The organism is Moorena sp. SIO4A1 (assembly GCF_010672065.1).
Classification (GTDB): Bacteria; Cyanobacteriota; Cyanobacteriia; order Cyanobacteriales; family Coleofasciculaceae; genus Moorena.
In genome coordinates, this window is the sequence record NZ_JAAHHX010000027.1 from 64,627 (window position 1) to 109,559 (window position 44,933).

Genomic DNA, 44,933 nt, shown 5'->3' on the forward strand with positions numbered 1-44,933 from the left:
TATTTCAAAGGTGACTTGGGGATTAAGGTTATCTTCAACCCAGGTCTTGTAAGAACGTCGATGCCCTTTCGGTCTACCGATAACTACCATCACATCGGGGGCTTGGTTGATTTTGGGTTCTCCTTGTACTGGATACCACAACAAATCCCCGGCAACGAATACATTGGGGTAATCTTTGAAGTGGACTTCCAGGCCATACTTAATGGTGGTAATTAGTTCAAATTGAAGGGTATTGTCGGCCATTGGTTTGCCGTCACTTTCGGGATAGAAGATGTCATCGGTGGTGGGAGTAATTTGCTGAATCATAGGATAAATTTTCACCAAATACTGGAAGCCTATTCTATCTTATCACACCCCATAAACAAACTACCATTTTAACAGATTTTTGGTGAAGCAAACGTGTTATAATTTAATTGGTGCTTGATCTTAGATTCAACAACTAAGGGATGTGTGATGTTTAATTATAGCAATCTCCCCAAGATTTTTACTTCAATCTCTTGGAAACTCTCTTTGGTACCTTTCTCTTCTGTTCTCTTGCTCCTTGGTGCTTGTCAGACTAGTCCAACAATCAACCAAACAGTTAACCGAGGTTTAGAAATTCGCTTTCTGGCAGGGAGTGACTTAAAAGATTTTTGCGATCGCGTAGCGTGACCTTTCGGGCTTTGCCCGACGCTGCGCGAACGGTCAATCGCGCTGCCACCAAACTCAATAACTCCCAGCCTAAACTAGAGGATGGTACTCCCTTTTATCTAACCTGCGATACTAAAGGAAGTGGGGATGTGGTGGAGGAAGTTCTTAATCTTACTAAACAATTGCAATCTGGTGCGATCGCTCCTGAAGACTCCCAATTTCCTACTTTAATTTCTGTCGATGGAGAAATTTACCAGAGTCAGCTGATCTTCCAGATTAATAAAATTTTTCCAGGACAGAACTATATCCCAGATTTAACTGAATCACCTCTGCTTGCTTACAGTCCGATGGTTTTTATGACCCAAGCTGATTTAGCCGGAAGTTTAGCAGCAGTGGACGATCTCTATGTTTCCTTGGTAGAGGCGAAAAATCACCAGGATCTAGACCCCAAGGCGGCTGCTTTACCAATAACCTACGTTCACACCGCCCCAACCCGTTCCAATTCTGGCTTGCAAACCCTAGTGGCTCAATTTGCTTCGGTTTCCGGTAAGCGTCCTGAAGAACTCACCATAGCTGATGTAAAAAAATACCAAGATCGGGTTCAGAAAATCCAAAACAAAATCACCCGTTACGGCAAATCTACGGGGTCTTTAGCGAAATCGATGGTGAACAACGGTCCCTTTTGGGCTTCTGTGGGCTCTGTCTACGAATCCTTAGTGATTTCTGCCAACAGTCAAGGTAATAATACGGTTAACTATCAAGCGGTTTATCCTTCTGCTACCTTTAGTTCCAACATTCGCGCCATCCTCCCCAATGCCCCATGGGTGAGTGACAAAGAAAAAGCAGCAGGGGAAAAAGTTATTGAATTCCTACGGCAACCAGAAACCCAAAAAATTGCGGTAGACTTGGGCTTACGTCCAGGGATTCCAGGGGGGCCCCTTGGCAGTAAGTTTTCCTCTGAATTTGGGGTACAAGCCAATCCTCAATACGATTCCTACCGTCCTCCTAAACCGGAAGTGGTAGAAGCGATGTTGCAAAGTTGGCAAAGCTACGCCAAAAAACCTTCCCAAGTTGCTTTAGTCGTAGATGTTTCCGGTTCTATGAGAGGTGAGAAACTCTCGGCTGTGCAGAATACGTTACTGAACTACGTGCAGAATATCGGTTCAAGGGAAAAGATAGCGATTATTCCTTTCAGTAATGAGATTAAGCAGCCCTTTATGGTGGAAGGCACACCCCAAGGAAAAGCTGAGGGGATAAAATTTATTGGTAGTCTGAAAGCTGGGGGAGGAACTCGATTATATGATAGTGCTCTTTTTGCTCGGAACTGGTTAAAACAAAATTTTAAAACAAACGCGATTAATGCGGTGTTGATTTTGACCGATGGTGATGATTCTGGCTCGGAAATTACTCTCGATAACCTCTCAAAACAATTACAAAGCAGTAACTTTGAAGCGGATGAAAGTATTGCTTTTTTCACCGTCGGTTACGGCAAACAAGGAGAATTTAGTCCTAAAGTATTGCAAACAATTGCTGAACTAAATGGGGGCTATTATCGTCAGGGCAATCCCGAAACGATTTCTAAGTTGATCGCAGATTTACAAGTTGAGTTTTAAGTCAATTATAGCAGTTATCAATTGGATGAAGTACAAATTACTTGGTTTTAGGGAGCAGGGAGCAGGGAGCAGGGAGCAGGAAAAAAAATTACATGTACCTCATTAGAATAGTTAACGCTATACAGTTTCAGTAAATTATCAGTCGCTGATTACCCATGAGGCAACCCATGTTAACGTTTGCAAATCCTCTTCATTATCCCCTAGCGGTCTTAGCAGGAGGTGTAGTCCATGCGATCGCAGTACGAGTTGCTCGACTTCCTAGCCCCATTGCTATACCCCTAGCAGGAGTGGTCACGGTGGCTGGTGCCACTGTTCTTAAGCAAAAGGAAAGTCAACGACCCCCGACCCTACAAAACCCTGCCTTGGAAAGGGAATTACAACAGGTACGACAACAGGCTCAACTGATTGCTCAGAAAGCAGAAAGCCTGCGCTCAGAATCGGAAAAACTTGCCCTTGCTACCACCGAAATGGAGCTACTTTCTACTATTCAATTCGCATGCGATCGCGTAGCGTGACCTTCGGTCAATCGCGCGTTAGAATTACCAGCCAAAATTGACCAATTCTCCCAACGTCTCCATGGTACCGACTCCCTGCTTTCAGTAACCGAGTTAAAGCAGCAGTTGCAGGAGGTAGAAGCGAAAAAAACTAAGAGTTCTGGAGTCGCTAGGCAACAATTACAGCAATTAGCGACCAGCTTGCAGCACAACATTACCCTGGCTCGACAAGGGGAAGATGCTAGACAAGCCCAGGTGATTGCTCTAGCTACTTTGATTACTGATACTGCGGGAGTTTTACAACAGTTGCAGAATCGCCTGCGGACAAGCAATTTAGAAGATGCCCAAACCGTGGAAGAATTGCGCTCCCTCAGTACCGAATTGGCAGGTTTTCAAGACAATATGGCTCTTTTCCTATCTTAACTTGATCAGAATTCATGGATAATAAAACAACTAAAACAATTACATCCCTGGGGATTATCGCTGTTTCCCTAGGCATTGCCTACGCTCCTTTACCAGGATTAAACCAAACCCTTTATGTGGTAAGTGGAACAGAATTGCAAGAACCCCTCGCTGTTCTGGAACAACGTTTTGAAGAAACCTATTCTAATATTAACATCGAATTTAAATTCCAAGGCTCCCAGGAATTAGTCAATCGCTATCTCGATGAAAAGAAGGATTTTAAACCCACAATTTTAATTCCAGCCAATGGGGTTTTGTTGAATGAATTGAGCGATCGCTGGCAAGCCCAAAACACTACTCCACCTTTTTATGATAACCCCCAACCCATTGCCAAAACCCTATTAGTAGGTATTGCTTGGCCAGAACGGGGAGAAGTTCTGTTTCCCGATGGTCGTTTTCAATGGTTAAAACTAGAAAATGCCATGAAAAAGCGCAATTGGCAGGAGATTGGCGGCAATCCTAACTGGGGTAGTTTTGACTTTGTGACTACCGATCCTAATCGTTCCAATAGCGGACAACTGACCTTAAGTCTTTGGACACAGAGTAATTCTGGGGGCGCAACCTTATCCCCAACTAATTTTAATAGCTCGGAAATTCAATCTCTGTTCGGTTTAGTAAAGCGGTCTGTCTATCAACCGCCACGCTCAACGGACACTCTATTGCAAGAGTTTATTGCTCGTGGCCCCAATGAGGCAGATGTTGCTACTGTATATGAAAGCATTGCCCTCTACCGTTGGGAACAAGCAGCCCAGACTCAAAGCAAGCCCGATCAGATTTATTATTTTAATCCCACCATTGAAACGGTTTCCACCGCAGCCATTGTGCGCAGAGATGTGAACTCGCAACAGGTAAAAGCAGCACGGAAATTCCTCCAATTCCTAACTGCTCCAGAACAACAAAAAACCTTTGTGCAATACGGTTTTCGTCCTGTGATTGGGGGTATTGATTTGCAATCTGTCTCCGGCAGTCCTTGGACAAAACGTATTCCCGGTGCAAAAACTGACCCTAATTTAAAAACTTTAGCACCACCAAATTCTGAAGTGATTGGGGAAATTCAACGGATGTGGAATCGGGTGGAGTAGGGAGTAGGGAGTAGGGAGTCGGGAGTCGGGAGTCGGGAGTCGGCAGTCGGCAGTCGTGAAACTCCCTTATTAAGGTGCTGCATCGCTGTTCCCTCTCCTCGGTTAACACCTGCATTCTAGTAATTAAATATAACCCGTTAAGCAATTGAACTAATCAACCCTAGGAGGAACAAAGATGAAACGTCTCTTACGTCGATTTCGGTCTATCGCTGAGTTTGCCCAATAGCAGCGTCCCCAGTATAACCTGCCAGTCGATTCATGAAAGCAAACCCGTGGGTGTTAAACTAGGCTGATGCCAACTAGCTCGTAATCTAACATCTGCAGCGATTACTCTTTGTTGGGTCTTTCAACGATAGAATAGACAGCCAAAAATAATATCTAGGGAAAAAGAACAATGAAATCCTTAAAGGACTATAAAATTATTTTACGTCCCGATGACCATGGAACTTTTGTCGCCTATATTCCAGCCATTAAAGGATGTCATGCCTGGGGAGAAACTCCTGAAGCAGCCCTCTGTGAATTAAATCCTGTTTTTGAGATGATTCAAGAAGAATACCTCGAAGAAGGCAAAAATTTACCTGATGATGTCGAGGTAACTTTTTCTCATGCCAGCTAAAGCTAAAACCGTGAGAATAAGTTGCTAAACAATTAGGCTTTGCTGAAAGTTCGTCAAAAAGGAAGTCATGCCCGTTGGAAGCATCCGGATGGACGTTCAACCACTATTCCTGTTCATGGTAATGCTGAGATTGGAGGTTGGTTATTTCGAGAAATACTCAAGCAGTTAGGAATTAGTGAGAAGGAATTTGATCAACTAAAATAAGTGCGTTCGCGTAGCGTGGCCTACGGCCAATCGCTCTTTTATTGTGCGTTCGATTACACAAGATCTATCAAGACATTGTTACTATCGCTTGGGTAGAACTAATCTAATAAAAACGACAGTGGACGACTCATATTCTGAGCAAAGCCAAGGAGCCCGCAATCCCGGTATTGGTAGAGTAATTTCCCCTGTGAATCGAATAAGAAAGTTCCCCCTCGCTGGGTCAGATAAGCCCCATTGGGCACATAAGTATTCCAGTGGCTTAAAACCTCTGTCATATTCCGCAGCCGCAGGGTTGCCAATTCAAAGGGTCTTTGAAAACCTTTGCCACCAGCCAGCCTGAAGAATGAGCCCTTGATAGGGGGAAGTGGTATACCTCGCACAACCTCCTCATCATCGAGCAACTGCGGAGCCTGACTATCGCCCCAATAGCCTCGAAATACTTCAGCTAGAGTGCCAGGACTACCAATACCCGCACACATCAGCAGCAGATTCAAGTAGGCATTTAGGGTTATTGAGAGCCCTGGTAGCTTGAGCGATAGTCCTGGATAAAGATTAAGCTGGTGGTGCAGCTGTGCATTGGCAGGGACAAACAACCAATCCCCAGGAAACCCCGTATAGTTACAGAATCGCTTACCAGAATCGCGATTGCCAATACCAACAGCTCGTATTACTATACCCTCGCCCTGTAACCTTTTTGCTTCCCGTTGCAGCCACCAAGCGTATTCGAGACTGTCGAAATCTCCAAGTTGGGGCCAGACAAGTACCAGCTGGCGGGTGGCTGACTCACAACCGCTCAGAAGTGGCAGGATGACTCCATCACTTACCCGCTGGCACTGGGTCTGATTTAAGATTGTGTAAGGATTCATTTTAAACCGGTTGTTTTAAGGGGAATGTTGTATTAAAAGTAAAGCACGCTTCGACATTGGTTTGAGCTTTGCGATGAAGCGTTTCGGCAAAGCCGACGCTACGCGAACGCAAAGCGTGGCCTACGGCCTCAGCTTCCGCTAAAAGCGATTGACCGTAGGTCACGCTACGCGAACGCTTCTTCTGTAATTTGTTGAATTGCTGCTCAATCAGGAGGCTGTTGGTGGGTTTCCATTCCCAGCCAAAGCAGATACTCAATATTACCAGCAGGTCTACTCAAATTGCTGCCTCAATCAAAGGTATTTATCGGCCTCGATCGTAAATTCGGGACTTACTTCAGAGTACGATCGAGTTGTGCCTGGTACGATCGCCGATCAACTGAATGAGTGAGCGAACCATCACGCATCTTATTTCGTGGTTAAAGGGTATATGTGAGCGATCGGGCTTTGGATATAATGGACTTTGGGTATCAAGGGAATAGATCGCTATCCAGCAGGGATAGGAGGTTTAATATGGTGTCAGCACCTACTGAAGAACCAGCAATCATTCGGACAGAGCGGGGATTGACAATCGCAGGTACACGCATCACTCTTTACGACGTGATGGATTACCTGAAGGCTCAGTATCCACAACAGTTGATCTCTGAAAAACTCGGTCTTAATCATGATCAGATTCGTTCAGCGCTAGCCTACATTGAAACTCATCATGTTGAGTTTGAAGCGGAATACCAAGAATGTCTACAAACAGCAAAGGAAATTCGGCAATATTGGGAAGAGCGAAATCGAGAACGATTTACCAAGATCGCAGCAATGCCTCCGAAGCCAGGTCAGGAAGCCCTCCGTGCAAAACTTCAAGCATGGAAAGCGCGAATTGAAGCCCAGGCATAGGCATGAACTTTCTGATTGACTACAATTTAACTGGCGATGCTGTTCTATTTTGGGGAACACTCTCGGCTGAAGGATGGCTTGAACTGTTACCTATTCGCTTCAAAACATTTCAGGACGCTGACTTGCCAATGGATAGTAGCGATCGCGCCGTTTGGCACTTTGCTCAGAGCAACCAAATGATCCTGATTACCGCTAACCGAAATATGAAGGGAGAAGACTCTCTAGAGCAAACAATTCGTGAGGACAATACACCAACTTCGTTGCCAATTCTGACAATTGGTAACCCAGATCGACTTGACGAGAGTAGTTATCGGCAAAAATGCGCTACCCGATTGATTGAAATTGTGCTTGATCTGGAAAACTACCTGGGAGTCGGTCGAATTTTTATTCCGTAAATTTTTCAGCGTGGTAGATACTGTTGGGTATTGATAAAAACTCAAATACGAGCCAGATAGCCTTCTTAATCTGTTGATCGATCGCCCAAATCGAATTTTTACAAAACAAGTCAGTACAACTTCGTCCACCATGACCCTGCGCGAGATTAAATCCCAACTTTTAGCCCTTAGTTTAACTGAAAAAGCTCAAGCGATTCAGCTACTTCAGGAAGCTAGCAACATCTGGACAGGCATTGAAAAAACACCTGGTGTTTGCGGGGGAGATGCCCGGATTGCCAACACTCGTATTCCTGTTTGGGTTCTCGTTCAAGCTCGTAATCTTGGCAGCAGTGAAGTTGATCTTCTGCAAAATTACCCTACCCTAAGTGCCAGCGATGTTGCCAATGCTTGGGTTTATGCTAATGCTCACCCCGAAGAAATTGACCAAGCAATCCAGGATAATGATGAGGCTTGAGCGATGGCTGTTCTCTATGCTGATGAACAATTTTCTTTGAAGGCAACCCAACACCTCAGAAGTTTGACCCATGATGTCCTGGAAGGCAAAAATTTACCTGATGATGTCGAAGTAACAGTTTTTCATGCCAGCATTAGCTAAAACCTTTGTGACTTAACTTTCTGAATCGGTCTTTGCTAAAATTTGGTATAATCCTGAAGATACCGAGTATGAAAACCTATAATTTTGGTGATATTATTCAGTTCTCCGTGCTGTTTTACTTAACCGGGAAGAAGCGATTGATTAGTACAACAAAATTTGGTAATAAAGGAGAAGTAAACTCATCCTGCTCAAATAAGGTAGCAACTAGAGTTAATTTTCCCTTGTCTCGGCGATATACCTCTACTTGCTTACGAAAACGATCGACAATCCAATATTCTTTTACCCCTTGAATTGAATATAACTTGACTTTAACTTCGCGGTCGCGTTTTTCATTTTCTCTACCAAGAGAAATTACTTCCACCACTAATTCAGGTGCTGCGGTCAGATGTCCGGCTTCATCTTCTATTTGAGCTAATCTTTCTTGGCTTACCCACACTACATCAGGAATCACATTATCGGCATCTGAGAAGATGATTCCGGGAGTAATAATAGTTTCACCATTACCTGTTGATTCTGACCAATTATTCAAATAACTAAAAATTCTGCCACAAATTTGTTGATGTCGTCGGTGAGGCGTTCGAGTCATAAATAATTCTCCTTCAATTATTTCGTATATTGTCCCTTCAGAGTGAGGCAATAGTTCTAAATCATCGATTCTCCAACTGACTCGTTCTATTGTTTCAGTCATATCAATTATCCTGATTTAATCTGTCTTAATTTTATCAATTTTGGCAGATAGGGATCCGTGTAGGAATTGTGATAATTTTTGATGCCATATTCCCTACTCCCGTCTTGATGCAATAGCGAGTGGGGGAAACCCCCAAGACCGCGCTGCATCGCTACTCCCTACTCCCTACTCCCTGTTCCCTATTCCCTGTTCCCTTTGCTAGATAAGCTAATCCCTCATCCTGAGGAGGAAAGTGTTGCGCCACCCTTAAGTCATTCATAACCTCATTCACCGCCTTAATCACCTTCCACAGTTGACAACGTGTCGGTATGGTGGAGTTCATAGCTCGAACTGTTCTGGATCTATGCCCTTTGCTTTTAACTGCTCCAACAATGCTTGCAACGAAGCTTCTGCCTGTTCTGCTCGTTGTGATGCCTGTTGTTTTTCCAGCCTTTCAAGCTCCAAAGCTTCCTCTGCTTGCTCTAAAGCTTCCTCTGCTTGCTCTGCTCGTTGACGTTCTTGTTCTGCCTGTTGTTGAGCGAGATCTTTGAGCTCAATAATTTCCAAATACGTAGCAAAACGCTCACCATTGGGATAATACAGCACCAAGTCCGAGCCTACTAACTCAAACCTAATTCCTAAACGGGGACTAACCCAACCAAGCATCTGGGGGATTGGTTCTAACTTTTCTGCTGAACGCAACCAGCCTTTTAGTTTTGCTCTATTTGGATCATAGAGATAGTACTCTTCTACTCCATGGGTCCGGTAAAACTTGAGTTTATCGTCCTCTAATTCCTTGATGGTATTAGTTAATGAGGCAATTTCAAAGACCACCTGGGGATTAATGTTATCTTCAACCCAGGTTTTGTAGGAACGCCGATGCCCTTTCGGTCTACCCAAGACCACCATCACATCGGGGGCTTGGTTGATTTTGGGTTGTCCTTGTTCTGGATACCACAACAAATCCCCGGCAACAAACACATTGGGGTCATCCTTGAATAGGGCTTCCAGGCCATACTTAATGGTGGTAATTAGTTCAAATTGAAGGGTATTGTCCGCCAAGGGTTTGCCATCACTTTCGGGATAGAAGATGTCATCGGTAGTGGGATGGAGCTGCTGAACCATAGGAAAAACCTTTACCAGAGCTGATAAGCCTATTTTATAGCAGTTCTCAATTGGGTCAGGTACATTTTTGATTTTAGGTAACAGCCAACAGCCAACAGGCAACAGGAAAAAAATCCTGTGTACCTCATTACTCTGAGAAACGCTATATTAACCCGAACTGACGTTATTTAGTGAGAGCATTCATTGCCAATAGACCTGTTGCAAAAGCCATTTTTAGCCCAGGAAATCTGTGGGATTCAGACCACTTTTGCAAAACGTCTAATCAGGGCATCTTCATTCAGGACTGGATGTTATTACGTGCTTTCTGCTTAATATCTGCAAAAGTGCTAGGGGAGAATTCACCCCGTTCAGCCGCTTCTATTCTCGGCTTGAGAAAGGCAGACAGTTGAGCCAGGGCTTCTTCGGAGCTTAGTTCTGGGTTGATGGGCACATCAGGCAGACAGCGTTCAAGCACATATTCCTTAATAGTTTTGCCGCTCAGGGCTGCGATCGCTTTGAGCTTCTGATGCTGTTCTGGGGTGATCTCAATAGAAAGCCTAGGCATGGGAAATCCCTATGTTGTGCAACAACAACAACATCTTAGCATAATAACAACATTTGTACAATAACAACTTTTGTTGCTTTTCCGCCTCCCCGTGTTTCCCCTCTCCCCATTGATGTTTAAGAAAACATCACCTTACCTAAGTGACATACTCCCACACGCTCATCGTTCGCGTAGCGTCTGGCAAAGCCAGTAGATTACAGTGTGGGCTTCTTACCAACTCCACCCAACAGTTCGGATACTCGGTAAGCTTTATTAACGACACGGGATGCCCCTCCGCGCCGGAACAATACAATAAGTTCTATTTTTAAGCACGTAGGTGGCGGTTAGCTCTTAATTTGTCTTCCCTACTATTTTTAGTATAACGTTTTTCAGGCTGTTTATCAGAGTTCCTGTCCGCGATTCATCTCTGGAGATGAATCCTGATTGTTAGTGGAGCCTTTATGGTTGGCAGGCTATGGGTAAAAGGGTTAAAACTTATTGATTAAGGCTCCACTATCCTTACGGTAACTTTAAACACTCATGCTGCGCATGTTCGTTGTGGGGCATAAGAGCGGAGGAAGCTAAATCCCTTCCATATCACTCATAAGACGCGATGGTATATGCATTTTATGGGCATACAGGACTTCCACCAGGATGGTTGCGTTATCTTCTAAGCGAAACAGCACCGCATGGGGAAAACCTTGCAAGCGCCATTTTCTGAATTGATAGACTTGCAGATCCTCGTATCCTTCACCGGCATCGTAGAGAGCGCAGGCATAGGGATTGTTTTTGATGAAATCCAAGGCTTGCTCTACGGCGGCGATGAATCGTTCGGCCACATCTACTCCAGCACGGTTTTTGTAATTCTGTGCATAGTCCCGCCACTGTCGCATAAACAGGGCACTTTTTTGCATGGAGAATGTCATCGTGCTATTTAACTGAGGCTATGGCGAATGGTGTCGGCATCATCCTCTGTCAGAGGGGTATAACTATTCTCATGGAGAGACTGCCGCAATAAGCTGTTTATGGCGTATCGTTCAGCCGCAGCAGTTTTTTCCATATGTTTGCGAATGAGATCCCGAACAAATTCACTGGGGGTTTCGTATAGCCCGTTTTCTCCTGTCATCTCGGCGACAAATTGGGCTAGTGGTTCCGGCAATGTAGCGTTGATGCGTTTGGGGGGCTGATTCTTCACAGACGGCATAGCACGCTCCTTGACAGCAAGTTTCTATAAACACTGTAACATTACATCAGCTAAAAGGCAATATATGCGAAATATTGCCCTTTAGCTGTCACCAGTCACACAGTCACTGCCTACTCCCTACTCCGAACGCGCCCCGCGTGGCCTACGGCCTCAGCTCTCTACTCCCTAAAACAATGAAGCTCCCAGGCTTCCCTCAGGGTAATCCCGGTAAGTGTGGTTATCGACACTAAGAGTCTAACACTACTAATCTCAGCTCATCCCCCTAGTTGGCCAAGCGTATCCAGGGAGATTCACCTTTTGACTTCCATTAATGGGTACAATTGCTCTGATACTTATCTGATCTTGGTCTTGAGAAGATTACATATAGATGATTATAGGAATGCGATTGGCCTACGGCCACCCTACGCAATCGCAAAAATAAACCCCTAATAAACATGGGTAGATTTTGGTTGAGGCAATTGCTGTAACCCGAATTTTAAAAGGGTGTTATGGGTTGTTTAGCACATTAGTATGGAGGAATTTCAGTGAAATGCGATCGCATAGACTTTTGCTCAAAACTCAGCTGCGAACCTACAGCTGATAGCCCAATGAAAAGTGGAAACCATTCTCTTGTAGTGAATTTCCTCGGTTGTTGACCTTAATCAAGGGGATACCATAGTCTAGGCGCAAATCTAAACCAGAGATAATTTGCGATCGCAAACCTACTCCCAGGCTAGCAATGGTGGCGGGGTCAGGGTCAGGATCTAGATTATTCCAAGCTGTACCGATTTCAAAAAAAGGGGCTAGTTGTAGTTTGCTAGGGTCTGAGGTGAGAGGGATGCGGAGTTGTACCGAACCCAGGATACCGTTATCAGCAACCAGTTGGTTTTGTCGATAGCCTTTGATTGTATCCACGCCACCGATACTGAAGCGTTCTAGGGAGAGCAAAGAATCTGGGGTTAACTGAGCATTAATTTGTGTGATCAGCGTCGCTCTCGGTGACAACTGTTGTACCAATTGGAATTGTCCCAACCAGCTGAAGAATCGCCCGTCAGTCCCAGTGTTGTTGATAGTTGCATCAAAGGCACCCAACCCAAAACTAAACTGAGAGCGAGCAGCTAATATGCGACTAGGGCTACTACGGTCTATCCAATCTTGAGAAAATCGGAGTACTGTTACCTTGGATTCGCCGTCTTCTGGACCAACTGAGAAAGAAAAAGGTTCCCCGAGTAAGAAGGTTTGACTGCGACGCAAGTCTAGGGCTAAACTCAGAGCAAATTCACGTTCTGGGGAGCGGAATATGGGTTGGCGAAAACTGACAGAAAAGGTGCGAGTTTCGCTTTCGATATCAAACTCCTCGAATTCATCTTCGATAATGCCGCTGTCGCTGTTGTTGTAGCGTACACTAAGGGTGCCATTGTAGGGATTGAGGGGGATAGAATAGTTGATATCGTAGAGGTCTAGCCCTTCGGTAAAGCTGTATTGAGTGGTGAAGCGATCGCCAAAACCCAAAAGATTATCATGGGCAACAAACAGCCTGGTTTGTAGTGAACCAATGCTAGGAGATTGGTTGTTGGCGGTAGAAATACCAGCGTGAAAGGCAGAGGCTTCTTTGAGTTTGACTTGTAAAATATTGCTACCAGAGCCACTTCCTGCAGTTAACTCCGCATCCACTTGATTGAGCAAAGGGTCAAGTTGCAGCAGTTTCAGGGCTTCTTCTAAGCGGCTTCGATTTAATGGTGGTTTAGTGGCCACTTCAAGGCGACTGCGCACATATCCTTCCCGCAGACGGTTTAATCCCTCCAGTTCAATCCGTTCTAAGTCACCCTCAACCACCTGGATTTTCACAACACCTTTCCTAAAGTCTTGGACCGGCAAAAATGCGCCAGAGGTGATGTAACCATTTTTAATGTAGAGCTCAGTAATGGCAGAACGCAGTTGAAGCAACTCCTCAAACCTTACTTCACGGTTCTCATATTGGTTTGTTTTATCTGCAATTTCTTCTTGCAAAACCGTATTTCCCAACACCTCCACTTCTGTGACAAAGAATGACACAGTGGATGGAGTTGTAACTTCAGGGAGTTGGGGAGAGGAAGGAATTTCCAGACTTGGATCCGGTGGTGATGCTGGAGATTCTTCAGGAACAGGAGGAGGTAAATCGGATGGGGTGGGAATGGTTTCCTGAATTCTTTCAGGGGTTTCGGTGGGAAGGTTAACTCCTGGGGGTGGAGTAGACTGAGCCACTGCTCCCATAGTTAGGCTCACGATGGTAGTAATGCTAGAGCCTGAAATTACAATAATCGATTTCAGTGTATGATACATAGTTTCAGCTTTGTTAGCATTGCTGAATCTTCGGATGAATAAGAGTGGGGTGGGCATCCTGGTTGCCTGGGAAGGAAACAGGCAAGATGCCTGCCTACCTGGGAATGGAACAGGCAAGATGCCTGTTCCACCAAGATGCCCGAGGCCGGAAACAGGCAAGATGCCTGTTCCACCAAGATGCCTGGGAATGAAACAGGCAAGATGCCTGTTCCACCAAGATGCCCATGCCACAAAACTATTAAAATCATCCCGCATTAATAGCACTACGTATTCAGAGGACATTGATACAAGCAACAAAAGCTGTTTTAGTCAACTTTTGCATGCATGGCTCTTGCCTTGGGCGTAGCGCTATATCTATCCAAATGTTTCCCCCAACCCCCAGAGGCTGAGGGTGTTTTTGGAAAGAGTTTTAAACGAAGTTAAAGTCCGCAGAGGTCACAACATTAGTGGTGTCTTCTACCACACCGATAAGATCGTTCTTATAGTAAATCAAGGTATCCTTTGCACTGCTGCCAGACCAGTTTTGGAAGCTCAGTGAGTAGTCACTGGAACTACCATAAACCTGGAACTTATCTCCCTCAGACCAGTAGAAGTCGGTAATTGTGGCATAGCCCGAGCCTAGATAGAATGCCCCAAAGGCATTCCCCAAAACAAATGTATCTGCTCCATCATAAGAACTTTGAACACCAGGCTGGGATGAACTGTAGTCTCCGCTTAGGATATCGTATTCTCCGATAGTGCCACCATAACCATTGAGGATGTCATTACCGGAACCCCCGACTAATGTATCGGTTCCCGTTCCTCCAAGTAATGTATCATGGCCAGATTCACCCTTGAGGCTGTCATGGCCGGAACTGCCACTTAAGTAATCGTTTCCAGAGTAACCTAGAAGGGTGTCATTACCTGAGCCACCATACATATTGTCATTGCCAGTCCAGCCATCCAGATAGTCGTTACCACTCTCACCGTAGAGGTTATCGTTGCCGCTATTACCATATAAATTATCGTGTCCAGAGTAACCAAAAAGGGTGTCGTTACCTGAGCCACCATAAACATAGTCATTGCCAGTCCAGCCATCTAGATAGTCGTTACCACCCTCACCGTAAAGCTTATCGTTGCCGCTATTACCATACAAAGTGTCGTTCTTTGGACCGCCAATCAGGGTATCATCGCCCCCATTACCCGTCATTGTCCAAGACTTCCATTTCTTGAATATCCACCAACCTTCCTTGTGCGCTTGAAAGTAATTGTTAGCATTGTTACCGATGTAATTTCCCATGGTTTTTACTCCTGAGAGAATTGAATTGTGTAACTTCAAAGGGTTCTATTCAGTCAATGACTTCTAGATAACCCGAATGTCTAAGCCTTTATTTTTGCTACAATTTCGTCGTTTATTGTGCCAAACAAAACAAATTATCTATAAATAATTTATTCAGCAACTACCTTAGCTTGTTGCTTGATTTTCATAATAAAGTTAAGACTTTTATAATTCATTAACCGTATCTACCAATGTGATGGCTTGGATAACCAATACTAATGGCAATATTTAGTCAGTGGTATTACTTAAAACTACATACTGGTAATCAAAAAGAGAGGCTCTAATCCAGTAAGCCTCTCTTTTTTAATATAGTTGTGCTAAAAGCTAAAGCTTGAAGATAAGGAAGTATAGCATCAAGCTTCTGTAGAAGTTTCCGACTCCCGACTCCCGACTCCCGATTTTTTGGTTTACTCAAATGAAAACTGCTGTAAAGCTACTCTTGTTCCATAGATAAAACAAAAACACTTCCCTGAGGAATTTGGACAACTCTCACAACTTCGGGATTGTCTTGAGGAACGAATGTTGATAGTAAAATACCAGCTGTACCACCAATACGTTGAGAATCACTACTGCAATCTTGACCAAAGATATTAAATACGCTGTCTACTAAACAACCGATTGCCATCCCTTGTATTCCAGAAGTCCGAGTACGTTTATTGGCTTGCTGATCACTATTAGTGACGGTGATTTCACTTCCGGGAATTACTGGACTCTCCGCTCGCAATGGTAACAATTTACCTTCTACAACAATTGATTCAACTAATATCTTAGCTCCGCTAGCTGAGGGGACTAACTTAGCGGGCACTATCGAATTAGCTGGAATAGCGATTTTGCCAGAATTATCTTTGATTGGCTGGGCTAACACTAGATTCAGTAATAAACTTTGGTTTTCCTTAATTAGAAAATCAACATGATTAGGAAAAGCCACCACAACAGCCGAGTTTTTGGGAATAACAACAGCAGGCTTGGAAGTTGATTGATTCTGATCACTACTCTCGATTTTATCGGGAGTTGATTGATTCTGATCACTACCCTCGATTTTATGATCTTCCTCGGCTAAGGCATTTGTACAATTACCTAAAATCGAAATAACTAGAGCTGTACCTAAGATTAATTTGTAGTTCATGACACTTTCCAAAAAAACGAAAATACTTGGAAATCTGTTCAATAACGGTCTCAGAAAAATATCTTGCCCCTAACATAGTTAGAAGTTTTCGGTTTAGGCTAGGGGCGTTTCGAGACTATGGATTCATCAACATGTAGAAATAATCATTCTGTAGTTGACGTTCTATTCCTAAACGATTCATACTCTCTTTAGCATCAATCGCATGATGTTGAACATCAGCATTGATTTCTGTTGCTTCTATATAAGCAGCACCTTTAACGAATGCTTCACAGTTTAATCCAGCTACTACGTTGGTAACACTTGAGCGATCGTGATGATAACCCTGTCCATATTGTTGATGATTCCGACCACTTTGGACTTGATTTGTAGCTTGACTATTGCGACGATTTGTTTCTTTTTTACCCTGAGCATTCCCTCGAATTCCAAAAATACTGACACCACCTCCACCTCCAGCAGCGCGGTTATAGAAGCTGTTAGATTCTTGAGAGTATTCCTGATTAAACTCATGGGATAGACTGCTATTACTCTGAGTAGAAACAATATCATTTTGCCGATTAGCAGCTACAATATCGTTGCAATAGGTGCGTGGATCATTAGCTAAAGCATCATGGTTAATCCAAGACCTGTAGGGTTCAGCATAGGCAGGTATAACAGAAGTAATGATAATGGTGGCTGTGATAATATAATAAAATAATCCAAACCGCATTTGTTTCTCCTTAAGTTGAAATAATCAGTCTGTTGCTGAGGCTAAAACCCTTCACTAAACAAGGTGATTGGGTCGGAATTTTGATTGAATTAGGCTGGAAGTATTTAATGAAAAGAATTGACCAGACTCTTTGTTAGAGTTTTTATTGGGGCTGTCTTAAAACAAAGACGGATCGTAAGACTGGTCAAAAATACCGTCATTATTACTATCGCGCCAATGTTCTGGGGACAAAGACGGATCGTAGGACTGATCAAAAATACCGTCATTATTACTATCGCGCCAATGTTCTGGGGACAAAGACGGATCGTAGGACTGGTCAAAAATACCGTCATTATTACTATCGCGCCAATGTTCTGGGGACAAAGACGGATCGTAGGACTGGTCAAAAATACCGTCATTATTACTATCGCGCCAATTTTCTGGGTAATTCTGTGCTGAAGCCGAACTAATTAGACTCGTTACCAACACTGTACTAATAGCCGCAATAGTCATGATCGGTTTTGACTTCTCTATCATGAAAATCATCTGTCTTATCCTTCACATTCTAGGTATTTAATGAATTCTATAGAACCCCAATATCTAGCCAAATTTAAGGCTTAGATATTGGTCGTTAGTTGTTCAACAACAACAAATTAGTTAGAGATAATTTGTTCAGCAACTCCCTTAGCTTGTTGCTTAATTTCAAGAATAAAGTTAAGGCTGATATAATTCATTAACAGTATCTACCAATGTGATGGCCTGGATAAACAAGACTCATGGTAGGATTTGGTCAGTGGGATTGCTGAAAACTACATACTGCCCCTCAACCCTTTTGCCCAAAATTCCTAACCCCCAGCCTCAAGAACATTCCCGCCCCATCACTAGGCGTCCATTGGGCAGTTGATACACCCCCGTTGCTTCAACAATTGGGTCACCCTTTTGCCAAGGACGAGAGGCACTCTGACTCGGTACCGTGCGTACCTCTCCAGTGGGATAAAGTGAAACGGAAGCATCCCCAGGGCGGGTGGGTAAGTTACCACCACCGGTAATAATGAATTTTCCTTCTTGTTCACTGGTTCGGACAATGCAGCTATTGGCTAGCAGATTCTCGGTGTCAATCAGATTGTCGGGTAACTCTGTCAGACTGTTTTGGATAAAATCGAGGTTGGGTATATCGATATCCCCAGGGATAGCAGCACTAGCATTGATATCGACTCGGTTATTATTATCTAAAGTAGCTGGGTCAGTACCTGGTGGTGCTGGACGGAAGGCAAAGCCGAAGAAGATGGGGGTTGTGAACTTAATATTGCCTCCTCGGCCATCACGGGCAAAGGCTAGGATGTCACTGTCAGCAAAGGCAATGAGTGAGTCAGTGGTGATGGTAATATTGCCCCCGTTGTCAGCACCGCTGAAGACACTGGTGGTAATGTCACTGTCACCGCGTAGCCTAATATTTTTGGCTATGATATCGATAGCACCTCCGGCAGATTGAGTAGTAGCAGTAATGATATTGCCGTCAGTAGCTGTTAACATGTCTGAGACATTGATATCGATGTTGCCAGCGTCGCCTTCTCCTTGACTTTGGGCAGATATCTGGCCTCTATCTGTGACGGTTAAATTGGAAGTAGTAATTTTCAAGTCTCCGGCAGACCCTGTTGAACCTTTCAGTACTTCTGTAGATATAGTACTGGGAACTTCGCCATCCTTAGAAAGACCAGTTACTTCTATAAATTCTGAGGCATTGATGGTTATAGTTCCTCCTTTACCTCGATTTGCGGTTGCTGCGCCAATGCGTGAACCACTGCGGACGCTCAGTTGGTTGGTTGTAATATCTATATCCCCGGCATTTGCGGAAGTATTAATAAAAGTAGCAACAGGACCAATAATTGTATCTGCCGAAATTGTAGCTCCCTCCTCAAGAGTTATTCTGCCAGAATTTAAAATTAACTCTCCTGCATCACCATTTCCGAGAGTAGCAGTCGCTATGCCTGCCTGACCTTGAATGTCGATAGAATCAGCAGTTATACGTAACACTCCGCCTTTGCCGCCAGACAAGGTAACTTGTCCATTATTTCTTTCAGTTAAAAGAGGTGCTGAGGTAATTCCAGCTCCATTCTGAATGACTAAACTACTAGTACTAAGGCTTAAATTACCAGCATTACCACTCCCAAAAGTTGCTGTTGTCAAACCTGTAGCAGTTTCAACTACCTGGCGAAGTGAGTTTGGGTCTAGAAGATTAGGATTAAATACTATTGATTGATTGCCCCTTAGTATAACAGACTCGGAAGCATTGATGGTTAAGTTCCCTCCCTTGCCACGGCTGAATGTTTCTGTCCCTATTCCAGTAGACCTATTCAATTCAGGTCGGTCATTTTTTACAACCAATTGCTGAGTATTAATGGTTGCGTTGCCAGCATCGCCAGTCCCAAATGTCTGGACAAGCAATCGACTACCATTGGTTATATTGATGGAATCAGAAGCATTAATGTTGAGATTTCCTCCCAAGCCATCCCCACGAGTCCGAGTCGATACTTTCGTCCCAGTAAAGGAAACAGATTGAGCATTGATATTAATATCACCAGCCTTAACGGAGCCACGAGTTTCGGTAGTAATAAGCTGATTTTTTACTATGATTGCACCGTTGCTATTTAACGTAATATCACCCCCTGCAACATCGCGACCACCAGAATCAAGAGAACCAAGGTTAAGGTCACCGTCAGCAGACAGGGTTATATCTCCGCCACTGCCAAAGGAAAATGTGCTGAGAATACCTTCCGTAGTATCGATACTACCATTGGTGCTGTTGAGGGTAATCGAGCCACTGGGACTAATAATATCCTGAGTATTAATGTCTCCGATGGCGTTGAGGATCAAGCTTATTTCTTGATTGGAAGGGTCTATATCACTAATAAGGCTACCGATTTGTGCGATCGCACCACCGGAAGTAATTGTTACATTACCAGCATAAGTTGAGTTTAGTAAGTTGGTAGAGTCACTTTCGTTGATTGAGATGTTACTCCCTTCAAATTTAAGATTCCCAAATTGATTGTCTGAGTTGTTGAGAGTAATATTGCCATTCTTAGCATTGAAGCTAGCAGTACCGCTAACATTTAGAGAACCATTTTGGATAATTTCGGGAGTACCTGTATCGAGGCGACTTAGGGGTGCCTCAGTATTTATTCTCAATACGCCGCCAAAGGAGTTTCCAGATTGAGCTAATTCAATCGCTGTACTTTCGTTAAAGGCTTCATTGTTGTTGAAAGTCAGTCTTCTCCCTAAGCTGTTCACCGTTAGATTGCCAGAGATAGTTTCGGCATTTAGGGTGATCAGTCCCACGTCAGTGATAATCACATCCCCATTGGGCAAGGTTATTCGAGGCAAAATATTGTTGCCAGTACGCTCTATATTTTGAGGGTTTAGACTAGTGTTCCCTGCTACTTGTAAGATTTCCCCAGGGGCTTGGAAAATTGGTCGAGTAGATTTATTAATCGTAAAATCCCCACCAATCAGGGAGTTACCGATGATGGTGGCATTACTGTTAGTAATTGTGACATTGCCAGCGTTGGGGAGGGTAGTGGTGAGGCTGGTATCTCCTACAACAGTTAATGATGCTCCTATATCTTGAGTAATCATGCCTCCAGAGGTTAAGTTCAAGTTACCAGTGGCAGAGGAAGTGATCAGATTTGTCCCGTCACTCTCACGGATAGAGACATCATTACCGGTGAAGGCTAGATTACCAAACTGATTAGCTGGTTCATTGAGACTAATATTGCCAGTGTTGGCGTTGAAAGTAGCGGTACCACTGACAGTTTGAGGTCCAGTTTGAATAATGCCGGGGGTACCTTCCAACAAGATGGCATCGGTGGTGGTGTTAAACCGGAGGGTACCGCCAAAGGAATTGTCTTGATTAAGAGTTATGGCAGGGTTATCCAGAACCTGGTTAAAACTGACAACGGCTGCTGGTAGGCTATTTACTGTCAGGTTACCTGTGACGGTGTTGGCCTCTAGGTTAACTGTTCCCACCTGAGTAATAATCAAATCCCCATTGGGTCGGAGAGTCTCTTGAGAAAAGTCACCGATAGTGTTAATTAGGGTTTGGCTACCTCCCCCATTGACTGAGATCTCTCCAGCGACTTGCAAGGGTTCGCCGGGAACTTGAGTAATTGGTAGACCAGAGTTGAGAGTGAAGTTGCCCCCAATAATGGAGTAACCAACAGTGGTAGGTTTAGTGTTGGTAACACTGACATTACCTGCATTGGCTAGAGTGCTTGTGAATAAGGCATCCCCATTCACAAACAGACTGCCGCTAGTTTGGGTAATGGTACTCCCTAAAACAGTAAGATTACCACTACCTGTATTGATGTCATTGTTAAAGGTAATGTCGCTACCGGCAATGAAGGTCAGGGGGTTATTGTTAGTGTTAATGGCTCCAGTTAAGGTAATGTCGCTACCGGCAATGAAGGTCAGGGGGTTATTGTTAGTGTTAATGGCTCCAGTTGTTGTAATCGTCCCGCCTGTAACTGGAGTTTGAATGGTAGTAGGACTGTTGAAGGCAGCAGGCAAAATAGCGATCGCACCGCTGCTGTTGTCTCGCCCAATCAGAATCTGGGCAAACCCCTTTTGTAATGTGTTGAGTTCGCTGCTGTCTAAATTTAAGCGGGCATCAGTAGTAGTGCCACCGATAGTGATGCCCAAAGTAGGGTCAAGGGGCTGTAGCTGAAGGCGGCTCGTGCCTCTAATTTCAGCCAGATTACTAGCAATAGTAATTTCATCAGCGGTGAGGGTGATGTTTCCAGTGCCAATAGCTTCAATTGCACCTCCATCACCAAAGAAAATCCCCTCACTGTTATTGCCAATGCCGCTAATAATGCCCTCTAGAGTAATGTTTCCAGTTCCAGTAGTTCGCACTACGCCATCGCCACCCCGACCCAACCAAATACCGTAGTGACCATTTCCAGTTCCTCTACTAGTTCCCCTTAGGGAGATATCTCCATTTACTGCAGTAACCCTAGAATCAGGAGGATCTAAAACAACTATTCCCTGATTACTAACTGTCCCATTTCCACCAGTTCCATTCAGGGAAATGCTTCCTGTTCCAGTGGATTCTACCCCACCGCCAGCTACCGAAATGCCGTCATTACCATACACAACATTACTGGTTGCGTTAGTAGTACCTGTTATTTCGATAGAGCCTGCCCCAGTCGATTGCACCAAGCCTTGATTCAAAATATAAATGCCGTGGTTAAGATCTCCATTACTTGGAGCTGCTGTACCTGTGAGGGTGATATTTCCATCTTTTCCACTCACTCTGGAACCATTACCATAAATTCGTATGCCTTGATTCTCAGAAGTTCCAGCAGCACTTGTTCCCTCCAAAGTGATAGCTCCAGTACCCGTTGATTGAATTACACTGCCAGAGTTAATGAAAATACCTGTATTGCCGCTTCCAGTGCCGTTTCCAGTACCTGTCAAGCTAAGATTTCCAGTTGTTGCAGAAACCCTAGAACCGGACCGAATACTTATCCCGTGATTACCGTCTGTCCCAATACCATTAATACCTACTAGGGTTATGTTCCCTGTTCCAGTGGCTTCTACCACACTAGGACCTCCAGCGAACTGTTCCCGAATTAGGATGCCATAGTTGTTATTGCCAGTACCGGTAGTAGTACCACTCAGAAAAATATTCCCTGTCCCAGTGGAACGTACTAGACCATTGTCACGAAGTTGAATACCCCATCCATTATTAAAACCTTTGCCAGTACCTGTTAGTCTAATATCCCCATTTTCTGAACTAATGATCGTGTTTTCTGTAACATCAACGCCAATGCTAAAATCCCCTCCGATTCCACCATTGCCAATTAGAGTAATCGTCCCTAGCCCGGTGGTTTTTAATTCGCTGTTCTCCAGAAAAATGCCGATTCCATTGCCAGTGCCATCAGCTATTCCTGTCCCCTCTAATTTAAGATTGCCACCTCTAGCGTTGATGTTAGTCTTGTTAATATAGTTTCCCCACCCCTCGGAATTACTCGTTCCACTGCCAAAAGTTCTGAAATCACCGCCATTGGTATCAATATCAAGATCAATCGTGGCATTAACACCAATAATGATAGCGCCTGCTCCGCTATTGTCACTATCAGCTAACAGCTCTACATTCAACTGACCGCTATTGGAAGTAATATCAGCTTTGAGATCAATATCGTTTTCTGCCTGCAAGGTAAGAGTTGCATCTCCACCTGCTGTCTTGCGAATTGGTGCATCATTATTCTGAGTAATGTTACCTTGATCAGTGCCACCGATACTTGTTGAAATTGTGACGTTGGTGCCCGTATTCAGGGCAGCATTAATATTAGCAACATCAACTGTATTGGTCCCAATAGCACCACCACCATTGGCGAGTGTGATATCAGTGGGATCGATTAGCCAGGTGCCACCACTGCCATTAGGAGCACTAGCATCGGGAGTACTGGTCAGATTAAGAAACTGTTGACCAGAGGTTTCAATAAATCCCCCATCACCGAAAACAGTTCCTCCCCTTGCTGTAAGGGTTCCGTGAACGCTTGCTGTCTGATCCGCCCAAACAATCACCTTGCCCCCATCCCCATTGGTCAAGGCATCGGCATTAATCGTTACATCCGAGCCCACAAAGGTATGTACTGCATTGGGAACGGTGCCATTACCCTGAAAGTCTCCCCCAATCAATACTGTACCGCCACCGGTGTCAGAGGAGACATCAATTCGGGCATTCTCCAACAAGCTAACCTGATTTCCGAGAACCTCAACCCGGCCACCAGCTGCTGTCAGGGAGCCAGTGCTAGTTACCGTACCACCGGATAAGCTGAGAGTTTGTCCCGAACCAACTGCCAAATTCCCAGCATTAGCGATCGCACCAGCTTGATTCGTCCCATATTGCAATCCCAAAGGCACACTCACGGTTAACAACGACGAATTGTCGGGATTGGCACTAAAGGATGACCCATCCCCAAAGGTTATAGAATTCGCTGTACTCGCCACAAACGAACCCTGAATATCCAGTTGAGCATTGGCTCCAAAGATAATCCCATGGGGATTCAGTAAAAATAGATTAGCAGCACCATCGACTCCCAAGGTGCCCAAAATACTTGAGGGATTAGTGCCAGTCACCCGTGAGATAATATTTTCAATCCCTGCTGGATTAGCAAAATAAACCCGTTGTAACTCCTCAACATTAAAATCAGTAAAACTGTGAAACAGATTTGCCCCTCGTTCTGCTCCACCTTCTATCAAATCCGCTAGCCCTCCCCTAACCTGAGCATCAGGGGTGACGCGAGAACTTTCAGCCCCTAAAGTCGTATCTGGTGTCACCTCAGCCAAGACTTGATGTTTATCAAAAGGAAAAAACACACCGAGCGTTAAGCAACTGGCTACTTTCAATAAGCCACAGCAACGACCCGAAGATTGATTAACCATGGAATTATTCTCCTTGCTGTAAGCATATGCGCTACGCGCACGCTACGCGAACAGCGGTCAGCGGTCAGTAGTCAGTAGTCAGTAGTCAGTAGTCAGTGGTCAGTAGTCAGTGGTCAGTAGTCAGCGGTCAGTGGTCAGTAGTCAGCGGTCAGCGGTCAGTGGTCAGTAGTCAGCCGTCAGTGATAGCTGAAAGCTGATTGCTGAAAGCTGATAGCTGAAAGCTGATAGCTGAAAGCTGATAGCTGAAAGCTGATAGCTGAAAGCTGATAGCTGAAAGCTGATAGCTGAAAGCTGAATGCTGAAAGCTGATAGCTGAAAGCTGATAGCTGAAAGCTGATAGCTGAAAGCTGATAGCTGAAAGCTGATAGCTGAAAGCTGATTGCTGAAAGCTGATTGCTGAAAGCTGATAGCTGAAAGCTGATAGCTGAAAGCTGATAGCTGATTGCTGAAAGCTGATTGCTGAAAGCTGATAGCTGATAGCTGAAAGCTGAATGCTTAAAGCTGAATGCTTAAAGCTGATAGCTGAAAGCTGAATGCTTAAAGCTGAATGCTTACTTTACTTTTTTGCTACCTCAGAAGGAATTATAAGGTATTCGGTTAACCTATCAGGTTAACTATTCCTACAAACTTGATTGCCAATATAAGCAAGGGTAATTGCGCAATTCGGCAATTATTATTGTCAGTAGATATATAAGATTAGTTGCCACTTTAGGGTGATAATTAATCTAAGAGGTTGTCACAGAAGTCTCATTTGCTACATCCAAGCCCCCGTGGGTCCCCCAATTTTGGGGGACTTTTAGAAGCAAATTGACTCTTCCCCCAGAATTGGGGGGCTAGGGGGGCAAAATCATACTCAGAATCAGCAACGCCGTTTTCCAGAGCAGTTACAGAGCAGTCCTAGTGATGTCCAGAAAACCTAAATCCAGGAGCGATCGCTTTTTAGGAATACTATTTCTGTTTAGCCTTACCGTTTGTATAGGGCTAGGTCATCTTCCCTCAATCGCTCAACCAGCTGAACCGGGAAATATGGCAACCACCCAGCCTGCCAACCCCAGTCAACTCGTGCAACAAGGAGTTGAGTACTACCAAGCCGGAGATTATAAAGCTGCCATAGAGCCCTGGCAAAATGCCTTGACGCTCTACCAAGAGACCAACAACTATACCAATAGCGCAATTGTCCAGGAAAATCTGGCCAGAGCCAATCAAAAGATTGGTGACATCCAGGAGGCAATCAGTAATTGGGAGCAAGCCATCCTTGACTATCAACAGCTAAGGAACTGGCAACAAATGGGGCGAATGAAAACGGAATTGGCTCAAGCCTACAGTAGCTTTGGACAACCGAGAAAAGCTCTGGCGCTGCTATGTGGAGCCCCTGATGCCGATGAAAATTCTAAAAACAAACCCAGTTGTGTCCAAGACAGTGCCTTGAAAGTTGCTCGGGCTCATCAGGATTGGAAGGGAGAGGCTGCTGCTTTGGGAAGTATGGGAAATGCCTATCTTCTCAGAGGGGATTATGACCAAGGGATTGAATGTTTACAGACTGGTTTAGGCATTGCTGAAAAAGTTGAGTTTGATATCAGCCCCCAACGCACAAAAGACTGTACAATAGATAAATTGGGCAAAAATTACACAGCCAAGATTCTCGCCGATAGTCCCTATCGCAGTTCATTTCTTAACGACCTAGGCAATGCTTACTTTAGCAAAGCTCAGCGTTGGGAGCGCTGGGCTAGCTCTGCCAAACAGCGGGGAGCGAAAGAAACAACCAAGGAATTTAGAAAAAATGCCAACAATAATTACAATCAAGCTGGGGAATATTTTCAGCAAAGTCTCAAACTAGCTCGCACTCAAAATCACCAACCTGCTCAAATGCGAGCATTGCGCAATTTGATTCGACTGTCCTACCGCCCTCAAGAATCAATATCAATAGAGGCGCGAAACCAATGGATTCAAGACGCTCAGGAATTGTTCAACGAACTACCGGATTCTCAGGACAAAGTCTACGCAGCCATCGATTTAGCTAAACTGGAGCAACCGATGACTGTGGTTACTGACACGTCCCAACACAATTCCTGTGGCAAACGTCAGCTAGAAGCAGAGACTGAAACACTCCTCAATCAAGCTGTCTCCATTGCTCAACGCATTAAGGACTACCGTTCTGAGTCTTTTGCATGGGGTGAATTGGGTCATCTCTATTACTGCCGCCAAGACTATCAAAACGCCCTAGACTTCACTCAAAAGGCATGGTGGATGGCTGACCAAAATCTATCCGCAAAAGATAGCTTGTATTTGTGGCAGTGGCAGCTGGGTCAAATTTTCCAAGCCCAAAACAAGAAAGATAAGGCGGTCAATGCTTATAAAGAAGCGATCGCTACCTTAGAAGGTTTTGAAGGTGAACAGGGTAAAAGTGAACAGGGTAAAGGTGAACAGGGTATCCGAACCGACATTCTGATTGCTCAGCGAAACTTACAATTTGACTTTCGGGATACCATTGAGCCTCTGTACCGCGAGTTTGCTCAGCTAACACTCAAGCGTGCCGATTCATTATCCTCTGACTCTGAGCAGTACCAGACAGAGCTGAATTCTGCCCTAAAAACCGTTGATTCCCTGAAACTAGCAGAGCTACAAAATTACTTCGGGAATGATTGTCTTTTAACACTCTTCAACCAGAAACAAATTGATGAGCTGGTCACAAAAGATACAGCCGTCTTTAGCTTTATGATTCTGGAAGAGAAAGCTGCTATTATGGTTAGTCTACCAAACGGCGATAAGAGGTTAAAAAAGTTTAAGTTGTCACAGGTCGATAGTCAAAGGCTAATCAAAGAAGTCAACGACTTCCGGACAAAAATACAGGAATCTTATGACATCACTAAAGCTTTCTTAACACCAGCAAAGAACCTGTATAACTGGCTGATTGCTCCATTTGCCTCTGATTTAGAGTCAGCGCAGATAAAAACACTCGTGTTTATTCAGGACGGCATCTTGCGTAGCATTCCCATGGCGGCACTCTATGATGGTAAGGAATTTTTGGTAGAAAAATATGCCATTGCCACAACTCCCAGTCTTACCCTAACCAATCCCCAAGCCTTGAACCGTCAAGAACTAGCAGCACTCGCTTTGGGATTAACTCAACCAGCGCTCATTGATGGTGAAAGTTTCAGTAAACTGGAAAACGTCCGTAAGGAAATCGAAAACGTCAAAGCTCAATTCCCAGCAAGCAAAACCCTGTTGGATGAGCAATTTACCCGCAAGAGCTTGCAGCAAGAACTCCAACAAACAGTTTACCCAATTCTTCACATTGCCACTCACGGTAAGTTCGGCACAATTCCAGAGGACACTTTTTTAGTCACAGGTAATAATGAAAAGCTCACAATCACTGAGCTAGAGAAAGACATCCGCCGCTTAAGTCGTGGATCTAAACCAGTAGAGTTGCTTGTGCTTACCGCTTGTCAAACTGCTACAGGAGACGACCGTACAACTCTAGGTCTAGCTGGTATCATTGTACAAGCTGGTGTCAGAAGCGCCCTAGCTTCCCTTTGGTATATTCCAGATAACGATACTTCAGAGTTAGTCACTCAGTTTTACCATAACCTCCAATCGGGAATGAGCAAAGCAGAAGCTCTCAAAGAAGCTCAAAAGGATATGATTCCAAAAAGGCACCCCGCCCATTGGGCACCATTCATCATCATTGGTAATTGGCTGTAGAGCGGGGTTCACTGGATTATCGGGCAAAGTTAGCAATGTCGATCAAGTACCCCATCCGTTTTTCAATCGATTCCCGCTCCTCTTCAGTCAATTCTTGTGATGGTTTTGGTTTTTCCCACTGAGCCAGGTCTTCCAACAGAGCAGATGCCACAACTCCAAGTTTCGACTCTTCAGCCAGTTTGAGGGCTTCATCTAGTGCGTTGTACCAGAAACCAGCCTCAGCATAGAGATCTGCTTTTTCGGCGCTATCGACTGCATTGTCAAGTTTCTCTTGTAAATCTGGCGGCATCTCCACAACCTCTATTTGTACTCTGTCTACTACAGCACTTGATGGGGCACTAGGATCACAAAGGATTACAACTTGCCAGAAATAGTCTTTGCCCACTAAGAGCCCTGGTTCACCTTCTGGAAAGGGGGATAGGGTCATAATCCCTGGTGAACTCTGCAATGACATGCTATGGACTTCTGTGAAGTTACCATCTGAGCCACGGCTGTAGATGGTGAATTTCAGCTTTAAGGATTTGGAGTCAGGCACAAACCAAGCAAATGTTGGATGGGTAGAAGTGGTTCGCCCAACATAATTTTGAGAGGCAAGAACCGTTAACGGTATATCTCCTCCATCACACCCCCTAGTCGTTCCCGAATTCGTTCTGGTCTCTTTATCGGGAGTTTTTTGATCCTCAGGAGGCTTATACTCAGCTCTAGCTACAACTGCCGGAGTTGCCACCAGCGCTAAACTCAAGACACAACCAGTTACTACTCTAACGTTAATGGGTTTGTTAAAAAGCCCCACAATTTCAGCCATCATAATATTGATTGAGTAGACGCTTATTTAATTAAGACCATACTACGAATAGGGTAGCCATGACTGGATGCTTGCTACCAACTTTATGAAAAATATCAGAGAAATGGATAACTTGCTTTGGTAATATTAATTGCTGAAAACTACACAGCTAAAGGCGTTTATATTTGAGTTGTGAACATATTTCCAAAGGCCAAGAGGCAAAAGGCAAGAGGAATCCCCCCTAACCCCCCTTAGTAAGGGGGGCAGGCAAGAGGGGAAAGATATCCGGAGTTTTATTGTCCAAAAAAAAAAGACATCCTAGGTTTACATCTCATTTATAATGCCTATATAACAAAACAAAAAGACAAGCTCAAAAATCCATTAGCTCGTAGGGTGCGTTAGGGGCGGACTTGCCCTTATTTTTCACTTCGTAGCCAGGGTTGAGATAGTCCGCCCCGTAACGCACCACCAAAAGCCTCTGATTTGGCGTTGCTTAATAATGGAATGATTTTAATAGTTTTCTGGAATGGGCATCTTGCGTGGAACTGGCATCTTGTGTAGAACTGGCATCTTGCCAGTTTCATGCTTATTTCCTTGCGGGCAGGATGCCCACTCTACTCCTATTCATTCCTAAATTCAGCAACGCCTCTGATTTTTAATCTCGAGCGCCAGAGTTGAGATAGTCCGCCCTGTAACGCACCACCAAAATGCTCGCTGTATAACTCATAGTTATGAACAACGTTGTACTAGTTTAAAATTAGCATTTGCGTAGCGTATATTTCAGAATATCGCTGATTTTTTATTAATCCTAAAACCCCCCAAAAAAAAATTCTAAAAACCCTTGACAAAGTCAGTTATAATCATTACAATAATCATTGTATAAACACAATGAGTTCACTTTTTTATCCATGTCACGAAAATTTCGCCAAAACTTCAAGAAACAACCTGCTCAGCACACCTTGAAAGGGTCTCGTGAAGCAGTAATTTATAGTATGCAAATGCTTTATTCACTAGGCTATGCCGAGATTGCGGAATGGACTCCTCTGGAGCCGACCGACGTTCCCGGGGAAGTGATGACGACAATAACTAAGTATTGGCTGTTGCCGTAACACCTTGTCTTGATGCAGTCGCTCATGGGGGAAACCCCCAAGACCGCGCTGCATCGCTAAATTTCTGGGGGGGTTTCCCCCCCTAGCAAAGGTCAATCAGATCGAATCACATCAAGTTCCGTTTGGGAACTCAGTGACATAGCGATTTCAACGAACTTATTGTGGAGTTGAAATAGCCGTGGATAGTATTTCTACGGCTATTTTTTTTTATTTTTGAGACTTATCGGGAATTAAGAATTAAGAATTAAGAATTAAGAATTGAGAATTAAGAATTAAGAATTGAGAATTAAGAATTAAGAATTAAGAATTAAGAATTGAGAATTGAGAATTAAGAATTAAGAATGTAGGGTGCGTTAGGGGCGGGCTTGCCCTCATTTTTTCGAGCGCCAGTATTGGAATAGCCCGCCCCGTAACGCACCACCAAGTAGAAGTTAGAAGTTAGAAGTTAGAAGTTAGAAGTTAGAAGTTAGAAGTTAGAAGTTAGAAGTTAGAAGTTAGAAGTTATAATTGGGCTCTCCATGAGCGACTGCATCAAGACATGATAAAAGTTCCTCTGGTCAGGAAAATTTGGAGAGACTTTAGATTATTTAGTTTGAGCCTGCATCAAGACATGATAAAAGTTCCTCTGGTCAGGAAAATTTGCAGAGACTTTAGATTATTTAGTTTGAGCCGGTGGTGCGTTACGGGGTGGGCTATTTCAACGCTGGCAAAGAGGCGGAAAATCAGGGCAATCCCACCCCTAACGCACCCTACGAAAATTTACTGATAGCTGAATGTTTATAGCGTTTTTAGCCTAATGAGGTACACATAATGTTTGTCCTGTTCCCTCTTCTTTCTTCGCTGTTCCCGATTCCCGATTCCCTATTACCGACAACTGCTGCGAAGGGGAGCATGTCAACTTTGTAATTAGGTACATAGATCCCCCCTAACCCCCCTTAAAAAAGGGGGGAATTAGATTGAAAAGTCCCCCTTATTAAGGGGGATTTAGGGGGATCTGAATCAGGGATTAACAAAATTGACATGCACCCGCTGCGAAGTCGATTTTATCGTTTTTTGATATATTTCAAACCTTTCAAAAAAAGAGTTTTCAAGCCATAGCTAACTTTGGCGAGACTCCAGTTACGACCTGCTAGAGGCCAGGTTAACTCGCACAGAGTTCCTTGGGGAGAAAGGGGCTCTCGCTTAAATGTTCCTCCTAGTTGTTTCGCCAGATTTTTACATTGCTTTGTTCCTCGGTTTTCAGAGGATGAACAGATGCCCGAGCCATTATCTTTAAGACTCAGAGTGTACCATTCATCATGTAGCTTGCCAATGGCAGTAATACGAGTTACTCCTTTAGCATGTTTCCCGACATTGCACAAAGCTTCTTCCAGAAACTGGCAGAGTTTTCGCTTTTGCTCAATAGTTAAATATTGTTCCGGTATCGGCTCAAATTTAAGAACTTTAAGCTTGAGGGTCTCAAAACAAGGAAGATTCCGTTCCAGGGTATCTCTACAGACTTCATAGAACAGCTTATGGATTGGAGGATTCAATGACAGTTTTAGGTTACTTCCTAGACGGATAGTTTCTTCTTGAGTCGGAGTTTCTTGTTTGAGGTATTCTGAAATCTCCCATATGTCATCCTTGATAGTTTTAAGTTTCAACAGTAATTGATCTTCTGGCAAATCCTGGTTTTGAATGCGCGTAATAATATAGGCTAGTGTTTGCATTGGACCATTATGAATGAGATTAAATGTTTCCTCGATAGTCCCTTGGCGCACATTGATCTGAGACCTCAAAGCCTGGTCATAGTGATAGAAAGCAGGAAATAGTAAACTATTTATGACTAAAATTAACAACGCTGGTGCTACTGGAATCCACCAGCCCCAAGCTAGGAACACATAACCAACTCCAACTAGTCCGAAGCTGGCAACCCCAACACCAAACAGATTTTTGAATGGGGATTGAGTGAGCCGACCAAGACCCATGGCCAGAAAACCCCAACCTAAAATCCATAGATATTCCCAGGGATCTGACCAAGTTCTTAAAAGCGATCGCTGATCCAGAACGGCACTGAGAATTTGACTAGTAGCATGGGCATGAAATTCCACCCCATAGATTTCTCCAGGAGGGTTCAAACCCTTGATGGCAGTGGTATTGACAGTGTCTTTGATGCTGGGAGTAGTGACTCCAACAATAACAATGCGATCGCGAATCCAACTTGAATTAAATTGCCCTGTTTCGATATCCCTCACAGATAAGCGTCTAAACGGTTTGCGACCACTGCGAAAATTGAGCAGCACTTGAACTCCAAAGTGATCAGTGCCCACATATCCACCGGAATTGGTCAAAAAGCGAGGTAGCTCAGTCTCACCAAAGCGCATAGTATGGCGATCGTGAATGCCATTTTCAAGTTCAATCTTTTCCTTCTCAGCACCCAAATAAGCTTTCGCCAGCAGTAAAGCCAGGGAGAATACATATTCTTTCCTAGTTTCATCCCTATACATCCCAAGAATACTGCGCCTGAGCTTGCTATCTTGATCTGGAATAACATCTGAGAAACCAATCCGTTCCGGGGGAAATCCGGGTGGTGGCTTAATTTTAGTTGGTAATACTTTTTCAATGGCAATGAGATTCTTGATATCCTCAAAGGTTTCAACCAGTTGCTCGTGACCTGGCTCAACTGGTAGATCCCGAACAATATCAAGACCAATTGCTCTGGGTTTGTAGGTTTGCAATCTCCGCAGCAGCCTTGCAATGTCTTGATCTGGTATTGGATAGGTTTCTACATCCTGGATATCCTTTTCATCAATTCCAACAATAACAACCCGTTCATCCATAGGTTCAGAAGGACGCAGGCGCAGAAAAGTATCGAGGGTGATCCACTCACTAAATTGAAGTGACCCATTGAGACGGGCTAAGATTACCAGTCCAATCACTGCAATTCCTGGCAATTCTCCTCCACGCCAGGTAGCAATTTTGTTTCTTATTTTTGGCCAAATACTTAGCAACAACAGTTTTTACCCTTGCTTAATTTACAGCGTTTTTAAGATAGCGCTTTGCGACTTTGTTAAGTATATTTTATGGTTTTTTAGGAAACAGGTAACAGGGAATAGGGAATAGATCAGTTGGCATCTAACCTAAGTTATTTATTATTGTAAATTAAGAATTGGACTTTATCTTTTTTGCCTCATTTTAATAATTAACTTATCTGCAAATCGCTATAACTATGAGGTACACAGGATTTTTTCCCTATTCCCTATTCCCTATTCCCTATTCCCTATTCCCTATTCCCTGTTCCCTATTCCCTGTTCCCTGTTCCCTGTTCCCTGTTCCCTAAAACCCAGGAATCTGTACCTCAGCCAATTGAAAACCGCTATATCAATCAATAAACCCTTCTTCTCTGGCTCGCATCTCAGTTTGAATTCGGAGATTCTTCCCGTCTTCAGGATAAACACCCAGAACGTCTCGAATTTTCGTCCAGTAGTGAACCACAGTTCGTTCACTTTTATGCATACGCTCAGCAATTGCCCTATCTTGCAATTCCTCATGAAATGCTAGGGTGAGTACCTCCAGCCACTCTGGCTTGACTTCTCCTTTGAGCATCTTTAGATCTTTTGTATGGGTTAATCCCTGCAATGCCCAGTCAACTCTAGTTAACATAACCTGACCGGAGAAACCCTTATCTACCACCGTGAAACCCCCTTTGTGCTCGTCAATCTCATCCTTAATCCGCACCAGAGCTTTGAGGTAAGTGCTGAGCACCACAAGATTGAGGTTGGGGTACTGCTTCATCACTATCTGCAAAAGTTTAATGCCCGTATCGATTTTAGCTGTATTCTCAGAGGCTTCTGGAATGGAAAGATCTACAATAACAAGGTCAAGCTGAAATCGTTCCAGTTGTTCCAGAGCGCTCTGGAACGTTTGAGCTGTTAGGATTTCCGCTTCTGGATACTTCCGTCGTAGGGTGTCGATTATTCCACCCAGCATCAATTCGTGGTCATCAACCACAAGGAGCTTCAGTTTCCCTGGCTTTGGTAAATCTTGGCTCATCATCAATTCCCTCTATGTTTCCTATTCACCATTGGAACCTATCGTTGCAATTTAGCCAACGAGGTTTTAAGACAGCCAAGTTTTTCCTGTCATCAGTCTTAAATAGGTGTAAGCATTCAGCTATCAGCTATCAGCGATTAGCGCTACCTCACAGGCTAGAAGCCTGTGCCACGCACGCTACTTGAGGTGCTATCAGCTATCAGCTATCAGCCTATGCGCTATGCGCACCCTACGCGAACAGCTTTTGAAGAAAATAGCTGACGGCTGACCGCTGACTGCTGAATGCTTACAAATAGGTAGAACCACTGCTGACTTTTTAGCTTAAAAAGACACAGATAGATAAAGCAATCCCCTTGTCTACCAAGTTGATTGCTGGTTTAAGACAATAACTGGGTAGAATTCAGTCAGTAGGATTGCTGAAAACTACATACAGCGCTACGCGCAAGTCAGAAGTTAGAAGTCAGAAGTCAAAGGTGCGCTTTCCGCATCAAGAATTAAATTCGCCACGGGTCGCACCTAAAAGTAAGCTAGGACCAAACCAAACCCCACCGGTACCAAACCGATGGGGTAGATAAATACCAGTAATTATAATAGAAGAAACTCTTTTGTGCGGGAAGTAGCTCAATCATGACAGTAGCCACCAAACCTGTTGAAACTAATCCGATTGTGCTGAAGATGCCCCCAGCATTGGACATGGATGATGATCAGTTTTTTGAATTTTGTCAGATTAATCGAGATTTACGGATTGAACGCACGTCAGAGGGAGAAATAATTGTTATGCCCCCAACAGGCAGTGGAACCGGAGGTCGAAATTTCAGTCTCAATGGTCAGTTGTGGAGTTGGGTAGAACAAGATGGCACAGGCAAGGGTTTTGACTCTTCTGCTGGCTTTAAGCTTCCCAATGGTGCGGAGCGCTCCCCTGATGCCTCTTGGGTAACCTTAGAAAGATGGGAAGCCCTAACACCTCAACAACAGGAAAAATTTGCTCCTCTATGCCCAGATTTTGTGATTGAATTGCGTTCCCCCAGTGATAGGCTCAAAGACCTCAAAGACAAGATGCAAGAGTACATGGACAATGGCGCGAGGTTGGGGTGGTTGATTGACCCCAATAATCGTCGAGTGTATATTTACCGTCCTGGTGGGGAAGTGGAGCAGTTGGACAATCCTGCTACGGTAAAGGGGGATGAGTCGGTGCTGCCGGGTTTCGTGCTGAAGCTGGGGAAAATCTGGTAAGGGCAGGAGTTATCACCACCATTGTCACTTGTAAAATTAAGGGTTTCTCCACCCTTCAATAATTCTAATTGCTACATTCAAATATGGGTTATTAAGGAATTCTTCAATTGCTCCTTGACCACCTTCTTTGAGAGCATTAATTAGCCTTTCTTTCTTAGTTGGTGTAATGGCTGCACTGACAAAGGCTTCTTGCTGTGCTTCTGTGGCGGTAGGGTTGGTTTTCTCTAGTTGTTGGATTAATTGCTGAATTTCAGCGGCTGCTTCTGCTAGGTTTTGTTTTTGCTCTGAAGAATAATTATTATTGATGTCTCTACCTATATTTTGAGCATGAACGGTATCGGCATCCACTAATCCTCCACCAAACTGAGGATTGTTTAGGTCAAATTTAGAAACTTTCTTAGGGGCTTGTGACATAGTATCTCCTTGATGATTATAGGCTTCTGCATAAAAAATAGGACGCTGAAGTGCTGTTTGGATCATAGTTTCTAGACTCGAAATCCGGCTATCTTTCTCTGTTAAAAGTACCTGCGCCTCGGTTTCTGCGAATGCTTTTGTATTGTTATAAGTTGTGAAATACTCTCTATTCAGCTTAGAGTGGTCTGCATTAGATGCAGTTGCTGCACGAAGTAAGAACTTATCCTTACCTCGCTTCTCCATTGCCACAATCTCCAGTTCAGCATCAGGATTATTTTCAGCTAACTGCTTAAAAGAAATTGCGATCGCACGAGGGTCAACATCCTGATTATGATAGAGGTCTAGAGTATCAACTATGGGTTTAATGAAGTCAGCAAAATCCCCATCTTCAAACTCCTCCTCCCAATTATCCGGCTTACGACGGGGGTTCGGGTTATCTTTAGTGAGTAAGCGCATGAAGACATACCGACATTTCACCCCCTGCAATTGAGTATGACTAGTGATACCCCAATCTTCAATCGTAGCTCCCGTGAGCGTCGCACCCGTTAGATCGGCTTTATCTAATTGAGTTTGTATCAGTTTAGCTCTGGATAAATTAGCATTTTGTAAGTTAGCTCGGTTTAATTCTGTTCCACTAAAGCTAGCATCTTGTAGATTAGTTTCCTTTAAATTAATACCTCTTAGATCGAGCCGATCAAAATTTTTATATTGTCCCTCTCCAGTTATCAACAATTGTCTAATGTTTTCATATTGAAGATATTTTTTTCCGGGTCTAACTCGGTCAAGTTTAATAGTTTCCCTCCAACAAGTACGAGTGATAGTAGCCTCCCTTAAATCTGTACTTTTAAGGATAGCTCCCGTAAAATCAGCATTGGTTAAATCAGCTTTGTAAAAACTGGTTCCTCCTATGGCAGCAAAAGCAATAGCAATAGTGCGAATCCAGACATCTCTGGGGTCCCCCTTTAGAACATGCCAGCCCAGGTAAGTGGCAAGTAAGGCGAAGGCGGAGGCGGAGGCAAAGGCGGAAGCGGAGGCTATTGCAGAGGCTATGGCGAAGGCGGAGGCTATGGCTATGGCAAAGGCGAAGGCGGAGGCTATTGCGGAGGCTATGGCGAAGGCGGAGGCTATGGCTATGACGGAGGTTACGGCGGAGGCGAAGGCTATTGCGGAGGCTAAGGCTATGGCGGAGGCTATAACTACGGCGGAGGCTACGGTGAAGCCGGAGGCTAAGGCTACGGCTATGGCTATGGCTATGGCTATGGCAAAGGCGGAGGCGGAGGCAAAGGCGGAGGCGGAGGCAAAGGCGGAGGCGGAGGCAAAGGCGGAGGCGGAGGTTATACCTAGACGTTGAATAACAGCAAATAAGGCAATTATTACAACCAGTGTTGTCCAGCCGAAGACTTGTAGTTCTACGTTGCTACCAGAGTAAAATACTAAGGCTACTAACACCCCACCAAATGAGGAAATAATTCCTGATAGTCCTGACGTTATCCAGGAAACCAACAGAAGAACGATTACCCACCGTTTCTGTAATCCTGCCTTCGCTTTACAGAACTGAGTTCCAGTTAGATTAGCATTCTTAAAATTCGTTCCTCTAATATCCGCTTCACTAAAATCTGCCCCTGAAAGCTCTTTCCCCCGGAATGACTGACCTCTAAGATTTACCCTTTGGAAATCCCGTTCTCCTGCTGCATATTGTTTCAGAACTTCTTCAGCTTTCATCAGCGATAATCATATATAGAAAATGAAATAGAAAGTAGGGAACAAAAATTATCACAATTTATTTTATTTGAAGTAAATTATGTATCGCTTTCTATTATAAATTAAAACCAATAAATCAAGATTCTGGAAATACTTTCGCGAATAACTATGGAGTGGCATCAAAAATAAACTATATAGTGTTGATACACACTCCCTTCACAACCCTGCCGCTGTTCTGCTTTTGTGATCAACTTCGCTGCGCTAAAAGCGATTAGCCCAAAGGGCTACGCTACGCGAACGCACCTATACGAGGGAAGTTTAGTTGTAGTTAGTTATTATAGGACTTACGAAGTTGAGTTGGTTTTGCCCCCCAGAATTGGGGGGCAAAGTCCCCCAGAATTGGGGGATTTAGGGGGCTTTGCGTAAGTCCATTATTAGAATAAGCAGTTATTGTCAATACAGTGATAATAATTCTTAATAAACCCCTATTGATTGTGTTTCTTAACTTACAGACTGTTCCAGACAAATATCCAGGGATAGGTTGTTGTAGCTGAAATCCACTTCTACCATTGCGATACTGGGAAGGAACCGCTAAACGCGATTGGCCGTTGGCCACGCTACGCGATGAAGCAAAGCTTCCGCTAAAAGCGATTAGCCCAAAGGGCTACGCTACGCGAACGCATTAAGTTCTGGATAGGGTGCATCTCCTAAAAGCTGTTTCACCTGATGGTGCGTTACGGTGCGGGCTGTTTCAACAAGGGGCGAAGAAGCGAAAAATCATGGCTCGCCCGCCCCTAACGCACCCTACGCCTTCAACCTTCAAGCTTCTGATGGTGCGTTACGGTGCGGACTATCCCAACCCTGGCGAAGAGGCGAAAAATCATGGCTCGCCCGCCCCTAACGCACCCTACGCCTTCAACCTTCAACCTTCAACCAAAGAAACCTTCAACCTTCAAAGAAACCTTCAACCTAAACACTTCACCCAAGCCTCCCTTACCTCAGGTGAACCATACCAAAGCCCTTTCCTCCTAGGAGAATGTAGCACTTCATCAAGAGTAATATTAGTCGCTCCAGCCAAATGAGCAGCAGCAATGGGAGTAATCCCATCTCCCCAGCAATTCCCTTCTCCACAAGTGAGCTTGTAACTGTTGTAAGCCAACCAACTGCCTAAACGTCGCTTACCATAAATTGCCTTACCAGCAACACAAATATAATTGACATCTTGGTGAAACGCCCCTGGATAGTTATCATTCACAAAATCAAGATTGCGTTTAGTCCAACGTTCCTGACTGAGATGGGGTGTACCCAGAGTCACTAAGGTAGAGATATAGGAATGAGCATTCCATAACCCTACCGAGTCATCAGTAACATCTCCATGAATAGTGTAAGGCTTTTCTCCTAGATATATCCTGGCAATCCAGCCACCAGCAGAGTGACCGATTAAATTAATCTCTGACGTGTTATGCTTCTCCAACTGCTGTTTAACAGCTTGGTCGATTTTTCGCAAAATTGGCACCACAGAGCGACCACCGAGGGTAGGAAACCAATCCTGTTGGCGTATTGGTACAGTAGTTGCGGCAATCCCTAGCTGTTGTAGTGATTGTTCTAAATCACGGTATTCACTAGCGCTAGCAAAATAGCCCGGTAAAATAACAGTTGGTAATGGCATCGGTAATTTTAATTTAATATAAATTTTATAGATAATTTTAAACTTTTGTGAAACTAGGTACACTTTATGGTATAAGTGTTGGTCCTGGGGATCCTGACCTGATCACCCTCAAAGCACTACGTATATTGAAACAGGCACCAGTAGTAGCCTTTCCTACTGGAGTCCGTGGAAAACCAGGACTGGCTCAACAGATTGTCGCTCAATGGTTGGAGAATCATCAGGTGCAGTTACCCTTGACATTTCCATATGTGCAGGATACCGCTATCTTGACCCAAGCATGGCAAGTTGCTGCTGAGCAAGTCTGGAATTATCTAGGATTAGGGCAAGATGTAGCATTTGTGTGCGAAGGAGATGTGAGTTTTTACAGCACATTTACCTATTTGGCACAGATGCTACAACAGTTACATCCTCAAAGCCTGATTCAAACTGTACCAGGGGTATCTTCCCCCATGGCTACAGCATCGGTGTTGGGATTACCCTTGACCATTCGTGATCAGCGGCTGGTGGTGCTACCAGCTCTCTATAATGTGGAGGAACTGGAAAAGGTTTTGGATTGGGCAGATGTAGTAGTCTTGCTCAAAGTCAGTTCAGTTTATCAGCAGGTGTGGCAAGTGCTGCATCGACATCAGTTGTTGGAAAATGCCTATGTGGTTGAACGAGCAACTCTACCGGAGCAGGTGATTTATCATAATTTATGCGATCGCCCTAACTTGGCATTACCCTATTTTTCTCTGCTAATTGTTAAGGTAAACCAATAGATAGCAAACCAATAGATAGCAAACCAATAGATAGCAATGTTTCAGCCATCGATTTAGTTGTTATAGCTAGGCCCAGGACCATCACTCTTATAAAATTATAAACGCTTTCAACCCCGTGTCTTTAGACCGGGGATGAAAGCGAATAGCGGCTTGACGCGCCGTGAGAAAAATATTCCTAAATAATCCGAAAGTTTAGTCTGGGTGTTGTAAAATAAAGTAAAGGAAAGTTGAGGTCGAAACTGGTGATCGTTTTAGAATTCAAGGCAAAGGGGAAAAGGCATCAATACTCCGCTATTGATGAGGCAATCCGGACAGTTAAGTTCATACGCAACAGCTGTCTCAGGTACTGGATGGACAACAAAGGGGCTAATAAATTCGACCTCAACAAATACAGCGCCGTCCTTGCCAAAAACTTTCCTTTTGCCAATGAGTTGAACTCTACTGCTCGGCAATCTAGTGCTGAGAGAGCATGGTCATCAATCGTTCGTTTCTTTGACAACTGCAAGAAAAAAGTACCCGGAAAGAAAGGTTTTCCTAAGTTCCAAAAAAACTGTCGCTCAGTGGAGTACAAACAGTCTGGGTGGCAGTTTTCCCCTGACAAGAAGTCAATTACGTTTAGTGATAAAAAGGGGATTGGAAAGCTCAAGTTGAAGGGAACGTGGGAATTGTGGCGTTTTGATAAGAAGCAAATAAAGCGAGTTCGGATAGTCCGCCGGGCTGATGGCTACTATGTCCAGTTTTGTGTTTCAGCTGATATTAAAGAAGAATTAGATCCGACTGGTACAGCCATTGGGTTAGATGTCGGGCTAAAAGACTTCTATACTGATTCCACTGGAAAGACTGAACCCAATCCTCGTTTTTACAGAACAGTAGAAAAACGTCTTAAATTCCATCAACGCCGGGTTTCTCGAAAAAAGAAAGGCTCTGCTAACCGGAAGAAAGCTATTAATAGGCTAGGTAGGACACACCTTAAGATAAGTAGGCAGCGTGAAGAACATGCCAAGAGACTGGCTCGTTGCGTAATCCGGTCTAACGACCTGGTCGCCTACGAAGACTTGAGAGTTAAAAATCTAGTAAAAAATCCTTGTCTTGCCAAATCTATTAATGACGCAGGTTGGTATCAATTCAGGAAATGGATGGAACATTTTGGAACTAAATTTGGAAAAGTAACTGTCGCAGTTAATCCCGCCTATACTAGCCAAAACTGTTCCGGATGCGGCGAAATAGTTAAAAAGTCTCTATCGACTAGGACTCACATCTGTAAGTGTGGATGTCAGCTAGATAGGGATCACAACGCCGCAATCAACATCCTTAAAAGAGCTTTGAGTACGGTGGGGCACACCGGAACTTGGGTCACAGACCTAAACGCTTTAGGAGATTTGGCCTCTACTGTTCTTGGTTCCGGCCAGGTTCAGCAAGTCGAGTCGTTGATTAAAGAATCCCCGCGTCTAATGACCGGGGAGTGTCAATAGCAACTATGGAAATACGTCAAGAATAACTGCCATGTCTGATGCTTCTTTAATTAAAAACATCCCAGAAATGCTGAGTCACCCCCTAGTGATTTCTATTACCGCTTCTCTGGGGGTTCATATGCTAATCGTACCGATATTAGGTGATTTGTTGAAGAATCAAAAGCCTAAGGAAGAATCAATGGTGCAAGTGTTGGAGTTAAGCCCTCAACAACTCAACCGTGTGCCCAAGTCGGCTGCACCACCACTAACCCTGCCAGCTGTACCAAATGCCAAGACTCCGGCAAAGCCCTCCATCCCTTCGTTATTTAATCCTTTCCCACCCCCTCCACCACCGCTACCTTCAATACCTCCTCTCAAGCCCCTGAAAAAAATTCCCACACCCCCACCTCTGAGATCCCTACCGATAAAACCCTTACCCACAATTGGTAAGTATCCTTTACCACTGCTAAATCGCAAAAGACCAATTATCACCAGAGGGTCTTTCCCGATCCAGCTACCACCAAAACCCAGGACACCACTACCAGCCCCACCACCGCGACCTCAGTTCAAATTCGATACAGAGTCTTTGAATCCAGGTTCCTTCCAGACCGGTTCCTTGCCAGTATTTGGGAATTCTAGCAACCAGATTCCTGACCCATTAGAGGTTCCTAACCAACAGCCACCGGTATCGGTTACTCCACCTCCTCCACCACCACAATTTTCCATCACCCCTCCTCCTTCTGAGCCTACTAAACCAGTACCTTCTAGTGCTGTTGCGATCGCACGACAACGTGAGCAAAATTTAGTAGCTCAAGTGCGGATGCGGCGGAAGCAACTGAAAAAAGATGTAACCAATACCACTGATGAGGAAGCTAGGAAAAACCTGGTAGAATGGATGGCTTTGGTAAAAGATACCTTACCCAAAAAGGAAGTCATACCAGAAGCAATAACAGTTAGTGCTACTTATCCGAAAGACGCTTGTATTAAGAAACTAGAAGGCACAACAGTCTTCGGAATTTTAGTAGGTGCTGATGGTGAAGTGACTAATGCACAGCTGATTCAGAGTGCAGGGTACGGCATTTTAAATCAGCAGGCACTGGAAGATATTCAGTTCCGCAAGTTTAACAACCAAAGTGGTACAACAAAACCCTACCAGGTCAAGGTAGCCTTTGACTATGATCAAGGCAACTGTCCTAGTCTATCGGTTTTCCAAGAGTCAACAGCTAACCAGCCAGTTCCAGCAAAGCCAAATACTGTTAGTGGGGAAAACGCTGCTGCCAACAACCCAGTAATAGTAGTGCCTAAGCCAGAAACTCCTACCAATAACTCCAATAACTCTACCGATAACAATAGGACAGTATCAGTTCCAGTAAAACCGAATAGTGCTAGGGAAAATTCGAGCACTAGACCGAGTAGGGTGTCAGTACCAGTCCGGGAAAATACCTCTAGCCAAGACTCAACTCCTAAACCCAGGAGGGTGACAGTACCAGTGCGGGACAATACCTCTACTCAGGAAAATACTCCTAAACCCAGGAGGGTGTCAGTACCAGTGCGGGACAATACCTCTACTCAGGAAAATACTCCTAAACCTAGAGCAGTGCCTGTACAGCAAAATACTCCTACTCAGGAAAATACTCCTAAACCCAGGAGGGTGTTAGTACCAGTGCGGGACAATACTCCTACTCAGGAAAATACTCCGACTCAGGAAAATACTACCAACACTACAGCTGTGCCAGTCAAGCCAGCTCAAGCTACTAATGAAAACTCAGGGAAAGAATCCGTTCCAGCAGCAGCAGCCAGTGAAGAGCAAAACTCACAAGAGGATAAAGCATGCAAGTTCAAATCTAGATCAGCTCGCAGGCGCAACAGAATAGACTCCTTTACAACACCATCGTCGAGGTCATGTAAATAAGAGCTTTCTGTTAGTTAAAGCCTGGGTTGTTGGTCAATGGAGCATTAACATTATTTTAGAATTAAGAATTAATAATTCTAGAATTTAGAATTAAGAATTAAGAATTAAGAATTAAGAATTAAGAATTTAGAATTAAGAATTTAGAATTTAGAATTAAGAATTTAGAATTAAGAATTAAGAATTTAGAATTAAGAATTAACCATTCTGCCTTCTACATTCTGCATTCTACATTCTGCCTTCTACATTCTACATTCTACATTCTGCATTCTGCATTCTGCATTCTGCATTCTGAGAGACAACCTTGGCCAATAGGCCACGCGATCGCTGAAAGCGGGACTCTCGGCAGAGCCGACGCTACGCGAACGTCCATCGCGTTCAACCCGATTAACGACTGGCAGGGAAACTGCCACCGATGAAGTGGACATCACTGAAGGTTTCAATCCATAGACGAGCGCCACAAGGCAGTGGATTATCCGGCTGATAGGTAATTCGACATGGGCCGAGGATTTCTACCTGGTTGCCATATAAATTGTTACCACTTCGTTTTACTGAAATCACTGGCTTGCGCTCTTCCGGGCGTTTGTGGATATTCGAGCCAATGTGATTGCGGTTGACATTAATCTTGGCTAGAGCCGGAGGACGACTGGTACGCCATTTGCCTTTTGGTCCTCTAGTGCCTTTAATGATTTGAGGCATATTGTTGAACAGAGGAATAATCCAGAATTTCCCACTTTTATAAGCACCCCGGACGCGACCCTTCTCTAGGAGTTGTCGCAATCGTCTCGAAGAGATTCCTAGGAGAGATGCCGCTTCGGTAGTACAAACGCACTTGTTCATAAGTTCTTATTCTAAACTATTCCGATACTTGTATTATAAAGCAAAAGCAAGCATTAAGACAACCCCCGATTAAGGAAAAGGAGAAGGCTATGGAAAATTTTGTAAATTGACCTTAGGTGTGCTATCGGTCGGACTTGAGACAAGTTTGATGCGATCGCATTCCCTGTCCCTTCCAAACACCGATTATGCTCACTCACTCATCGGGAAACTGCCAGCAGGAGATACGTTCTACATCATTACTACTACACTGAGGACAGGTTTTATCAACTGAGGAATCTACCCATTGATAGCCACAAGTCCGGCAGTGGCCAAAAATGTTGTTGTGGTTAGCGATTTCGATTTTTCTGCGCCACTCGTTAATTTCAGAGGTGTCTGGCTTGGGGGTAGGTTCCGACATAAATTTACATTGAATTAAATTATTTTAGCTAGTTTATGTAGCTATTTTTTATCTATTTAAATAATATTAATTACAAAATAAATTATATATTAATTTTATTAATTTTTCAACAATTTTGAGGTATTTTTAACCAAACTTACGTCTTAAGGCTGATCTATGATAATTTGGCTTGACAATGTAAAAATTTAGTAAATATACTGTTAATCGTAAAAAACCTTTGGTGTATCTCCTCATCATCAGGGAGCAATTAGGCTGTCAAACGACTTCAGAATTGTGATTTCAGGATGGTTAATTGCCTGATCAGTTCCGACTGATGAATTCCTAAGTCATAAGTTATAGTTTCTTGATAGTTCTGAAATCGCACAGGAAGACGAGTTGGCTATCCCTGGATAAATCAGGGTCTTGAATTCCGTGCTTTCAGCAATTCTGAATAATTTCAATAAAAGCGTTATGGAGTGCGCTCTTGGGGGTTCCCATGGGGCTTTGAAGGTGCGGACGCAGGTGACCCACGCAGCGCCAAAACCACTCGCTATTGCATCAAGACAGGGTAGCATTTTAAAAAGATTCAACGCTGACTGCCTGACACATCTTGGAAAATGGCAGTCATCAAGGGGTGCAGTGCTTCGAGCGAATACGAGTAAACCAGATTCGGTCGTAGTAATGCTGCTCAGCCTTCAAAGAAGCAAAGCTTGGTTGC

40 protein-coding genes and 1 pseudogene are annotated in these 44,933 nt (G+C 44.1%); 17 read left to right on the forward strand and 24 right to left on the reverse strand.

Annotation, left to right across the window (positions count from 1 at the left end; all coding sequences use genetic code 11):
* A pseudogene (locus F6K53_RS19015) lies at window positions 1–306 on the reverse strand (Uma2 family endonuclease); the annotation flags it as partial.
* A gap of 147 nt (window positions 307–453) precedes the next feature.
* Here F6K53_RS19015 and F6K53_RS19020 point away from each other — a divergent pair.
* From F6K53_RS19020 to F6K53_RS19050, 7 genes are all read left to right on the forward strand, one after another.
* Window positions 454–651 carry a hypothetical protein gene (locus tag F6K53_RS19020; protein ID WP_293022715.1) on the forward strand — a complete coding sequence of 66 codons (198 nt, stop codon included), beginning with the start codon at window positions 454–456 and terminating at the stop codon, window positions 649–651.
* Entirely contained in the window at window positions 633–2,243 is a 1,611-nt protein-coding gene (locus F6K53_RS19025) for a VWA domain-containing protein (RefSeq protein WP_293066577.1), read from the forward strand. The genes F6K53_RS19020 and F6K53_RS19025 overlap by 19 nt, the downstream gene beginning before the upstream one ends.
* 167 nt (window positions 2,244–2,410) lie before the next feature.
* The gene (locus F6K53_RS19030) at window positions 2,411–2,758 is read left to right on the forward strand and encodes a hypothetical protein (RefSeq protein ID WP_293022718.1); all 348 of its coding nucleotides are present in this window, start codon (window positions 2,411–2,413) and stop codon (window positions 2,756–2,758) included.
* 105 nt (window positions 2,759–2,863) lie between these two features.
* Window positions 2,864–3,160 (forward strand): hypothetical protein, encoded by a 297-nt coding sequence (locus F6K53_RS19035; RefSeq protein WP_293022721.1) that lies wholly within the window; start codon window positions 2,864–2,866, stop codon window positions 3,158–3,160.
* Between the two features lie 14 nt (window positions 3,161–3,174).
* Window positions 3,175–4,281: a substrate-binding domain-containing protein gene (locus F6K53_RS19040; protein ID WP_293022724.1), complete on the forward strand. Its 1,107-nt coding sequence runs from the start codon at window positions 3,175–3,177 to the stop codon at window positions 4,279–4,281.
* A 394-nt stretch (window positions 4,282–4,675) separates the two neighbouring features.
* Window positions 4,676–4,897 (forward strand): type II toxin-antitoxin system HicB family antitoxin, encoded by a 222-nt coding sequence (locus F6K53_RS19045; protein WP_293066582.1) that lies wholly within the window; start codon window positions 4,676–4,678, stop codon window positions 4,895–4,897.
* Between the two features lie 39 nt (window positions 4,898–4,936).
* Window positions 4,937–5,101: a type II toxin-antitoxin system HicA family toxin gene (locus F6K53_RS19050; RefSeq protein WP_293066585.1), complete on the forward strand. Its 165-nt coding sequence runs from the start codon at window positions 4,937–4,939 to the stop codon at window positions 5,099–5,101.
* A 98-nt stretch (window positions 5,102–5,199) separates the two neighbouring features.
* Here the strand turns inward: F6K53_RS19050 and F6K53_RS19055 are convergent, their stop codons facing one another.
* The gene (locus F6K53_RS19055) at window positions 5,200–5,967 is read right to left on the reverse strand and encodes a peroxiredoxin-like family protein (protein ID WP_293066588.1); all 768 of its coding nucleotides are present in this window, start codon (window positions 5,965–5,967) and stop codon (window positions 5,200–5,202) included.
* A 1-nt stretch (window position 5,968) separates the two neighbouring features.
* A complete protein-coding gene (locus tag F6K53_RS19060) occupies window positions 5,969–6,223 on the reverse strand; it encodes a hypothetical protein (RefSeq protein ID WP_293066591.1) in 255 nt (84 codons plus the stop codon).
* A gap of 254 nt (window positions 6,224–6,477) precedes the next feature.
* Here F6K53_RS19060 and F6K53_RS19065 point away from each other — a divergent pair, with 254 nt between their 5' ends.
* The 4 genes from F6K53_RS19065 (at window position 6,478) to F6K53_RS19080 (ending at window position 7,842) form a co-directional block, all read left to right on the forward strand.
* Window positions 6,478–6,852, forward strand: coding sequence for a DUF433 domain-containing protein (locus F6K53_RS19065; RefSeq protein ID WP_293066594.1), 375 nt, complete (start codon window positions 6,478–6,480; stop codon window positions 6,850–6,852).
* Between the two features lie 2 nt (window positions 6,853–6,854).
* Window positions 6,855–7,247 (forward strand): DUF5615 family PIN-like protein, encoded by a 393-nt coding sequence (locus F6K53_RS19070; RefSeq protein ID WP_293066597.1) that lies wholly within the window; start codon window positions 6,855–6,857, stop codon window positions 7,245–7,247.
* A 130-nt stretch (window positions 7,248–7,377) separates the two neighbouring features.
* Complete coding sequence (locus F6K53_RS19075) at window positions 7,378–7,701, forward strand: DUF433 domain-containing protein (RefSeq protein WP_293022734.1); 324 nt, start codon at window positions 7,378–7,380, stop codon at window positions 7,699–7,701.
* Between the two features lie 3 nt (window positions 7,702–7,704).
* The gene (locus F6K53_RS19080; RefSeq protein ID WP_293066599.1) at window positions 7,705–7,842 is read left to right on the forward strand and encodes a hypothetical protein; all 138 of its coding nucleotides are present in this window, start codon (window positions 7,705–7,707) and stop codon (window positions 7,840–7,842) included.
* A 115-nt stretch (window positions 7,843–7,957) separates the two neighbouring features.
* Here F6K53_RS19080 and F6K53_RS19085 read toward each other — a convergent pair whose 3' ends face one another.
* The 12 genes from F6K53_RS19085 to F6K53_RS19140 form a co-directional block, all read right to left on the reverse strand.
* Window positions 7,958–8,530: a Uma2 family endonuclease gene (locus tag F6K53_RS19085; protein ID WP_293066602.1), complete on the reverse strand. Its 573-nt coding sequence runs from the start codon at window positions 8,528–8,530 to the stop codon at window positions 7,958–7,960.
* Window positions 8,531–8,681: 151 nt separating this feature from the next.
* On the reverse strand, window positions 8,682–8,852 hold the full coding sequence (locus F6K53_RS19090) for a hypothetical protein (protein WP_293066605.1): 171 nt from the start codon (window positions 8,850–8,852) through the stop codon (window positions 8,682–8,684).
* Window positions 8,849–9,634: a Uma2 family endonuclease gene (locus tag F6K53_RS19095; protein ID WP_293022743.1), complete on the reverse strand. Its 786-nt coding sequence runs from the start codon at window positions 9,632–9,634 to the stop codon at window positions 8,849–8,851. The genes F6K53_RS19090 and F6K53_RS19095 overlap by 4 nt, the downstream gene beginning before the upstream one ends.
* 277 nt (window positions 9,635–9,911) lie before the next feature.
* Window positions 9,912–10,178, reverse strand: a complete 267-nt coding sequence (locus tag F6K53_RS19100; protein ID WP_287313252.1) for a DUF1778 domain-containing protein — start codon at window positions 10,176–10,178, stop codon at window positions 9,912–9,914.
* A gap of 560 nt (window positions 10,179–10,738) precedes the next feature.
* Window positions 10,739–11,083, reverse strand: coding sequence for a type II toxin-antitoxin system RelE/ParE family toxin (locus tag F6K53_RS19105; RefSeq protein ID WP_070391078.1), 345 nt, complete (start codon window positions 11,081–11,083; stop codon window positions 10,739–10,741).
* 8 nt (window positions 11,084–11,091) lie between these two features.
* Window positions 11,092–11,361, reverse strand: a complete 270-nt coding sequence (locus tag F6K53_RS19110) for a ribbon-helix-helix domain-containing protein (RefSeq protein WP_293066616.1) — start codon at window positions 11,359–11,361, stop codon at window positions 11,092–11,094.
* 570 nt (window positions 11,362–11,931) lie between these two features.
* Entirely contained in the window at window positions 11,932–13,944 is a 2,013-nt protein-coding gene (locus F6K53_RS19115) for a ShlB/FhaC/HecB family hemolysin secretion/activation protein (RefSeq protein WP_293081711.1), read from the reverse strand.
* A 127-nt stretch (window positions 13,945–14,071) separates the two neighbouring features.
* Window positions 14,072–14,941: a calcium-binding protein gene (locus tag F6K53_RS19120; RefSeq protein WP_293081713.1), complete on the reverse strand. Its 870-nt coding sequence runs from the start codon at window positions 14,939–14,941 to the stop codon at window positions 14,072–14,074.
* 472 nt (window positions 14,942–15,413) lie between these two features.
* On the reverse strand, window positions 15,414–16,106 hold the full coding sequence (locus F6K53_RS19125) for a hypothetical protein (protein ID WP_293081716.1): 693 nt from the start codon (window positions 16,104–16,106) through the stop codon (window positions 15,414–15,416).
* Window positions 16,107–16,221: 115 nt separating this feature from the next.
* Window positions 16,222–16,812 (reverse strand): hypothetical protein, encoded by a 591-nt coding sequence (locus F6K53_RS19130; protein ID WP_293081718.1) that lies wholly within the window; start codon window positions 16,810–16,812, stop codon window positions 16,222–16,224.
* Window positions 16,813–16,968: 156 nt separating this feature from the next.
* Complete coding sequence (locus F6K53_RS19135) at window positions 16,969–17,304, reverse strand: hypothetical protein (RefSeq protein WP_293081721.1); 336 nt, start codon at window positions 17,302–17,304, stop codon at window positions 16,969–16,971.
* 345 nt (window positions 17,305–17,649) lie between these two features.
* A complete protein-coding gene (locus tag F6K53_RS19140) occupies window positions 17,650–24,237 on the reverse strand; it encodes a filamentous hemagglutinin N-terminal domain-containing protein (RefSeq protein WP_293081723.1) in 6,588 nt (2,195 codons plus the stop codon).
* 903 nt (window positions 24,238–25,140) lie between these two features.
* On the opposite strand from F6K53_RS19140, the gene F6K53_RS19145 reads away from it, so the two are divergent.
* Window positions 25,141–27,939, forward strand: a complete 2,799-nt coding sequence (locus F6K53_RS19145; RefSeq protein ID WP_293081726.1) for a CHAT domain-containing protein — start codon at window positions 25,141–25,143, stop codon at window positions 27,937–27,939.
* A gap of 16 nt (window positions 27,940–27,955) precedes the next feature.
* Here F6K53_RS19145 and F6K53_RS19150 read toward each other — a convergent pair whose 3' ends face one another.
* Both F6K53_RS19150 and F6K53_RS19155 read right to left on the reverse strand, forming a co-directional pair.
* Window positions 27,956–28,747 (reverse strand): DUF928 domain-containing protein, encoded by a 792-nt coding sequence (locus F6K53_RS19150; protein ID WP_293081728.1) that lies wholly within the window; start codon window positions 28,745–28,747, stop codon window positions 27,956–27,958.
* A gap of 392 nt (window positions 28,748–29,139) precedes the next feature.
* Window positions 29,140–29,307: a hypothetical protein gene (locus F6K53_RS19155; protein WP_293040066.1), complete on the reverse strand. Its 168-nt coding sequence runs from the start codon at window positions 29,305–29,307 to the stop codon at window positions 29,140–29,142.
* Window positions 29,308–29,631: 324 nt separating this feature from the next.
* Between F6K53_RS19155 and F6K53_RS19160 the strand changes: the two genes are divergently transcribed.
* Window positions 29,632–29,832, forward strand: a complete 201-nt coding sequence (locus tag F6K53_RS19160) for a hypothetical protein (RefSeq protein WP_075873588.1) — start codon at window positions 29,632–29,634, stop codon at window positions 29,830–29,832.
* 1,043 nt (window positions 29,833–30,875) lie between these two features.
* On the opposite strand, the gene F6K53_RS19165 is transcribed toward F6K53_RS19160, so the two are convergent.
* Window positions 30,876–32,825 carry a CHASE2 domain-containing protein gene (locus tag F6K53_RS19165; RefSeq protein WP_293081731.1) on the reverse strand — a complete coding sequence of 650 codons (1,950 nt, stop codon included), beginning with the start codon at window positions 32,823–32,825 and terminating at the stop codon, window positions 30,876–30,878.
* A gap of 367 nt (window positions 32,826–33,192) precedes the next feature.
* Window positions 33,193–33,867 (reverse strand): response regulator transcription factor, encoded by a 675-nt coding sequence (locus tag F6K53_RS19170; RefSeq protein WP_293018598.1) that lies wholly within the window; start codon window positions 33,865–33,867, stop codon window positions 33,193–33,195.
* Window positions 33,868–34,491: 624 nt separating this feature from the next.
* Here F6K53_RS19170 and F6K53_RS19175 point away from each other — a divergent pair.
* Window positions 34,492–35,097: a Uma2 family endonuclease gene (locus F6K53_RS19175; protein WP_293066640.1), complete on the forward strand. Its 606-nt coding sequence runs from the start codon at window positions 34,492–34,494 to the stop codon at window positions 35,095–35,097.
* Window positions 35,098–35,133: 36 nt separating this feature from the next.
* Here F6K53_RS19175 and F6K53_RS19180 read toward each other — a convergent pair whose 3' ends face one another.
* Window positions 35,134–37,233, reverse strand: a complete 2,100-nt coding sequence (locus F6K53_RS19180; RefSeq protein WP_293066643.1) for a pentapeptide repeat-containing protein — start codon at window positions 37,231–37,233, stop codon at window positions 35,134–35,136.
* Window positions 37,234–38,176: 943 nt separating this feature from the next.
* Window positions 38,177–38,881 (reverse strand): lipase, encoded by a 705-nt coding sequence (locus F6K53_RS19185; RefSeq protein WP_293036849.1) that lies wholly within the window; start codon window positions 38,879–38,881, stop codon window positions 38,177–38,179.
* Window positions 38,882–38,928: 47 nt separating this feature from the next.
* Between F6K53_RS19185 and F6K53_RS19190 the strand changes: the two genes are divergently transcribed.
* The 3 genes from F6K53_RS19190 (at window position 38,929) to F6K53_RS19200 (ending at window position 43,002) form a co-directional block, all read left to right on the forward strand.
* Window positions 38,929–39,639 carry a precorrin-2 C(20)-methyltransferase gene (locus tag F6K53_RS19190; RefSeq protein ID WP_293022222.1) on the forward strand — a complete coding sequence of 237 codons (711 nt, stop codon included), beginning with the start codon at window positions 38,929–38,931 and terminating at the stop codon, window positions 39,637–39,639.
* A gap of 242 nt (window positions 39,640–39,881) precedes the next feature.
* A complete protein-coding gene (locus tag F6K53_RS19195; protein WP_293066649.1) occupies window positions 39,882–41,111 on the forward strand; it encodes a transposase in 1,230 nt (409 codons plus the stop codon).
* A 31-nt stretch (window positions 41,112–41,142) separates the two neighbouring features.
* Entirely contained in the window at window positions 41,143–43,002 is a 1,860-nt protein-coding gene (locus F6K53_RS19200; RefSeq protein WP_293081735.1) for a TonB family protein, read from the forward strand.
* A 239-nt stretch (window positions 43,003–43,241) separates the two neighbouring features.
* Here the strand turns inward: F6K53_RS19200 and F6K53_RS19205 are convergent, their stop codons facing one another.
* From F6K53_RS19205 to F6K53_RS19215, 3 genes are all read right to left on the reverse strand, one after another.
* Entirely contained in the window at window positions 43,242–43,427 is a 186-nt protein-coding gene (locus tag F6K53_RS19205; RefSeq protein ID WP_293036872.1) for a hypothetical protein, read from the reverse strand.
* Entirely contained in the window at window positions 43,387–43,839 is a 453-nt protein-coding gene (locus F6K53_RS19210) for a helix-turn-helix domain-containing protein (protein ID WP_071102586.1), read from the reverse strand. The genes F6K53_RS19205 and F6K53_RS19210 overlap by 41 nt, the downstream gene beginning before the upstream one ends.
* A 193-nt stretch (window positions 43,840–44,032) precedes the next feature.
* Window positions 44,033–44,236: a hypothetical protein gene (locus F6K53_RS19215; protein WP_293022230.1), complete on the reverse strand. Its 204-nt coding sequence runs from the start codon at window positions 44,234–44,236 to the stop codon at window positions 44,033–44,035.
* Window positions 44,237–44,933: the final 697 nt, after the last annotated feature.

Coding starts and splice junctions, on each gene's coding strand:
- F6K53_RS19175 (WP_293066640.1), top strand. CDS start 34,492: ATGACAGTAGCCACCAAACCTGTTGAAACTAATCCGATTGTGCTGAAG.
- F6K53_RS19215 (WP_293022230.1), bottom strand. CDS start 44,236: ATGTCGGAACCTACCCCCAAGCCAGACACCTCTGAAATTAACGAGTGG.
- F6K53_RS19115 (WP_293081711.1), bottom strand. CDS start 13,944: ATGTCCTCTGAATACGTAGTGCTATTAATGCGGGATGATTTTAATAGT.
- F6K53_RS19205 (WP_293036872.1), bottom strand. CDS start 43,427: ATGTCCACTTCATCGGTGGCAGTTTCCCTGCCAGTCGTTAATCGGGTT.
- F6K53_RS19105 (WP_070391078.1), bottom strand. CDS start 11,083: ATGACATTCTCCATGCAAAAAAGTGCCCTGTTTATGCGACAGTGGCGG.
- F6K53_RS19185 (WP_293036849.1), bottom strand. CDS start 38,881: ATGCCATTACCAACTGTTATTTTACCGGGCTATTTTGCTAGCGCTAGT.
- F6K53_RS19055 (WP_293066588.1), bottom strand. CDS start 5,967: ATGAATCCTTACACAATCTTAAATCAGACCCAGTGCCAGCGGGTAAGT.
- F6K53_RS19085 (WP_293066602.1), bottom strand. CDS start 8,530: ATGACTGAAACAATAGAACGAGTCAGTTGGAGAATCGATGATTTAGAA.
- F6K53_RS19080 (WP_293066599.1), top strand. CDS start 7,705: ATGGCTGTTCTCTATGCTGATGAACAATTTTCTTTGAAGGCAACCCAA.
- F6K53_RS19155 (WP_293040066.1), bottom strand. CDS start 29,307: ATGAAACTGGCAAGATGCCAGTTCTACACAAGATGCCAGTTCCACGCA.
- F6K53_RS19075 (WP_293022734.1), top strand. CDS start 7,378: ATGACCCTGCGCGAGATTAAATCCCAACTTTTAGCCCTTAGTTTAACT.
- F6K53_RS19135 (WP_293081721.1), bottom strand. CDS start 17,304: ATGACTATTGCGGCTATTAGTACAGTGTTGGTAACGAGTCTAATTAGT.
- F6K53_RS19160 (WP_075873588.1), top strand. CDS start 29,632: ATGTCACGAAAATTTCGCCAAAACTTCAAGAAACAACCTGCTCAGCAC.
- F6K53_RS19125 (WP_293081716.1), bottom strand. CDS start 16,106: ATGAACTACAAATTAATCTTAGGTACAGCTCTAGTTATTTCGATTTTA.
- F6K53_RS19145 (WP_293081726.1), top strand. CDS start 25,141: ATGTCCAGAAAACCTAAATCCAGGAGCGATCGCTTTTTAGGAATACTA.
- F6K53_RS19120 (WP_293081713.1), bottom strand. CDS start 14,941: ATGGGAAATTACATCGGTAACAATGCTAACAATTACTTTCAAGCGCAC.
- F6K53_RS19045 (WP_293066582.1), top strand. CDS start 4,676: ATGAAATCCTTAAAGGACTATAAAATTATTTTACGTCCCGATGACCAT.
- F6K53_RS19130 (WP_293081718.1), bottom strand. CDS start 16,812: ATGCGGTTTGGATTATTTTATTATATTATCACAGCCACCATTATCATT.
- F6K53_RS19070 (WP_293066597.1), top strand. CDS start 6,855: ATGAACTTTCTGATTGACTACAATTTAACTGGCGATGCTGTTCTATTT.
- F6K53_RS19040 (WP_293022724.1), top strand. CDS start 3,175: ATGGATAATAAAACAACTAAAACAATTACATCCCTGGGGATTATCGCT.
- F6K53_RS19020 (WP_293022715.1), top strand. CDS start 454: ATGTTTAATTATAGCAATCTCCCCAAGATTTTTACTTCAATCTCTTGG.
- F6K53_RS19030 (WP_293022718.1), top strand. CDS start 2,411: ATGTTAACGTTTGCAAATCCTCTTCATTATCCCCTAGCGGTCTTAGCA.
- F6K53_RS19100 (WP_287313252.1), bottom strand. CDS start 10,178: ATGCCTAGGCTTTCTATTGAGATCACCCCAGAACAGCATCAGAAGCTC.
- F6K53_RS19110 (WP_293066616.1), bottom strand. CDS start 11,361: ATGCCGTCTGTGAAGAATCAGCCCCCCAAACGCATCAACGCTACATTG.
- F6K53_RS19200 (WP_293081735.1), top strand. CDS start 41,143: ATGTCTGATGCTTCTTTAATTAAAAACATCCCAGAAATGCTGAGTCAC.
- F6K53_RS19065 (WP_293066594.1), top strand. CDS start 6,478: ATGGTGTCAGCACCTACTGAAGAACCAGCAATCATTCGGACAGAGCGG.
- F6K53_RS19150 (WP_293081728.1), bottom strand. CDS start 28,747: ATGATGGCTGAAATTGTGGGGCTTTTTAACAAACCCATTAACGTTAGA.
- F6K53_RS19090 (WP_293066605.1), bottom strand. CDS start 8,852: ATGAACTCCACCATACCGACACGTTGTCAACTGTGGAAGGTGATTAAG.
- F6K53_RS19210 (WP_071102586.1), bottom strand. CDS start 43,839: ATGAACAAGTGCGTTTGTACTACCGAAGCGGCATCTCTCCTAGGAATC.
- F6K53_RS19180 (WP_293066643.1), bottom strand. CDS start 37,233: ATGAAAGCTGAAGAAGTTCTGAAACAATATGCAGCAGGAGAACGGGAT.
- F6K53_RS19140 (WP_293081723.1), bottom strand. CDS start 24,237: ATGGTTAATCAATCTTCGGGTCGTTGCTGTGGCTTATTGAAAGTAGCC.
- F6K53_RS19170 (WP_293018598.1), bottom strand. CDS start 33,867: ATGATGAGCCAAGATTTACCAAAGCCAGGGAAACTGAAGCTCCTTGTG.
- F6K53_RS19095 (WP_293022743.1), bottom strand. CDS start 9,634: ATGGTTCAGCAGCTCCATCCCACTACCGATGACATCTTCTATCCCGAA.